The 55,298-nt window shown below is 71.1% G+C and carries 54 protein-coding genes, 3 tRNA genes and 1 other RNA gene (2 of these 58 cut by a window edge); 28 read left to right on the top strand and 30 right to left on the bottom strand.

Features of this window, described 5'->3' with window-relative positions; genetic code table 11:
* The 4 genes from AC1DIW_RS17535 to AC1DIW_RS17520 all read right to left on the bottom strand — a co-directional run.
* Nucleotides 1–591 carry the 5' portion of an MBL fold metallo-hydrolase gene (locus AC1DIW_RS17535; RefSeq protein ID WP_478109770.1) on the bottom strand. Its footprint begins 120 nt before the window's first position, so only the first 591 of its 711 coding nucleotides appear in the window; its start codon is at nt 589–591; its stop codon lies off the left edge, out of view.
* A 106-nt stretch (nt 592–697) separates the two neighbouring features.
* The gene (locus AC1DIW_RS17530; protein ID WP_478109768.1) at nt 698–1,510 is read right to left on the bottom strand and encodes an NUDIX hydrolase; all 813 of its coding nucleotides are present in this window, start codon (nt 1,508–1,510) and stop codon (nt 698–700) included.
* Nucleotides 1,511–1,558: 48 nt separating this feature from the next.
* On the bottom strand, nt 1,559–2,023 hold the full coding sequence (locus AC1DIW_RS17525; protein WP_478109767.1) for a RidA family protein: 465 nt from the start codon (nt 2,021–2,023) through the stop codon (nt 1,559–1,561).
* An 11-nt stretch (nt 2,024–2,034) separates the two neighbouring features.
* Nucleotides 2,035–2,190: a DUF4177 domain-containing protein gene (locus tag AC1DIW_RS17520; RefSeq protein WP_142179199.1), complete on the bottom strand. Its 156-nt coding sequence runs from the start codon at nt 2,188–2,190 to the stop codon at nt 2,035–2,037.
* A 73-nt stretch (nt 2,191–2,263) separates the two neighbouring features.
* Here AC1DIW_RS17520 and AC1DIW_RS17515 point away from each other — a divergent pair, with 73 nt between their 5' ends.
* From AC1DIW_RS17515 to bagB, 3 genes are all read left to right on the top strand, one after another.
* Nucleotides 2,264–3,034 (top strand): alpha/beta hydrolase family protein, encoded by a 771-nt coding sequence (locus AC1DIW_RS17515; protein ID WP_442280880.1) that lies wholly within the window; start codon nt 2,264–2,266, stop codon nt 3,032–3,034.
* A gap of 128 nt (nt 3,035–3,162) precedes the next feature.
* Nucleotides 3,163–4,203: an ATPase BagA gene (bagA, locus tag AC1DIW_RS17510; RefSeq protein ID WP_478109765.1), complete on the top strand. Its 1,041-nt coding sequence runs from the start codon at nt 3,163–3,165 to the stop codon at nt 4,201–4,203.
* The gene (gene bagB / locus AC1DIW_RS17505) at nt 4,200–5,375 is read left to right on the top strand and encodes an ArsA family ATPase (protein ID WP_442280882.1); all 1,176 of its coding nucleotides are present in this window, start codon (nt 4,200–4,202) and stop codon (nt 5,373–5,375) included. Before bagA ends, bagB begins: the two co-directional genes overlap by 4 nt.
* 45 nt (nt 5,376–5,420) lie before the next feature.
* Here bagB and AC1DIW_RS17500 read toward each other — a convergent pair whose 3' ends face one another.
* Nucleotides 5,421–5,726: a WhiB family transcriptional regulator gene (locus AC1DIW_RS17500; RefSeq protein ID WP_478109763.1), complete on the bottom strand. Its 306-nt coding sequence runs from the start codon at nt 5,724–5,726 to the stop codon at nt 5,421–5,423.
* 291 nt (nt 5,727–6,017) lie between these two features.
* Here AC1DIW_RS17500 and AC1DIW_RS17495 point away from each other — a divergent pair, with 291 nt between their 5' ends.
* Nucleotides 6,018–8,468 carry a transglycosylase domain-containing protein gene (locus AC1DIW_RS17495; protein WP_478109761.1) on the top strand — a complete coding sequence of 817 codons (2,451 nt, stop codon included), beginning with the start codon at nt 6,018–6,020 and terminating at the stop codon, nt 8,466–8,468.
* 72 nt (nt 8,469–8,540) lie between these two features.
* On the opposite strand, the gene AC1DIW_RS17490 is transcribed toward AC1DIW_RS17495, so the two are convergent.
* Nucleotides 8,541–8,996: a GatB/YqeY domain-containing protein gene (locus AC1DIW_RS17490; protein ID WP_478109759.1), complete on the bottom strand. Its 456-nt coding sequence runs from the start codon at nt 8,994–8,996 to the stop codon at nt 8,541–8,543.
* 81 nt (nt 8,997–9,077) lie between these two features.
* Here AC1DIW_RS17490 and AC1DIW_RS17485 point away from each other — a divergent pair, with 81 nt between their 5' ends.
* Both AC1DIW_RS17485 and AC1DIW_RS17480 read left to right on the top strand, forming a co-directional pair.
* The gene (locus AC1DIW_RS17485) at nt 9,078–10,016 is read left to right on the top strand and encodes a metallophosphoesterase (protein WP_442280885.1); all 939 of its coding nucleotides are present in this window, start codon (nt 9,078–9,080) and stop codon (nt 10,014–10,016) included.
* A 135-nt stretch (nt 10,017–10,151) separates the two neighbouring features.
* Nucleotides 10,152–10,228 (top strand) — tRNA-Pro (locus tag AC1DIW_RS17480).
* Nucleotides 10,229–10,500: 272 nt separating this feature from the next.
* Here AC1DIW_RS17480 and AC1DIW_RS17475 read toward each other — a convergent pair.
* A complete protein-coding gene (locus AC1DIW_RS17475; protein ID WP_478109757.1) occupies nt 10,501–11,619 on the bottom strand; it encodes a glutamate--cysteine ligase in 1,119 nt (372 codons plus the stop codon).
* A 262-nt stretch (nt 11,620–11,881) separates the two neighbouring features.
* Here AC1DIW_RS17475 and AC1DIW_RS17470 point away from each other — a divergent pair, with 262 nt between their 5' ends.
* Together AC1DIW_RS17470 and AC1DIW_RS17465 are read left to right on the top strand one after the other, a co-directional pair.
* Nucleotides 11,882–13,309, top strand: coding sequence for an MDR family MFS transporter (locus tag AC1DIW_RS17470; protein ID WP_478109811.1), 1,428 nt, complete (start codon nt 11,882–11,884; stop codon nt 13,307–13,309).
* 55 nt (nt 13,310–13,364) lie between these two features.
* Nucleotides 13,365–13,853, top strand: a complete 489-nt coding sequence (locus AC1DIW_RS17465) for a pyridoxamine 5'-phosphate oxidase family protein (RefSeq protein ID WP_478109810.1) — start codon at nt 13,365–13,367, stop codon at nt 13,851–13,853.
* An 84-nt stretch (nt 13,854–13,937) separates the two neighbouring features.
* On the opposite strand, the gene AC1DIW_RS17460 is transcribed toward AC1DIW_RS17465, so the two are convergent.
* Both AC1DIW_RS17460 and AC1DIW_RS17455 read right to left on the bottom strand, forming a co-directional pair.
* Nucleotides 13,938–14,972 carry a DNA topoisomerase IB gene (locus AC1DIW_RS17460; protein ID WP_478109756.1) on the bottom strand — a complete coding sequence of 345 codons (1,035 nt, stop codon included), beginning with the start codon at nt 14,970–14,972 and terminating at the stop codon, nt 13,938–13,940.
* A gap of 56 nt (nt 14,973–15,028) precedes the next feature.
* Nucleotides 15,029–15,244, bottom strand: a complete 216-nt coding sequence (locus tag AC1DIW_RS17455) for a hypothetical protein (protein ID WP_478109754.1) — start codon at nt 15,242–15,244, stop codon at nt 15,029–15,031.
* 185 nt (nt 15,245–15,429) lie between these two features.
* Between AC1DIW_RS17455 and AC1DIW_RS17450 the strand changes: the two genes are divergently transcribed.
* On the top strand, nt 15,430–16,770 hold the full coding sequence (locus AC1DIW_RS17450) for an FAD-dependent oxidoreductase (RefSeq protein WP_478109752.1): 1,341 nt from the start codon (nt 15,430–15,432) through the stop codon (nt 16,768–16,770).
* A 7-nt stretch (nt 16,771–16,777) separates the two neighbouring features.
* Here AC1DIW_RS17450 and AC1DIW_RS17445 read toward each other — a convergent pair whose 3' ends face one another.
* The 3 genes from AC1DIW_RS17445 to recR all read right to left on the bottom strand — a co-directional run bounded on the left by AC1DIW_RS17445 (nt 16,778) and on the right by recR (nt 19,524).
* Nucleotides 16,778–18,049, bottom strand: a complete 1,272-nt coding sequence (locus tag AC1DIW_RS17445; protein ID WP_442279327.1) for an aspartate kinase — start codon at nt 18,047–18,049, stop codon at nt 16,778–16,780.
* 130 nt (nt 18,050–18,179) lie between these two features.
* Nucleotides 18,180–18,767, bottom strand: a complete 588-nt coding sequence (locus AC1DIW_RS17440; protein WP_478109751.1) for a DUF5063 domain-containing protein — start codon at nt 18,765–18,767, stop codon at nt 18,180–18,182.
* Nucleotides 18,768–18,924: 157 nt separating this feature from the next.
* Nucleotides 18,925–19,524: a recombination mediator RecR gene (gene recR, locus AC1DIW_RS17435; protein ID WP_344256736.1), complete on the bottom strand. Its 600-nt coding sequence runs from the start codon at nt 19,522–19,524 to the stop codon at nt 18,925–18,927.
* A 691-nt stretch (nt 19,525–20,215) separates the two neighbouring features.
* Between recR and AC1DIW_RS17430 the strand changes: the two genes are divergently transcribed.
* Complete coding sequence (locus tag AC1DIW_RS17430) at nt 20,216–20,347, top strand: hypothetical protein (protein ID WP_478109749.1); 132 nt, start codon at nt 20,216–20,218, stop codon at nt 20,345–20,347.
* A 433-nt stretch (nt 20,348–20,780) separates the two neighbouring features.
* Here AC1DIW_RS17430 and nicT read toward each other — a convergent pair whose 3' ends face one another.
* The 4 genes from nicT to AC1DIW_RS17410 all read right to left on the bottom strand — a co-directional run bounded on the left by nicT (nt 20,781) and on the right by AC1DIW_RS17410 (nt 26,177).
* Nucleotides 20,781–21,902 carry a Nickel transporter NicT gene (gene nicT, locus AC1DIW_RS17425; RefSeq protein ID WP_478109748.1) on the bottom strand — a complete coding sequence of 374 codons (1,122 nt, stop codon included), beginning with the start codon at nt 21,900–21,902 and terminating at the stop codon, nt 20,781–20,783.
* A gap of 45 nt (nt 21,903–21,947) precedes the next feature.
* Nucleotides 21,948–22,622 (bottom strand): lysophospholipid acyltransferase family protein, encoded by a 675-nt coding sequence (locus AC1DIW_RS17420; protein WP_478109746.1) that lies wholly within the window; start codon nt 22,620–22,622, stop codon nt 21,948–21,950.
* A 142-nt stretch (nt 22,623–22,764) separates the two neighbouring features.
* Complete coding sequence (locus AC1DIW_RS17415) at nt 22,765–23,523, bottom strand: class I SAM-dependent methyltransferase (RefSeq protein ID WP_478109745.1); 759 nt, start codon at nt 23,521–23,523, stop codon at nt 22,765–22,767.
* A gap of 65 nt (nt 23,524–23,588) precedes the next feature.
* Complete coding sequence (locus AC1DIW_RS17410; RefSeq protein WP_478109743.1) at nt 23,589–26,177, bottom strand: DNA polymerase III subunit gamma and tau; 2,589 nt, start codon at nt 26,175–26,177, stop codon at nt 23,589–23,591.
* Between the two features lie 187 nt (nt 26,178–26,364).
* On the opposite strand from AC1DIW_RS17410, the gene egtB reads away from it, so the two are divergent.
* From egtB to AC1DIW_RS17380, 6 genes are all read left to right on the top strand, one after another.
* On the top strand, nt 26,365–27,666 hold the full coding sequence (gene egtB / locus AC1DIW_RS17405) for an ergothioneine biosynthesis protein EgtB (RefSeq protein WP_478109742.1): 1,302 nt from the start codon (nt 26,365–26,367) through the stop codon (nt 27,664–27,666).
* Nucleotides 27,663–28,643: an L-histidine N(alpha)-methyltransferase gene (gene egtD / locus AC1DIW_RS17400; RefSeq protein ID WP_478109741.1), complete on the top strand. Its 981-nt coding sequence runs from the start codon at nt 27,663–27,665 to the stop codon at nt 28,641–28,643. Before egtB ends, egtD begins: the two co-directional genes overlap by 4 nt.
* 145 nt (nt 28,644–28,788) lie before the next feature.
* Nucleotides 28,789–29,250: a DUF3817 domain-containing protein gene (locus AC1DIW_RS17395; protein ID WP_478109740.1), complete on the top strand. Its 462-nt coding sequence runs from the start codon at nt 28,789–28,791 to the stop codon at nt 29,248–29,250.
* 95 nt (nt 29,251–29,345) lie between these two features.
* Nucleotides 29,346–30,002 carry an ABC transporter ATP-binding protein gene (locus AC1DIW_RS17390; protein WP_478109738.1) on the top strand — a complete coding sequence of 219 codons (657 nt, stop codon included), beginning with the start codon at nt 29,346–29,348 and terminating at the stop codon, nt 30,000–30,002.
* Nucleotides 30,003–30,015: 13 nt separating this feature from the next.
* Nucleotides 30,016–31,479: a hypothetical protein gene (locus tag AC1DIW_RS17385; protein WP_478109737.1), complete on the top strand. Its 1,464-nt coding sequence runs from the start codon at nt 30,016–30,018 to the stop codon at nt 31,477–31,479.
* A gap of 48 nt (nt 31,480–31,527) precedes the next feature.
* Nucleotides 31,528–32,760, top strand: a complete 1,233-nt coding sequence (locus AC1DIW_RS17380) for a GNAT family N-acetyltransferase (RefSeq protein ID WP_478109736.1) — start codon at nt 31,528–31,530, stop codon at nt 32,758–32,760.
* 132 nt (nt 32,761–32,892) lie between these two features.
* Here the strand turns inward: AC1DIW_RS17380 and AC1DIW_RS17375 are convergent, their stop codons facing one another.
* Nucleotides 32,893–34,128 carry an MFS transporter gene (locus AC1DIW_RS17375; RefSeq protein ID WP_478109734.1) on the bottom strand — a complete coding sequence of 412 codons (1,236 nt, stop codon included), beginning with the start codon at nt 34,126–34,128 and terminating at the stop codon, nt 32,893–32,895.
* Nucleotides 34,129–34,284: 156 nt separating this feature from the next.
* On the opposite strand from AC1DIW_RS17375, the gene AC1DIW_RS17370 reads away from it, so the two are divergent.
* Complete coding sequence (locus AC1DIW_RS17370) at nt 34,285–35,358, top strand: LacI family DNA-binding transcriptional regulator (protein WP_442279340.1); 1,074 nt, start codon at nt 34,285–34,287, stop codon at nt 35,356–35,358.
* A 24-nt stretch (nt 35,359–35,382) separates the two neighbouring features.
* On the opposite strand, the gene ffs is transcribed toward AC1DIW_RS17370, so the two are convergent.
* From ffs to AC1DIW_RS17355, 3 genes are all read right to left on the bottom strand, one after another.
* Nucleotides 35,383–35,479, bottom strand: an RNA gene (gene ffs, locus AC1DIW_RS17365) — signal recognition particle sRNA small type.
* Nucleotides 35,480–35,503: 24 nt separating this feature from the next.
* A complete protein-coding gene (locus AC1DIW_RS17360; protein ID WP_478109732.1) occupies nt 35,504–36,832 on the bottom strand; it encodes an MFS transporter in 1,329 nt (442 codons plus the stop codon).
* A gap of 125 nt (nt 36,833–36,957) precedes the next feature.
* A tRNA-Ser gene (locus AC1DIW_RS17355) sits at nt 36,958–37,045 on the bottom strand.
* An 80-nt stretch (nt 37,046–37,125) separates the two neighbouring features.
* Between AC1DIW_RS17355 and AC1DIW_RS17350 the strand changes: the two genes are divergently transcribed.
* From AC1DIW_RS17350 to AC1DIW_RS17340, 3 genes are read left to right on the top strand one after another with little or no spacing between them, the layout of a single operon-like run.
* Entirely contained in the window at nt 37,126–38,061 is a 936-nt protein-coding gene (locus AC1DIW_RS17350) for an MBL fold metallo-hydrolase (protein WP_478109730.1), read from the top strand.
* 44 nt (nt 38,062–38,105) lie between these two features.
* Nucleotides 38,106–39,119 carry an ornithine carbamoyltransferase gene (argF, locus tag AC1DIW_RS17345; protein WP_478109728.1) on the top strand — a complete coding sequence of 338 codons (1,014 nt, stop codon included), beginning with the start codon at nt 38,106–38,108 and terminating at the stop codon, nt 39,117–39,119.
* A gap of 54 nt (nt 39,120–39,173) precedes the next feature.
* Complete coding sequence (locus AC1DIW_RS17340) at nt 39,174–40,208, top strand: metallophosphoesterase (protein ID WP_478109726.1); 1,035 nt, start codon at nt 39,174–39,176, stop codon at nt 40,206–40,208.
* Nucleotides 40,209–40,226: 18 nt separating this feature from the next.
* Here AC1DIW_RS17340 and AC1DIW_RS17335 read toward each other — a convergent pair whose 3' ends face one another.
* Nucleotides 40,227–40,904: a response regulator gene (locus AC1DIW_RS17335; RefSeq protein ID WP_442279345.1), complete on the bottom strand. Its 678-nt coding sequence runs from the start codon at nt 40,902–40,904 to the stop codon at nt 40,227–40,229.
* Nucleotides 40,901–42,508: an ATP-binding protein gene (locus tag AC1DIW_RS17330; protein ID WP_478109724.1), complete on the bottom strand. Its 1,608-nt coding sequence runs from the start codon at nt 42,506–42,508 to the stop codon at nt 40,901–40,903. The genes AC1DIW_RS17335 and AC1DIW_RS17330 overlap by 4 nt, the downstream gene beginning before the upstream one ends.
* Before the next feature lie 205 nt (nt 42,509–42,713).
* Here AC1DIW_RS17330 and AC1DIW_RS17325 point away from each other — a divergent pair, with 205 nt between their 5' ends.
* The 3 genes from AC1DIW_RS17325 to AC1DIW_RS17315 all read left to right on the top strand — a co-directional run bounded on the left by AC1DIW_RS17325 (nt 42,714) and on the right by AC1DIW_RS17315 (nt 45,562).
* Entirely contained in the window at nt 42,714–43,523 is an 810-nt protein-coding gene (locus tag AC1DIW_RS17325; RefSeq protein ID WP_442279347.1) for an ABC transporter ATP-binding protein, read from the top strand.
* Nucleotides 43,520–44,419: an ABC transporter permease gene (locus AC1DIW_RS17320; protein ID WP_442279348.1), complete on the top strand. Its 900-nt coding sequence runs from the start codon at nt 43,520–43,522 to the stop codon at nt 44,417–44,419. Before AC1DIW_RS17325 ends, AC1DIW_RS17320 begins: the two co-directional genes overlap by 4 nt.
* Nucleotides 44,420–44,491: 72 nt before the next feature.
* Nucleotides 44,492–45,562 carry an ABC transporter substrate-binding protein gene (locus AC1DIW_RS17315; RefSeq protein ID WP_478109722.1) on the top strand — a complete coding sequence of 357 codons (1,071 nt, stop codon included), beginning with the start codon at nt 44,492–44,494 and terminating at the stop codon, nt 45,560–45,562.
* Between the two features lie 68 nt (nt 45,563–45,630).
* Here the strand turns inward: AC1DIW_RS17315 and AC1DIW_RS17310 are convergent, their stop codons facing one another.
* Entirely contained in the window at nt 45,631–46,167 is a 537-nt protein-coding gene (locus tag AC1DIW_RS17310; protein WP_478109720.1) for a LytR C-terminal domain-containing protein, read from the bottom strand.
* Between the two features lie 45 nt (nt 46,168–46,212).
* Complete coding sequence (locus AC1DIW_RS17305) at nt 46,213–46,509, bottom strand: type II toxin-antitoxin system VapB family antitoxin (RefSeq protein WP_020145941.1); 297 nt, start codon at nt 46,507–46,509, stop codon at nt 46,213–46,215.
* A gap of 50 nt (nt 46,510–46,559) precedes the next feature.
* Between AC1DIW_RS17305 and AC1DIW_RS17300 the strand changes: the two genes are divergently transcribed.
* Nucleotides 46,560–48,155, top strand: coding sequence for a helicase HerA-like domain-containing protein (locus tag AC1DIW_RS17300; protein ID WP_478109718.1), 1,596 nt, complete (start codon nt 46,560–46,562; stop codon nt 48,153–48,155).
* Here the strand turns inward: AC1DIW_RS17300 and AC1DIW_RS17295 are convergent, their stop codons facing one another.
* From AC1DIW_RS17295 to AC1DIW_RS17280, 4 genes are all read right to left on the bottom strand, one after another.
* A complete protein-coding gene (locus AC1DIW_RS17295; RefSeq protein ID WP_442279352.1) occupies nt 48,156–48,992 on the bottom strand; it encodes a helix-turn-helix transcriptional regulator in 837 nt (278 codons plus the stop codon). It lies immediately after the preceding gene.
* Nucleotides 48,993–49,055: 63 nt separating this feature from the next.
* Nucleotides 49,056–49,952, bottom strand: a complete 897-nt coding sequence (locus AC1DIW_RS17290) for an SDR family oxidoreductase (RefSeq protein ID WP_478109717.1) — start codon at nt 49,950–49,952, stop codon at nt 49,056–49,058.
* A gap of 173 nt (nt 49,953–50,125) precedes the next feature.
* Nucleotides 50,126–50,215, bottom strand: a tRNA-Ser gene (locus AC1DIW_RS17285).
* Nucleotides 50,216–50,225: 10 nt separating this feature from the next.
* A complete protein-coding gene (locus AC1DIW_RS17280; RefSeq protein WP_478109715.1) occupies nt 50,226–50,729 on the bottom strand; it encodes a nucleoside deaminase in 504 nt (167 codons plus the stop codon).
* A gap of 17 nt (nt 50,730–50,746) precedes the next feature.
* Between AC1DIW_RS17280 and upp the strand changes: the two genes are divergently transcribed.
* Nucleotides 50,747–51,385 (top strand): uracil phosphoribosyltransferase, encoded by a 639-nt coding sequence (gene upp, locus AC1DIW_RS17275; RefSeq protein WP_442279355.1) that lies wholly within the window; start codon nt 50,747–50,749, stop codon nt 51,383–51,385.
* Between the two features lie 29 nt (nt 51,386–51,414).
* Here the strand turns inward: upp and AC1DIW_RS17270 are convergent, their stop codons facing one another.
* Nucleotides 51,415–52,404, bottom strand: coding sequence for a small ribosomal subunit Rsm22 family protein (locus AC1DIW_RS17270; RefSeq protein ID WP_478109712.1), 990 nt, complete (start codon nt 52,402–52,404; stop codon nt 51,415–51,417).
* A 152-nt stretch (nt 52,405–52,556) separates the two neighbouring features.
* Here AC1DIW_RS17270 and AC1DIW_RS17265 point away from each other — a divergent pair, with 152 nt between their 5' ends.
* The 3 genes from AC1DIW_RS17265 (at nt 52,557) to AC1DIW_RS17255 (ending at nt 55,077) form a co-directional block, all read left to right on the top strand.
* Nucleotides 52,557–52,727 (top strand): hypothetical protein, encoded by a 171-nt coding sequence (locus AC1DIW_RS17265; protein ID WP_442279357.1) that lies wholly within the window; start codon nt 52,557–52,559, stop codon nt 52,725–52,727.
* A gap of 18 nt (nt 52,728–52,745) precedes the next feature.
* Nucleotides 52,746–53,474 (top strand): PH domain-containing protein, encoded by a 729-nt coding sequence (locus AC1DIW_RS17260; protein ID WP_478109710.1) that lies wholly within the window; start codon nt 52,746–52,748, stop codon nt 53,472–53,474.
* A 103-nt stretch (nt 53,475–53,577) separates the two neighbouring features.
* Nucleotides 53,578–55,077, top strand: a complete 1,500-nt coding sequence (locus AC1DIW_RS17255) for an APC family permease (RefSeq protein WP_442279359.1) — start codon at nt 53,578–53,580, stop codon at nt 55,075–55,077.
* A 38-nt stretch (nt 55,078–55,115) separates the two neighbouring features.
* On the opposite strand, the gene AC1DIW_RS17250 is transcribed toward AC1DIW_RS17255, so the two are convergent.
* On the bottom strand, nt 55,116–55,298 hold the final stretch of the coding sequence (locus AC1DIW_RS17250) for a helix-turn-helix domain-containing protein (protein ID WP_442279360.1). 498 nt of this gene lie beyond the right edge of the window; 183 of the gene's 681 nt are visible here — the last part of the coding sequence; the start codon falls outside the window, past its right edge — the gene reads right to left on this strand; it ends in the stop codon at nt 55,116–55,118.

Genomic DNA, 55,298 nt, shown 5'->3' with positions numbered 1-55,298 from the left:
TCGGGCGACCGCGCCTCGCACCTGGTCCAGCCGTTCCGCGCGGTGCCGCAGGTAGAAGGTGACGGTCGCGGCGGCATCGGCGACGAACGGCCCGTGGCCCGGGAGGAGGCTCGTGACGGCCCCGGACCGGGTCAGGGCCTCGATGCGGTCGAGCGAGATGAGGTAGGACTCGAGGCTGCCGTCGGGCCACGCGACGACGGTCGTGCCGCGACCGAGGACCATGTCGCCTGTGAGCAACGTGTTGTCCGCCGGCAGGACGAAGGAGAAGGAGTCGCTCGTGTGACCGGGCGTCGGGGCGGCGAGGATCTCGAGGCCGCCGACCGTGATGGTCTCGCCGGCGCGCAGGTCGTCGTGGCCGCGCCCGAACGCCCGGACCGGCGCACCGGTCAGCTGGTGGAAGCGGTCAGCGCTCTCGGCGTGGTCGTCGTGGCCGTGGGTGAGCAGGGTGAGGGCGACGCGACGACCGGACTCCTCGACGCGGCGCAGCACCGCCTGGAGGTGGCTCTCGTCGAGCGGGCCCGGGTCGACGACGACGACCTCGTCGGACCCTGGCTCGGCGAGCAGCCACGTGTTGGTGCCGTCGAGGGTCATCGGCGAGGGGTTGGGGCACAGCACGCACTCGGCACGCACGGTCGTCGCGCCGCCATGCCAGGCAGGATCCGCCGCTCCGCCCTTCACCGACGCCCCACCCCGCACCTCATCGTTCGACGATCTCCATGGCGGCCCCGTCGGGGCCGTCGACGACCTCGGGCATGATGAGCGGCAGCTCGTCGCTGTGCACGACCACCGCTGCAGCAGAAGGCGCGTCGCGGATCTCCTCCACGCAGATGACGGTCGGCGGGAGCATGAGGGCCGAGCCCGCGGCATACGCCCTCAGCAGCTCCGACGGGACGAACCAGTCGGCGTGGTCGGCCTCGGTGGTCTCCCCGTCGGCGACCTGGAAGGGAGGCATGAGCGCGGCGAAGAACCACGTGTCGTAGCGGCGCGGCTCGAAGACCGGTGTCAGCCAGTGCGCCTTGGCAACGATGAGATCGGACCGCAGGACGAGCCCCCGGTCGTGCAGGACGTCGGCGAGCGAGAGCCGGCGGTCGACGAGAGCGAGCCGGATGTCGCGCCACTCGGGGTCGTCGACCCGGGCCAGCGGCCCGCTCGCGGACGGGCTCGCGAGCAGCACGCCGCACTCCTCGAAGACCTCGCGGATCGCCGCAGCGACGTACATCTGCGCCTCCGCTGGCGAGCAGCCGAGCCGCTCTGCCCACTCGGCCGGCGCCGGGCCGGCCCAGGGCAGGCCGGTCTCGCTGTCGCGCTCGTCGACGCCGCCACCGGGGAAGACCATCATGCTCGGCGCGAACTCCATCCCGGAGACCCGCCTGAGCATGAAGACCTCGGGCCCGGCGTCCCCGTCGCGCAGGAGCATCACGGTGCTCGCGCGTCGGGGTGGCGCCTCGTCCCAGCGCTCGCCGGCGAGCCAGCGGGAGGCCGCGTCGGAGATGCCCGGCGTGGTGGTCAACGAGAACCGTCGGTTCACGGTGCCGGTCATGCGCCGGTCACGCACCGATCATCGGGCGACGGAGACGATGACCTCGACCTCGACGGGTGCGTCCAACGGGAGCGCAGCGACGCCGACGGCCGAACGGGCGTGGATCCCCTTGTCACCAAAGGCTTTGACGAGCAGCTCGCTCGCGCCGTTGATGACCCCGGGCTGGCCGGTGAAGGCCGGGTCGGAGGCGACGAAACCGACGACCTTGACGACACGGGTCACCGCGTCGAGGTCACCGATCTCGGACTTGATGGCCGCGATGGCGTTGAGGGCACACGTGGCGGCGAGGGACTTGGCGGTCTCGGCGTCGACGTCGGCGCCGACCTTGCCGGTCGCGGCGAGGGAGCCGTCGACCATCGGCAGCTGGCCCGAGGTGAAGACGAGGTCGCCCTCACGGACGACGGGGACGTAGGCGGCGACGGGCGGCACGACCTCGGGTACGGTGAGGCCGAGCTCGGACAGGCGGTCTTCGACAGCGGACATGGAACGGCTCCTCAGGACTTCGGACGCTTGAAGTAGGCGACGAGGCTCGTGCCGTCGGGACCGTTGACGATCTGGACGAGCTCCCACCCGTCCGCCCCGAAGTTGTCGAGGATCTGCTTGGTGTTGTGGATCAGAAGCGGTGCGGTGAGGTACTCCCACTGGGTCATGGCCCTCACCCTACTCAGTGCGCTGACGGCTCTCGGCGGGTGCGTCGGCCGCACCGGTGACACCATGACGCCCATGAGCAGCCGCCCCGACCAGACGTCCCCCGCGCGGGCCACGACTCGCTCCTACGGCGATGACCCCGCGCAGGTCTACGACGTCATCCCGCCGTCCCCCGGCGCCCCCGCCGCTGCCGGCACGGTGGTCGTCGTCCACGGCGGCTTCTGGCGTCAGCAGTACGACCGGGAACACGCACGCCCCGAGGCCCAGGCGTTCGCGGCGGTCGGCTACCACGTCGTGCTCGCGGAGTACCGCCGAGTCGGTATGCCGGGTGGCGGCGTCCCCGGCACCCTCGACGACGTGCGCGACCTCCTCGCGTCGATCTCGTTGCAGGCCGACCTGCCCAAGCCCCTCGTCCTCGTCGGTCACTCCGCCGGCGGACAGCTCGTCACCTGGGTGGCCGGGCAGTCGTGGGCCCGCGAGCGCGGTGTCGCGGGTGTCGTGTCGCTGGCCGGGGTCGTCGACCTCGGAACCGCGGACCGGATGCACCTGGGCTCCGACGCGACGCGCGACTTCGTCGGGTCAGGGCCGGGCACCGAGGCCTGGCGGTCCGCAGACCCGATGTCGACGCTGCCGCCGAAGGTGCCGGTGCGGCTCGTCGACGGCGCTGACGACGACACCGTGCCGCCCGCGGTCGCCGACGCTTACGTGGCCACGGCGAAGGCGGCCGGCGGCGACGTGAGCGTGGACCTCGTCGAGGGCGCCGACCACTTCGCGGTCATCGATCCGACGACGCCCGCCTTCAGCCACGTCCTTGCCGCCGTCCACTCACTCACGTCAGCGCCCTGACGCCGGGCCGGTGGGCGAGCGCCGCCCGCAGCCCCCGTTCCGTACGTCAGTGCTGCGCCCCACGCAGCAGTGACGCACGCCGCGGGGTCGGGACGGATCGGGAGTCGGGCCGCCCTATGGTGGAACCCGTGACGACGGACCCTGACGCCGCACCGTGGGCGGGCGCGCGACTGCACGTCGTCACGGGCAAGGGCGGCACCGGCAAGACCACCGTCGCCTCGGCCATCGCCCTGGCCCTCGCCTCGTCACCTGCCCACGTGCTGCTCACCGAGGTCGAGGGCCGGCAGGGCATCAGCCAGACGTTCGACGTGCCACCGCTCGGCACCGACGAGACCCGGATCCTGCGTCTCCCCGGAGGCGGTGAGGTGGTCGGCCTGTCCATCGACCCCAAGGCCGCCCTGCTCGAGTACCTCCAGATGTTCTACAAGCTCGGCCGTGCAGGCCGGCTGCTCGAGAAGTTCGGCGCCATCGACTTCGCGACGACCATCGCCCCCGGTGTGCGAGACGTGCTGCTCATCGGCAAGATCTACGAGGCCAACCGGCGCCGCCGCGACGGTCGGCACAAGGGCGACTCCGCCCCGGTCTACGACGGGATCGTCCTCGACGCACCGCCGACGGGGCGCATCGGCCGGTTCCTCTCCGTCAACTCCGAGGTGGCCGACCTCGCGCGGGTCGGACCGATCGCCTCGCAGGCCACCTCGATCACCCGTCTGCTCCAGTCGGACCAGACGGTCGTCCACGTCGTCACCCTCCTCGAGGAGATGCCGGTGCAGGAGACCCTCGAGTCGATCGAGGAGCTGCGCGACAAGGGTCTGCACCCGGGCGCTGTCATCGTCAACATGGTGCGCGAGCCGCTCCTCGACGACGTCGCGCTCGACCAGGCGCGCGAGGGTCGACTGCACAAGGCTTCGATCCGCACCCAGCTCGCCGAGGCAGGTGTCGGCGCGACGCCCGAACTCGTCGACGGCCTGCTCGAGGAGGCCCGCGACCACGCCGAACGCATCGACCTCGAGCGCGAACAGCTCGCGCTCCTCGAAGCCACGGGCCTGCCGATCGTCCAGCTTCCCGCGCTGCCGGCCGGCGTCGACTCCGGCTCGGTGCGCGAGCTCGCAGACCTGCTCGTGCCGCTCTTCGTCCGTCACTCCGCGACCGCACGGGTCGAGGCATGAGCCCGGGCCCGGTCTCGAGCAAGGCTCCGGCCCTCGACGTCGACGCCCTCATCGACGACCCGAGCACCCAGATCGTCGTCTGCTGCGGCTCCGGCGGTGTCGGCAAGACGACGACGGCCGCGGCGCTCGGCCTCCGGGCGGCCGAGTCGGGACGCAAGGTCGTCGTCCTGACCATCGACCCCGCCCGCCGTCTCGCCCAGTCGCTCGGGCTGACGGCGCTCGACAACACGCCCCGTCCGGTCACCGACATCGACACGACGGCAGGCGGCAGCCTCCACGCGATGATGCTCGACATGAAGCGGACCTTCGACGAGGTCGTCCTGGCCCACTCCGAGCCCGACAAGGCCGAGCAGATCCTCGCCAACCCCTTCTACCAGGCCGTCAGCAGCTCCTTCGCCGGCACGCAGGAGTACATGGCCATGGAGAAGCTCGGCCAGCTCAAGGCCAGCGCCGGCACCGAGGACGCCCCGTGGGACCTCATCGTCGTCGACACCCCACCGTCGCGATCTGCCCTCGACTTCCTCGACGCCCCCAACCGGCTCGGCAGCTTCCTCGACGGGCGTTTCATCCGGCTGCTCACCGCCCCCGCCAAGGCCGGTGGACGCGCCGGCCTCAAGGTCTTTGGCGTGGGCGTGCAGCTCGTGACCGGCACGATGACGAAGATCCTCGGCGGTCAGATGCTCACGGACGTCCAGACGTTCGTCAACGCCCTCGACACGATGTTCGGCGGCTTCCGCGAGCGCGCCGACGAGACCTACCGGCTGCTCTCCGAGGAGGGCACGGCCTTCCTCGTCGTCGCCGCACCCGAGCGGGACGCGCTGCGCGAGGCGTCCTACTTCGTCGACCGCCTCGAAGCGGACGGTATGCCGCTGGCCGGGCTCGTCGTCAACCGCATCGGGCGAGTATCGGCGACCGGGATCAGCCCGTCGCGGGCACTCGCCGCCGCCGAGTCCCTCGAGGACGGCGGCGGCCCGAAGTCGGCCTCGAACGCCGCCGGCCTGCTCCGGCTGCACGCAGCGCTCGTCCGGACGGCCGAGCGTCAGCGCGAGCTGGCCGACCGTTTCTCACGGTCACACCCCGGCATACCCGTGGTGCAGGTGCCGGCGTTGGGACGCGACGTCCACGACCTCGACGGCCTGCGCGAGATCGGGCACGCGCTTGCGGGGTCGTGACGCACCCAGCGGGTGGTCACGGCCCCGTTCACGTGTTGAATCGCCTCAGAGGTGCTTGCTCTGGGAGGCCATGCCTGCCCGGAGCGCCGACTTCCACGACGTGATGTCCGGCCGCTTGCGCAGCAGGGCTCGACGCTCGCGTTCGGTCATGCCTCCCCAGACACCGAACTCGGTCTTGTTGTCGAGGGCCTCGGCCAGGCACTGCGCGAGGACAGGACACGTCTTGCAGACGGCCTTCGCGTCGTGCTGGGCCTTGCCTCTGACGAACAGTGCATCAGGGTCCGCCCCGGAACAACTGGCCTGACTGGCCCACTCGTCCACCCACGGATCCACCATGACGACAGCACTCATTGTGTTACCCCTCCCCGCTCGGCACCTCCCATGACACCGAGCAGACCCGGACCGTCCCACCGATCCTGATCACGCGGACCCCCCTTAGGCCCAAACGAGACATTACGAGCGTGCGGCCCGGTCCGACATAGCCTCTATGCATCATTTAGGCGAGAAGGTGACTAGTCACCTGACCATCCTGTGGTGGTCACCGGACAGCTCACTCACGCCACAGCGACACCGCCCGCACCGGCCGCACCGCGCCCACGCACAAACCCGGTGGCCATAGAGCTAGCGGTTACCCTTGGCCCCATGTCTTCACGCACTACCTCGATCGGCGGCGTCATCAGCCTGCTCGGCGCGTTTCTCGCGTCCGCGCTCGTGCTCGGACTGCTCGCCGCCGGCCTGGTGATGCCCGCGGTGGGCGCCACGGGCGCTCTCGCCCGCAGCGGCGTCGACGTCTTCAACGAGCTCCCCAGCGAGTTCACGACCGACCCGCTCGCCCAGACCTCGCGCATCCTGGCGGCCGACGGCTCCGTCATCGCGACGCCCCAGGAGCAGAACCGCACCATCGTGCCGCTGAGCAAGGTCGCGCCGATCATGCGTGAGGCCCAGGTCGCGATCGAGGACCACCGCTTCTACGAGCACGGCGGGGTCGACCTCCAGGGTGTCCTGCGTGCGGCGATCTCCAACATCCGCAGCGGAGCGACGACCTCGGGAGCGTCGTCGCTCACCCAGCAGTACGTCAAGATCTCCCTGCAGTACTCCGCCCTCAACTCCGGCAACAAGCAGGCGGCGGCTGCAGCGGTGAAGAAGGACTACATGCGCAAGCTCAAGGAGCTGAAGTACGCGATCACGCTGGAGAAGAAGCTCACCAAGGACCAGATCCTCGAGGGCTACCTCAACCTCGTCTACTACGGCGACCGCGCCTACGGCGTCGAGGCGGCATCCCTGCACTACTTCAGCGTCCACGCGGACAAGCTGAGCCTCTCGCAGGCAGCGCTCCTCGCCGGGCTGACGCAGAACCCCGGCACGACCGACCCGGTGAACTTCCCGAAGAAGGCGGTGGCTCGCCGCAACGTCGTGCTCGACCGCATGCACGAGCTCGGCCGGATCACGGACAAGCAGTGGCTCGACGCGAAGAAGCGCACCCTCAAGCAGGACATGCGCGTGCAGCAGCCCAAGAGCACGTGCCTCGCGTCGCCCTACCCCTACTGGTGCGACTTCATCGTCAGCTACGCGTTGGCGATGCCCGAGCTCGGCAAGACCGTCGAGGAGCGCAAGCGCATGCTCTACCGCGGCGGCGTGACGATCCAGACCACTCTCGACCCGCGGGTGCAGCAGGTGGCCCAGCAGGAGCTCACCAAGAAGGTGCCGATCGGCGACCCGTCCCGCGTCGGCGCCGCGGCCTACGTCTCCGATCCCTCGACGGGCAAGGTGCTCGCCTTCGCCCAGAACACGACCTACACCGTGGACAAGGAGTCGTCCGGCAAGACGGGCATCAACTGGGCCCTCGACCAGCGCTGGGGCGGCTCCGGCGGTTTCCAGTTCGGCTCGACGGCCAAGGCCTTCGCCCTCGTGACCGCCATGGAGTCCGGGATGACGCTGCAGGCGAGCGTCAACGCCAAGGCGGCCGGCAACGGTCACATGGCGGCCTACCAGCCGAAGGACTTCCCCGGCGGCTGCGGACCGGGCAGCACGTGGGACGTCGACAACGACACGTTCTGGCCCGGCGGCAGCATCAGCCTCATGAAGGCGACCGCGCTCTCGACCAACACCGCCTTCGTGGCACTCGCGCAGCAGCTCGGTGGCTGCAAGGTGCGCGACACCATGCTCCGTCTCGGCCTCCACCAGTCCGACGGGCAGCCGGTCGGCAAGTACGCGCCGCAGTACATCCTCGGCGCCTCCGACGTCTCCCCGCAGGGAGTGGCGCAGGCCTACGGCGTCCTCGCCGCCGACGGCAAGAAGTGCTCGATGATCGCGGTCACCAAGGTCACGCAGGGCAGCAAGGTGCTGGCCGAGCCCAAGACGACGTGCACCCAGGTCGTCGACCCCGACGTCGTGCACGCCACCGACAAGTTCCTCGAGTACAACATGACCAACGGGTCCGGCATCCGGAACCAGCTCGATGGTGGAGCGCGCCCGTCGGCCGGCAAGACCGGTACGGCCAACAACAACAACGAGTCGTGGTTCGTCGGCTACACGCCGCAGCTCGCGACGGCCGTCTGGGTCGGCACGCCCTACGACCCCATCTCCCGCGTGATGAAGAACGTCACCGTCGGTGGCACCTTCTACCCCGTCATGCACGGTGCCGCGATCGCCGCCCCGATCTGGAAGGGCATCATGAACGGCGCCCTCCAGGGCCAGCCGATCGTGCCGTTCACGGAGCCCTCAGCCAAGTTCACGCAGGGCACCGGGACGCCCCCGGGTGTCATTCCGAGCGTGACGGGGCTGTCGGTCCCTGAGGCGATAGCGACCCTCCAGGCCGCCGGGTATCCCGCTGGCGTGGGAGGCACCATGGGATCGTCGGTGCCCAGCGGCCTCGTCGCCGGCACCTCGCCCTACGGGAGCGCGCCCAGCGGCACGTTCGTGACGATCTACACCTCGCGCGGCGGTGGCGGCCAGCAGCAGCAGACGCCACAGACGCCCCCTGCTCCCCAGCCGGCCGTCACCACTCCGCCACCCCCGACCCCGACGGGCGGCGGTGGCAAGCCGGGCAAGCCGGGCAAGCCAGGCAAGCCGACCCCGCCCCCCGGCGGCTGACCCCGTGACGACGAAGGCCCGACGCGATCCGCGTCGGGCCTTCGTCGTCGTCGGCTCCCTCTCGGTCCGGCGTCAGCCGGCGAGGACGCGGCGCACGATGGCCGCGACGCGGCCGCCCTCGGCGCGGCCGGCCACGGCGGCATTGGCAGCCTTCATCGCGAGGCCCATCTGCGGCATACCACTGGCTCCGGAGGCCGTGACGGCCTCGCGGACGATCGTCTCGAGCTCCTCGTCGCCGAGCTGCTTCGGCAGGTAGGCCTCGAGGACGGCCAGCTCGGCCTCCTCCTTGTCAGCGAGCTCCGCTCGACCGGCGCCGGTGTAGGCCTCGGCGGCCTCGCGGCGCTTCTTGGCCTCCTTGGTGAGGACCTTGAGGACGTCGTCGTCGGTCAGCTCGCGGTGCTCCTTGCCCGCGACCTCCTCGTTGGTGACGGCGGTGAGGGCCATCCGCAGCGAGCCGGCCCGGACCTGGTCGCGCTCGCGCATCGCGGAGGTGAGGTCGGACTGCAGCTGCTCCTTGAGGGTGGTCATGCGTCCAGTCTGTCAGGTCGGGCCACACGGCCTCGCTGCGCTCGGACGTCGTGGCTGCGCGCGGATGCGAGGATGGGGCCCATGCGTGCCGTGACCAAGACCGTGCTGGGACTGGGGATGGCCGGCACAGGGGTGCTCGGCTGGGCCTCACTCGTCGAGCGCAACGCCTTCGTGCTGCGCCGCTTCGACGTGCCGGTCCTGCCCGACGAGGCTCCCCCGCTGCGGGTCCTGCACCTGTCGGACCTGCACCTGTTGCCGCGCCAGCGGGCCAAGCAGGCCTGGGTGCGCAGCCTCGCCTCGCTCGACCCCGATCTCGTCATCACGACGGGCGACAACATCGCGGCACACGACGCGGTGCCGTCGCTGCTCGACGCATACGAACCCCTCCTCGGCATTCCCGGGGTCTTCGTCCTCGGGTCCAACGACTACTTCGCGCCGAAGCTGAAGAACCCGCTGGGCTACCTGACCCGCAACCACGCGAAGGGGGTCGGCACGACCCTGCGGCTGCCCACCGCGGACCTGCTGCGCGGTCTCGGCTCACGGGGCTGGATCGACCTGACGAACCGTCGCGACTCCATCACCGTGCGCGGCCTGCGCATCGACGTGCGCGGGGTCGACGACCCGCACCTCGGCTACGACCGCCTCGACCTCGTGGGCGGACCAGCCGCACCCGACGCCGACCTGGCGCTCGCGGTGACGCACGCCCCCTACCTGCGGGTGCTCGACGCGTATGCCGCTGACGGCGCCGACCTCATCGTGGCTGGCCACACGCACGGCGGGCAGGTCTGCGTGCCCGGCTTCGGCGCCCTCGTGACGAACTGCGACCTCGACACGGGTCGCGTCAAGGGCCTGTCACGCTGGTGGCCGGGTGCCGGCGGGACGCCCTCCTCACACGCCCCGGAAGGCGCCGCGTGGCTCGAGGTGTCCGCGGGGCTCGGCACGGCGCCCACCGCCCCCGTACGTCTCGCCTGCCGTCCCGAGGCCACGCTCCTGACGCTCGTCCCCCGCTCGCAGGGCTGACTCGACCCCCGTATCGGCGCGGCACCGGGCACGGGACCCGGTGCGTGAGCGCGACCCGATTCGGAGATGGACGGGAGGCTGCGCTAGCATCTCTGCTTGCTGCCTCCGGTCCACGGACCACGGCAGATGCAGCACCGGGGTGTGGCGCAGCTTGGTAGCGCGCTTCGTTCGGGACGAAGAGGTCGCAGGTTCAAATCCTGTCACCCCGACCATCCGAAGGGCCTGGTGGAGAGCGAGAACGTCGCCTTCCACCAGGCCCTTCGTCATGTGGCTGCACCCCCAGCAGTGACTGGCGAGCAGGGGCACGACGACGACGCCCGTCGAACCGCCGAGCAGGTCACCCAGACTCGGCCCCTCGAGACCAGGCGCCCGGACCAGGATGGCGACGACCGACAGGAACGGGACGGCCCTGCGACGACGACCAGCAGGACGCCGGCGCGCAGCGCACTCGCTTTCCGTCGGGTCCAAGCCAGGCGTCGACTGGCTAGCCCGCGCCCCGCGACGACGTCTCGCGGACCGACGCGGCGACGACGTCGACGAGCTGCCCCGTGTGCGCCATCACGGCCCGCTGGCGGATGGCACCGTTGCCCTCCGCGCGCACCCGGGCGAGCCCCTCCCGCACCAGCTCGAGATCCCCGGCCGCCTGCAGGGCCGGCCCCACGTGGTCGACGAGCGACTCGAGCACCGACCAGCACGGCCTCGGCAGCTCGGTGCGCCAGTCGATGAGGTTCCCCTCGAGCCCCTCCCGCCCGGCCTGCCACGTCGCGAACCGCAGCATCTGCGTCGGCACGTCGGGCGCCGCCCTGCCGGCCGCCCACTCGAGCGCGACCGTCTCGACGAGTCCTCGGCACAGGGCCGCGACGACGATCGCCTCCTCGACGCTGAAGCAGACGTCCGCGGCGCGGATCTCCACGGTCGGGTAGTGCTGGGACAGACGGGCGTCGAAGTAGACCATGCCCGGGTCGAGGATCACCGAGCTCAGCGCCATCCTGCGCACGAGCCGGTGGTAGGCCTCAGCCGAGCCGTAGCGGTCGGCCGGCCCCCACGAGGGCCATCTCGCGAACGCCTGGGACCTGTAGCTCGCATAGCCGGAGTCCTGGCCGTTCCAGAAGGGAGAGTTGGCGCTGAGCGCGAGCAGTGACGGCAGCCAGACCCGGATGCGGTCCAGGACGCCCACGCCCTCCTCGTCGCTGTCCACGGAGACGTGCACGTGGCAGCCGCACGTGAGGTGCTCACGTGCGGTGAGCTGGTAGCGGTCCCCCAGCCAGTCGTACCGCGGCGACCTCGTCAGGACCGGGCGCACGGGCAGCGGTGAGGTGGCGAGCGCGGCGACGCTCGAACCCGTCCCGCGCGCCGCCGAGACGGCCTCGGAGCGCCACCTCCGGACCTCGGCACGGAGGGCGGCCATGTCGGCGGCCGGCGCGGTGCGCGTCTCGATCTGCTGCTGCTGCATTTCCGCCGCGATGGCTCCGTGCACCCCCACGCCCGCCGACTCGGGGCGCCGGCGCGGGGCGTGCGCCAGCATCTGCCCGGAGACCGATCGTGGCCGTCCGGTGCGCACGTCGACGAGCAGCATCTCCTCCTCCACACCGACCGTTCGCACCGCGACTCTCCTTCCCCGGCCACCAGTGGACGGATGCCGTCGGTCCGGGCCTGAGACCACAGTGGCAGCAACGAGACGCTGCAGCAGGCCGATGCGCGGTCCCGGATGCCGAGCGGCTCGGGAATGAACCGCGCCCACAAGCGTTGTCCCTCTTTGTCGCCGCCCGCGCCGGGCACCCGGCTCCGCCAGCATCAGGAGGATCGTGTCCACCTCGTCGAACCTGGGATTCCGCTCGGACCGTGGGCCGATCCTCATCGCCCTCATGCTGTCGACGTCGCTCATCGCGCTCGACTCGACGATCCTGGCGACGGCCGTCCCGTCCATCGTCGCGGACCTCGGCGGCCTGACCCAGTTCCCGTGGCTGTTCTCGGTCTACCTGCTGGCGCAGGCCGTGTCGGTCCCGGTCTATGCCAAGCTCGCCGACACGGTCGGACGGAAGCCGGTCATCCTCGTCGGGATCGGGCTCTTCCTCGTCGGCAGCATCCTCTGCGGGTTCGCTTGGGACATGGGCTCGCTCATCGTCATGCGAGCCCTCCAGGGCCTCGGGGCCGGCGCGGTGCTGCCCATGACGACCACGATCGCCGCCGACATCTACACCGTGGCCGAGCGCGCCAAGACCCAGGGCTACATCGCGAGCGTGTGGGCCGTGTCGTCCGTCGTCGGTCCCACGCTCGGGGGCGTGTTCTCCCAGTTCGCGTCGTGGCGGTGGATCTTCTTCGTCAACATCCCCTTCTGCCTGCTCGCCGCGGGCATGCTGTGGCGCAACTACGACGAGTCCGTCGAGCGACGCCGGCACCGCATCGACTACGCCGGGGCCAGCGTGCTCACGGTCTCGTTGACGCTGCTCATCCTCGCCGTCCTCGAGGGCGGCCAGGCCTGGGCGTGGAGCTCGTGGCAGAGCATCGGAGCCTTCTCCGTCGGCGCTCTCCTGCTCGTCATCTTCGGCTTCATCGAGCGCCGCGCACCGGAGCCGGTCCTGCCTCTGGAGATCCTGACGCGCCGACTCATCGTCGCGACGTGCCTCATCAGCATCGGCGTCGGCGCCGTGCTCGTCGGCCTCACCTCCTACGTCCCGACCTTCGTCGAGCGCTCGACGGGAGCCACGCCGATCGTCGCCGGGCTCGCCGTCGCCGCCCTCACCATCGGCTGGCCGATCTCGGCGTCGCAGTCCGGGCGTCTCTACATGCGCATCGGCTTCCGCCCGACCGCGCTCATCGGTCTGGTCATCGCGACCCTGGGCGCCCTGTCCCTCTGGATCGTCTCCTCGACCCCGAACGTCTGGGCCACGGCCGGGTCGTGCCTCGTCGTCGGCCTCGGGCTCGGCCTGGTGGCGACCCCGACCCTGATCGCGGCCCAGGCCTCCGTGCCGTGGAACGAGCGCGCCGTCGTCACCGGCACCAACATGTTCATGCGCTCGGTGGGCAGCGCGGTCGGCGTCGCGATCTTCGGCGCCATCGCCAACGCCGTCATCGCGGCTCGGGGCGGGGACGCCTCGAGGGCGGCCGTCCAGGCCGGCTCGACGGCGGTCTTCCTCGCCGTGCTCGTCGCAGCCGTCGTCAGCATCGCGGCCGGCCTGCTCATGCCGCACACGCGGGCCGAGGACGTCTCCCACGGGGGCACCGGGGAGAGCACCCCGGAGGAGGCCGATCTGGACCTGGCCGAACCCTCGACACGCTCGACCACCGCCTGAGCGCATCGGGTACGTGGCCGGTGACAGCATCACCGACCCCGACGAGGAGTACGCCATGAGCGAGCACGACGACGGCACGAAGAAGGTCGCAGACCTCATCAAGGACATCCGGATCGCGATGCTGACGCACGTGGACTCGAACGGCGCACTCGTCAGCCACCCGATGGCGACGCAGGAGGTCGAGTTCGACGGCGACGTCCTCTTCGTCGCGGAGCGCGACAGCCACAAGGCCCGTGACATCGCCGCGCAGTCCCCGGCGAAGGTCAATGTCGCCTACAGCTCGCAGAGCTCATGGGTGTCGCTGTCCGGCACCGCCACGATCGTCGATGACACGGCCAAGCTCGCCGAGCTATGGAACTCCTTCACGGGCGCGTGGCTCGAGGGTGGCCCGGAGAACCCCAACAACATCCTCATCAAGGTGAGCGCCGACTCGGCCGAGTACTGGGACTCCCCCGGCGCGAAGGTCACGCAGATCGCCAACTTCATCAAGACGAAGGTGACCGGCGAGCGCCTGGAGGGCGACAACGAGGTCGTCGACCTCTGACCGCCTGACGAGCCTGCGTATGCCGTCGGGTTCCCTTCGCTTCGAAGGGAACCCGACGGCATACGCACCTCTGGGGCGGACCGCTCAGGCAGCACCCTTGACGAGGCGCGCCACCGCCCGCTCGAGGGCGTCCCGGTCGCGGACCTGCAGCAGGTCGCCGACCTCGAGGCGGCCGCGATCCGCCTTGGTCAGGCGGTTGAGACTGCGCGCGATGGTGCGGCCGACGGCGTACTCGTCGAGGACCCGAGGGTCGACGTACGACCTGCGCGCGACGGCGGGCGTGTTGCCGAGGTGCTCCGACACGACCTTCATGGTGTCTTTCTCGGCCCGCTTGAGCTCGCGCTCGGACGCGACGGGACCGATCCGGGCGAGGGAGACGGCCGCGGTCACGGTCGCCGCCCAGGTGCGGAGGTCCTTGACGGTGTGCTCCTCGCCGACGAGCTCCTTGAACGCGACGTTGAGGTCGATCGACCGCAGCTCGTGCCATCCGTCGGTGTCGCGGTAGGCCAGCAGCCGCTCGCCCGGATAACCACTTCGCTTGAGGGACAGCACGATCCGCGCAAGCAGCTGGTCGGTCATGACCGCCTCGCGGGTGACCCCGGACTTCGCGGGGAACTCGAACGTGACGTCCTCGCCACTCACGGTCACGTGTGAGCGCAGGAGGGTCGCCACCCCGTGGGAGCCGTGCTCGGCCTCGTACTCCTCACCGCCGCTGCGGAAGAGTCCGGCGTCGAGCATCCGCAGACCGGCGGCCGTAACGCGCTTCTTCGTCAGCCCGTTCGTGCGCAGGTCGGCGGCGATCTGCTTGCGGGCGGCGGGCAGCTTGCGCGCGAGGACCATGACGCGGTCGTGCTTCTCGCGGCCACGCTCCTCGTGCCAGGCCCCGTGGTAGAGGTACTGGCGACGGCCGGCGTCGTCGGTGCCGACGGCCTGAATGTGCCCGTTGGGATGCGGGCTGATCCAGACGTCCTGCCACGCCGGCGGGATGACGAGAGCCGTGATCCGCTCCCGCGTGGCCGCGTCGACCGTGCGACCGTCGGCGTCGACGTAGCCGAAGCCACGGCCTCGCCGCACTCGACGGATCCCGGGCTTGTCGATGACGCTCCGACGCAGTCTCACGTCGAGGAGATACCCGGTTCGTCACGGTGCGCGAACACCCGGTCCGGACGAGGCCGTCAGTCGGGTGGCGACGACTCCCGCACACCGGCCGTCTCGGACGTGGCGTCCTGGGTCTCGCGGGTGTCGCTCGCGCGGTCCGGGCCGTCGGGCGTCGACACCGGCACGATGTCGGGCACGTTGATCTCCACCTGACCGGGTGACGGCGGCGGGTCGGGTGTGACGGGCGGGAAGACCGAGCCGTCGCTCTGCAGATGTGATTCGTGAGGGGTCACGTTGGCCGTACCTATCGCCCCGAGTAGGTGACTGCTGCTGTGTCTTCGACCATACCCGCGGCCCGCACCGGTGAACCTGTGAACCAGGGACGGGCATATGCCGCAGATCGCGGCGGCGCGCCTGCGGGCAGCCCGAAATCGCTTGACGCCCAGCAGGTCCACTCCCACTGTGGAGATGCGAGGGGGTGGTGGTCGTGAAGGTCGCCGTCATCGGAGGAGGTCCCACGGGCCTCGTCACGGGAATGGGTCTCGCACGCCGCGGGCACCAGGTCGTGGCGGTCGACCGGGACCCCGGGCCACCGCTGGACGGGGGAACCTGGGCCCGCCGGGGCGTCATGCAGTTCCACCACGCGCATGCCTTCCGACCCCAGGTCGGCGAGGTGCTCCGCGCTGAGGCGCCTGCGGCGTGGGACGCGTGGCTCGCCCTGGGCGGTGAGCCGATCGAGCTGCCGCTCCCCGACGGCCGGACGCTGCCGGCCGGTGTGCGCTCGCGCCGTGAGACCTTCGAACGGGCCGTACGGTCCGCGGCGCTCGAGCAGCCCGGCCTCGAGATGCGCACCGGTCACGTCGACGGCGTCACGACGAGAGGCGGCCAGGCCCGGGGCATCCGCGTCGACGGCGGGGACCTCGAGGCCGACCTCGTCGTCGACGCCTCCGGCCGGTCCGGGCGGGTCAACCGGCACCTGCGGGCCCCCGGGATCGGCGGTGAGTGCGGGATCGCCTACGTCGACCGCGCCTACCGTCTGCTGCCGAACGCCCCGCTGCCGCGGATGACGAATGCCATTGCCTGGCAGGGCAACTACGTCGGCTTCATGGTTCTCATCTTCCTCCACGAGAGGGGCATCTTCTCCGCCCTCATCATCCGGTCGACGGCGGACCGGAACCTCGTGGGGCTCAGACACGTGCGGGCGTTCGAGGCCGCGAGCGCCGCGATTCCGGGGCTCGCCGAGTGGACCGCGACCGAGGTCGCCGAGCCGCTGACCGACGTGCTCCCGGGCGGGCCGCTGCTCAACGTCTACCGCGGGCAGCGTGGCCCCTCCGGCGACCTCGCCCTGCCGGGGCTCGTCTTCGTCGGCGACGCAGTGTGCACGACGACACCGAACTTTGGCCGAGGTGTGACGACCTCACTCACCCAGGTCAGCGAGCTGTTGCGCCTGATCGACGTGCACGGACCCGACGTCGAGGCGGTGGGCGAGGAGCTCGACGCGTGGGACGAGGCGCGGATGCGGCCGTGGGTCGAGGACCACATCGCGATGGACCACGCCCAGGCTCGGCGCTGGGCCGGGGACGACATCGACCTTTCCGGGCACCTGCCGTCGGACGTCATCATGATGGCCGCCGCGCAGGACCCGTCCATCGGTGAGGCCATCGGGCCGTACGTGTCGATGCAGGCCCTTCCCTCGGTCCTGGGCACCGTCGAGGAGAGGGCTCGGGCCGTCTACCGCTCCGGCTGGCGCCCGCAGCCCGACCCGGGCCCGTCACGCGAGGAGCTGGCCGACATCGTGGCGACCGCCGTCCCCGCGTGAGGTCCGGTCAACGACCGGTGCCGCCGTAGACGATCGCCTCGTCCGCGGAGTCGAGCCCGAAGGCCGTGTGCACGGCGCGGACGGCGTCGTCGAGCTGCTCGGCCCGCGTCACCGCCGAGACGCGGATCTCGGAGGTCGAGATCATCTCGATGTTGATGCCGGCCTCGGCGAGCGCGCCGAAGAACTTGGCCGAGACGCCCGGGTGGCTCTTCATGCCGGCGCCGACGAGTGCGATCTTGCCGATCTTGTCGTCGAGGCGCAGGTCGGCGTACTCGACCTCGTGCTTGATCGACTGGAGCACCTGCATGCCACGGGCGCCGTCGGCCTGCGGGAGAGTGAAGGAGATGTCGGTCTTCGCCGTCTCGGCGGCCGACACGTTCTGCACGATCATGTCGATGTTGATGCCGGACTCCGCGATCGCGCCGAAGATCTTGGCGGCGATGCCGACGCGGTCGGGGACGCCGACGATGGTGATCTTGGCCTCGCTGCGGTCGTGGGCGATGCCGGCGATGATCGGAGCTTCCACAGCGCCTTCTCCTTCGTAGGGGTTGTCCTTGATCCACGTGCCGGCCTTCTGCGACCACGACGAGCGCACGTGGATGGGGATGCCGTAGCGGCGGGCGTACTCGACGCAGCGCAGGTGCAGGATCTTGCTGCCGTTGGCGGCGAGGTCGAGCATCTCCTCCATCGACAGGACGTCGAGCTTGCGGGCGCTCGGCAGGACGCGCGGGTCGGCGGTGAAGACGCCGTCGACGTCGGTGTAGATCTCGCAGACGTCGGCCTCGAGCGCGGCGGCCAGCGCGACGGCGGTCGTGTCGGACCCGCCCCGGCCCAGGGTGGTGATGTCCTTCGTCGTCTGGCTCACGCCTTGGAAGCCGGCGACGATCGCGATGTGGCCGGCGTCGAGGGCGCTCTGGATGCGACCCGGAGTCACGTCGATGATGCGCGCGGCGCCGTGGGCGTCGTCGGTGATGACGCCGGCCTGGCTGCCGGTGAACGACCGGGCCTCGGCGCCGAGCTGCGCGATCGCCATGGCCACCAGGGCCATCGAGATGCGCTCACCCGAGGTGAGGAGCATGTCGAGCTCGCGCGCGGGCGGCGCGGGCGTCACCTGCTCGGCGAGGTCCATCAGCTCGTCCGTCGTGTCGCCCATCGCCGAGACGACGACGCACACGGAGTGCCCGGCCCGCTGCGTCTCGACGATGCGCCGGGCCACCCGCTTGATGGCCTCGGCGTCGGACACGGACGAACCGCCGTACTTCTGGACGACGATGCTCACACTGGCTCCGGATCTCCTCGGTGGTCTGCGGTGCGTCCGAGTCTAGGCTCGGACGCTCGGGGCCCATCGGGACGTCACGATGGTGAGATGTGCGCCGATTCGTCCCGCGCGCCGCACGTTCTCGCGCGGACTAGGGGTGCAGCGCGTCGAACTCCGCCTCGCCCACGGTCTCCTCGTCGGCGTCGAGGCGCAGGTGGGCGAGGATCGAGTGGAGCGAGCGAAGCGCCGTCAGTCCCCGGTCGCCCCAGTGCGACAGGTAGCCGAACTGCCACCACCACAGGGCCTCGAGCTTGCGCCCGGTCGCGTAGTGCTTGAGCCCGTGGCTCAGCGACACCGCCACGTCGACGAGGTCGTTGGTGATCGAGCCGTCGGCACGCTCCGAGGACGTGATCGGGTCGATGACGTAGACGTAGTCGTCGATGCCGGCGAAAACGTTCGCGAGGCCCGTGCGCAGCGGGTCGGCGTCGTCGTCGGTCGCGTCCGGTTCGAACCGCTCCTCCGGCACGACGTCCTCGATCGCCCCGAGCCGCGCGCCGGCGAGGAGCACCTGCGAGAGCGCGAGCGTCAGCAACGGGAGCGCGGTGTCGGGCGAGCTGCCCGACGCCACCTCGGTGACGGACGTCAGGAAGGCACTCGCCTCCGCGGCGGTCAGATCGGCCAGGCCCGACAGGTCGTCGACCTCGCTCGCGTGGCCCTCGGTCACCGGGTCATCAGTCATGGTCCCAGCATGCCGTATGCCGTGTGGCGCGGTCGCCCCGGGAACGAGCGCACCAGCGCTGGTGCCCCCATCGACCCGCCGAGCGATCCGTCCGCTGACCGGACGGATCGCTCTCTCGATCGGGGGTGGGTGGGGTGGCGAGGACGGGCGACGGTGGTCAGGCGTCGACGCGGCGGCGGCCCTCGAAGGCTCGTCCGAGCGTCACCTCGTCGGCGTACTCGAGGTCGCCGCCGACGGGCAGGCCCGAGGCCAGCCGCGTCACGGTGAGGCCGACGTCGCGCAGCAGTCGGCTCAGGTAGGTGGCCGTGGCCTCGCCCTCGAGGTTGGGGTCGGTCGCGATGATGACCTCCTGCACCTCACCGGAGGCGAGGCGCGTCATGAGCTCGCGCACCCGCAGGTCGTCGGGTCCGATGCCGTCGATGGGGCTGATCGCGCCACCGAGCACGTGGTACTTCCCGCGGAACTCGCGCGTGCGCTCGATGGCGACGACGTCCTTGGGCTCCTCGACGACGCAGATCGCCGTGTGGTCGCGGCGCGGGTCGGCGCAGATGCGGCACTTCTCGGCCTCGGCGACGTTGCCGCACTCCTCGCAGAAGCGGACCCGGGCCTTGACCTCGGTCAGCGCCGTGACGAGACGCGTGACGTCGTCGGAGTCCGCCTGGAGCAGGTGGAAGGCGATGCGTTGCGCGCTCTTGGGACCGACTCCCGGGAGTCGTCCGAGCTCGTCGATCAGGTCCTGCACCGCGCCTTCGTACACACCGCAACCCTAAGCCTCGCAAAGCCGTCCTGCGGACCACCGCACCGGTCTAGCGTGGCCGCACGACGACGGCGACGTGGCCAGACGAGGTGACACGGTGCAGGCCGACCCCGACCAACACGCACAGGGTGGGTCCGTCTCACGCCGCAGCCAGCAGATCCAGGCAGCCACACCGTTCCGGATGCTCTCCGTTTCTTACGCCGTCGCGCCGCGGAGGAGACCGGTCGCCGCGACCACGGAGTCCTGGACTTCACCTTCGGTGACCCGCACGAGCTGGCGATGCCGGCCTACGTCGACGCGCTGCGCGAGGCCGCCGTGCCGCGTGACGAGCTGTGGTTCGCCTACAAGCAGAGCGAGAGGCCGGCCCAGGACGCAGCCGCGGCCTCGCTCGAGCGCGTCGTCCCGCTCGGCTGGACCGGCGACCACCTCCGCATGACCACCGGTGGCTTCGGCGCGATCACCGTGGCGATGAAGACGGTGGCCGAGCCAGCGACGAGGTCGTCTACACGCTCCCGCCCTGGTTCCTCTACGAGATCCTCGCCATCGAGGCCGGCCTCGTGCCAGTCAAGGTGCCGGCACTCCAGCCGAGCTTCGACCTGGACCTCGGGGCCATCGCCGCCGCGATCACGGCCCGCACGCGCATCGTCGTCGTCTCCAGGTCGCGGGCGGCTGGCTCTTCCCGAACGCGGTCATGCAGTATGCCGTCCCCGACCTCGAGCGCCTCTCCCTCGACGTCGCCGCCCTCCAGGCCAAACGCGACCGGCTCGTCACGGCGCTGCGTGGGATGGGCTATGAGGTCGCCTCCCCGGAGGGCACGTTCTAACTCTGGCCGCGCTCGCCCGTCCCGGACGACGAAGCGTTCGTCGCATCGCTCGAGCGTCGCGGCGTCCTCGTGATTCCGGGCGCGCTCTTCGAGACGCCAGGATGTTCCGGATCTGCCTCACGGTGACCGCCGAGTCCATCGAGGCTGCCCTGCCGCACTTCCGCGACGCCATCGAGGCCACCCGCTAACCCCGCTGAACCCTCTGACCCGGCCCCACCCCCGCACCAACCCCGCCCCGGCGGACTTGTGACGGTCAAACCCCGCGCCACCCCCACACCAACCCCGCCCCGGCGGACTTGTGGCGGTCAAACCCGGCCCCACCCCGCACCAACCCCGCCCCGGCGGACTTGTGACGGTCAAACCCGGCCCCACCCCCGCACCAACCCCGCCCCGGCGGACTCGTGACGGCCAAACCCGCCGCGGAGGACTGCGCTCAGGCGCCCCCGTCGGGCAACCCCGCGGACCAGCGCTCCTCGATGCGCCCGAAGCGCCACACGGCGAGCGCCACGGCCCAGGTGACGACGAAGAGCCCGACGATCCAGAAGCCGACGTCTGCGAGGTCGATCGAGCCGATCCACGCGACCGGACCCGAGGTGATGTCGAGCTTGTCGCCGAGGAGACCGGCGAGCTCGATGACCCCGATGACGAGGGCGACGGCGACCGAGAGCGACGTGATGGTGATGTTGTAGTAGATCTTGCGCACCGGCTTGCTGAAGGCCCAGCCGTAGGCGAAGTTCATGAACGACCCGTCGATGGTGTCGAGGAGCGACATGCCCGCGGCGAAGAGCACCGGGAGGATGAGCACGGCATACCAAGGCAGGTTGGCCGCGGCGGCGCCGCCGGCGATGACGAGCAGCCCGACCTCGGTGACCGTGTCGAAGCCGAGCCCGAAGAGCAGCCCCACGGGGTACATGTGCCAGGACCTGCGCACCGTCCGCGTCACGCGCCCGAGGATCCGGTTGAGCAGGCCACGCTTGTCGAGCTGGGCATCGAGCTCGGCCTCGTCGTAGTCACCGGCACGCATGCGTCGGAAGACCTTGAGGATCCCGACGAGCGCGGCGAGGTTGATGAGGCCGATGAGGACGAGGAAGACGCCGGAGACCGCGGTCCCCCAGACTCCCGTCACCTGCTGGAGGGTCGAGCTGTCGTCCTCGATCGCGCCGGCCAGCGCCCGGATGCCGAAGGCGACGAGCGCGACCATGACGAAGACGACCGACGAGTGGCCGAGGCTGAACCAGAAGCCGACGCTCATCGGGCGCTGGCCCTCGGCCATGAGCTTGCGCGTCGTGTTGTCGATGGCCGCGATGTGGTCGGCGTCGAACGCGTGCCGCATGCCGAGGGTGTAGGCCGTCACCCCGAGCCCGACGCCGAAGAGCTGGCCGGCCACCTGGTACTGGTGCGGTGCGACGACGCCGACGAGCAGGCCCCAGCCGACGAGGTGCAGCACGAGGATGACCGTGGCCATGCCGAGCAGGCTGCGGCGTTCACTGCGGCCGAGACGGCGGGTCGCCGACGCTCGGGCGGTGGCGAGGGACGACGCTCGGGCTTCGGTCACGGACCCACGCTAGATGCGACAGGGTCGCATCTGCAAAGGAATCGCTCAGATCGGGGACTCGGCGCCCGGCACCTCGTTGTACGCGTCGGCGCGCTCCTGCCCGCTCAGCTCGGCGATGGCCGCCATGACGCGGTCGGTCAGCAGGCGACGCGCCTTGCCCGCGGGCATACCGGTGTACTCCTCGACCCCGATCGGGGCGCCGAAGCGCACCGTGACCTTGGCGAGCTTGGGGAAGCGCGCACCGACCGGCTGGATCTGCTCGGTGCCGATGAGCCCCACGGGCACGATGGGCACCTGCGCCGTCAGGGCCAGCCAGGCGACGCCCGTGCGGCCCCGGTAGAGCCGGCCGTCGCGTGAGCGGGTGCCCTCGGGATAGATGCCGAAGGCGTCACCGGCCCTCAGCAGCTCGAGCGCCGTGTCGAGGCTCTCCTGGGCGGCGCTCGCCGAGTGGCGGTCGACCGGCACCATCCCGACCGCCGTGAAGAAGCCCTTGCGCAGGAAGCCGCCGACACCCGTCCCGGTCCAGTACTCCTCCTTGGCGAGAAAGCGGACCTGCCGTGGGGACGCCAGCGGGATCGCGAAGGAGTCGATGAACGACAGGTGGTTGCTCGCGACGATGACACCGCCCTGCCGCGGGATGTTCTCCTTGCCCTCGATCGTGGGCCGGTACAGCGCATGGGACAGCGGGTACAGGAGGTTGCGCCCGAGGCTGTAGAACATGGGCCACAGCCTAGGGCCGGGGGCGGACCGTACGTGGCGACCGTCCGTCGCAGCCGCCGGATGACCACCCTTTGGTATGCCGGGTGCCGGGTGAGCGCGTCCGCTCGGTCCGCGTCAGCGCGTCTGAGTCAGCCGGTCTGCGTCAGGCCCGGGCGCGCACCGCCCACGCGGTCGCCATGATGTAGAAGGGCGGATCGGGCAGCAGCTGCCGGCAGCGTTCACGCAACCGTGCTCGCGCCATCTCATCGAGGCTTCGCACGTGCGCGCCCGCGGGTCCCACCCCGAACGTGTAGGGCACCCACCAGTCCTCGAAGGTCGGGTGTCGCACGGTGACGGTGAGGGCGGTGTCCTCGATCTGGTTCAGGCCGGCCTGGTCGCACAGGTGCGCCAGCTCGCCCTCCCGGGTCCCGGGCCTGCCGGACTCGTCGTCGACGTCGGGGTCGAGGTCGCGTGCCGCCCGCCAGAAGGGGGCCAGCGGCGCGCCACCGCCGGCGAGGTCCCAGACGCAGGCGGACACCGTGCCGCCGGGGCGCGTGACCCGGGACATCTCCCGCAGCCCGAGCACCGGGTCCGCCATGAAGCTGACGACGAGCTGGGCGAGCGCGTGGTCGAAGAGGTCGTCGGGGTAGGGCAGCCGCTCTGCCGTCGCGGTCTGCACGTCGAGCGTCGGAAACGCCTGCCGCAGGGCGGCGAGCAGCTGCAAGGACGGGTCGACCGCGGAGACGCCGTCGACCCCCAGCCGCTCGATGAGCACACGGGTCAAGGCCCCGGTTCCACAGCCCACATCCAGCGCCCGACTGGGTCTGGCCACACCTGACCAGTCGGCGAACCGCTCGGCGAGCGGCCCCGAATACCGCCCCATGAACCGGTTGTACGCGTCCGCCGCAACCTCGAAGGTCACGCTTCGACGCTACTCCGGGACGCGCCTGCCCCTCCGGGTTATGACGATTGCCGGCCCGTGGACGGTCAGTTGTCGAGCTCCTGGACGACACGGCCGCCGAGGACCTTCTCGATGACAGAACGCCCGACGTCGCCGGACTGCTCGATGTCCTCGTCGTCGTCGCTCACGGCGGAGTCGTCGGTGACTGGCTGTCGCGGCTCGTCGTCGGTCGAGCGCGCACCCCCGGCCCGCGACCGGGCCTGGGCGAACGACTGCCGCACGGCACTCGCCCCACGCACCGCCGAGTCCGTCGGCGCGTCTCCCCCGGAGGCGCCACCTGCCGAGACGCCCCCCGCCGAGGCGCCACCTGCCGAGGCGGCACCCGCCGCGGCGCCCGTGGGCGACGCAGCAGACGGCGACGCAGCGGACGGCGAGGCGGGGGCGGGCCCGGTGGCCCAGTCCGGGGCCGGACCCGTCGTCGATCCCCAGCCGGCATTGTCCTGGAGCGACCGTCCGGAGACCGGGCTCAGCCCGGCGTCGGCGAGCGCCGCGCCTCCCGACGGGGACGATCCACCGTGGCCGCCGGTCCCGGTCGGAGCGTTGCCCCCGGGGCCGGCGGCATCACCCCATGACGAACGACCCGCACCACCGTCACCAGCATCGGCGCCCCCCTGCCCGCCGTCGGCCGGACCACCCGGGGCGCCCTTGCTCGGCGGGTCGGGAAGCCCCGCGGGGACGACTCCCGGCGGTGGCGCGACCGGAGTCTGCTGCGACACGGTGTCCATGTGGATCCCGTCGACGACGGCGTCGACCCCGAGCTCGTCGATGAGCGCCTGGCGCACGATGTCGGCGTGGTTGCCCGCTCGGAAGGTCTGCGTGAGCCCGGCGGTCGCGATGCCGAGCGTCAGGGTCCTGCCGTCGAAGGCCGTGACCTGGGCGTTCTGCGAGACGAAGGTCCACGTGATGCGGCGCATCGTGAAGATGCGACCGAGGACGTTGGGCCACGCGCGCCGGATGGCGTCGGTGTCCATGCCACCGGCCGACCCAGCCTGCGTGGCTTCGCCCGGCCGCCCTGCGGCCGAGGGCGGCTCGGGCGCCGGGACCGAGGCGGCGGACGAACCCGCCGAGGGGCCCGCGCCCGACCGGACCTGCTCGGACGCACCGGCGAGGTGCTGGTCACCAGCGCTCGACTCGACGACAGCGGACGGGCCACCGACCGACTCGGCCGGCGTCATGACGGGTGGCGCACCGACCTCGGCACGCGCCGCGTCGATGCGGCCCGCATCACCAGGGCCTGGACTCGACGCCGGACCGGACGGGCCGCCGGCGGACTCGATGCCCGTGCTGCGACCGCCGCCACCCATGCCGCCGGCGGCGTGCGAGGCACCCGCACCGCCACCACTCGAGGGGGGCGTGTAGTCGGAGACCGTGCGGGGCGGAGCGGGCGCCGCGGGAGCGGACGGCGCGTGACCGGCCGGTGCCGGAGCGTCACCGCGGGCGGCGGTCGGGACTCCCCCGACGTCGAGGCGGCGCTCGAGACGGTCGAGGCGGGCGGCATACCCCTGCTCGCCGGAGGCGGCCGGCAGGAGGATGCGCGCGCAGATCAGCTCGAGCTGCAGCCGCGGGGCGGTGGCGCCGGTCATCTCGGTGAGGCCGGTGTTGACGATGTCGGCCGCACGCGAGAGCGCACCCGGGCCGAAGCCCGCCTGCTGCACGCGCATGCGCTCGAGCTGGTCCTCGGGGACGCCGCGCAGCACCTGCCCGGCGCCCTCGGGGATCGCGGCCACGATGATGAGGTCGCGGAGGCGCTCGAGCAGGTCCTCGACGAAACGGCGCGGGTCGTGGCCCGACTCGATGACCTTGTCGATCTGGCGGAAGGTGGCGGCACCGTCGCCGGCCGCCAGCGCGTCGACGGTGCTGTCGAGCAGCTCGCCGTCGGTGAAGCCGAGCAACGACACGGCGCCGTCGTAGGTCAGGCCCTCGGGACCCGAGCCGGCGATGAGCTGGTCGAGCACCGACAGCGAGTCACGCACCGAGCCGCCGCCCGCACGCGTGACGAAGCTGAGCACCCCCGGCTGGGTCGCGACGTGCTCCGACTCGAGGAGCCGCTCCATGTAGCTCGTGAGCTTGGCCGGCGGCACGAGCCGGAAGGGGTAGTGGTGCGTGCGGGAGCGGATGGTGCCGATGACCTTCTCGGGCTCGGTCGTCGCGAAGACGAACTTCACGTGCTCCGGCGGCTCCTCGACGATCTTGAGCAAGGCGTTGAAGCCCTGCGGCGTCACCATGTGCGCCTCGTCGATGATGTAGATCTTGAAGCGGCTCTGGGCCGGGCCGTAGCTCGCCCGCTCGCGCAGGTCACGGGCGTCGTCGACGCCACCGTGGCTCGCGGCATCGATCTCGATGACGTCGACCGAGCCGGAGCCACCACGGGCGAGCGCCACGCACGAGTCGCACGTGCCGCACGGGATCGGCGTCGGCCCCTGCTCGCAGTTGAGGCAGCGCGCGAGGATGCGCGCGCTCGTCGTCTTGCCGCAGCCGCGTGGCCCGCTGAAGAGGTAGGCGTGGTTGACCCGGCCCGTGCGCAGCGCCTGCATGAGCGGCTCCGTCACGTGCTCCTGGCCGATGACGTCGGCGAAGCTCTCGGGCCGATAGCGGCGGTACAGGGCGGTGGCCATGCCCGAAACCCTAACCGCCAGGACCGACGCCGGGAACGCCGACCGAAGGGCCGCCCCATCGGGGGGCGAAAGGGTGAACAGCTCCTTACGGTGCGCCGTTCCGAGGGCGGATGTCGGCGGCTGTGCCTAGGGTCGATGCACCGGCCCGTCGAGCGACCCATGCAGCGGCCGGACGGAGGAGGACACCATGCCCGACCCGACGCGGCAGCATCAGTGGGACGCCGACACGCTCGTCGCACGCTACGACGAGGTGCGATCCCACACCGAGACTCTCGCCGCCCCGCTCTCACCCGAGGACCAGACCGTCCAGTCCATGCCGGATGTGTCGCCCACGAAGTGGCACCGGGCGCACGTGACGTGGTTCTTCGAGACGTTCGTGCTCGCCGACCACGAGCCGTCCTTCACGCCCTACCAGGACCAGTACTGGTTCCTCTTCAACAGCTACTACGAGGGCGTCGGGCCGCGCTACGCCCGCGCCGAGCGCGGCTTCATCACCCGGCCCGGCGCCCACGACGTCGGCCTCTACCGCGCCGACGTCGACGACCGCATGCGCGACCTCGTGAACACCCTCGACGGCGGTTCGCTCCAGAAGCTGAGCCCGACCATCGAGCTCGGCTTCCACCACGAGCAGCAGCACCAGGAGCTGCTGCTCATGGACATCAAGCACGTGCTGTCGGTCAACCCCCTCCAGCCTGCGTATGCCGGCACCCCCCTCACGCCGTCCGCTCCCGACCCGCTGGGCTGGGTCGACGTCGAGGGCGGGCTCGTCGAGGTGGGGCACCGGAGCGGCGGCTTCGGCTTCGACAACGAGCTGCCGCTGCACCAGCAGTGGCTCGAGCCCTACCGCCTCGCCGACCGGCTCGTGACCAATGGCGAGTGGCTCGAGTTCATGGCCGACCGCGGCTACGAGCGCCACGAGCTCTGGCTCTCCGACGGGTGGGCCAGGGTGCGCGGGGAGCACTGGCGGGCGCCGTTCTACTGGCGCGAGGTCGACGGCGCCTGGTTCGAGCACACGCTGAGCGGCACCCGCCCGGTCGACCCCGGCCTGCCGGTGAGCCACGTCAGCCACTACGAGGCCGACGCCTTCGCGACATGGGCCGGCAAGCGGCTGCCCACCGAGGGCGAGTGGGAGCACGCCGTCGTCGCGGACGGGCAGGCCGAGGCGTCGACCGCCGCCGGCAACCTCGCCGACACCGAGACGTTCCACCCCCGGGCCGCCGGCCCACCGACGGGTCACCTCCGCCAGGTCTACGGCGACTGCTGGGAGTGGACGAGCTCGGCCTACCTCGCCTACCCCGGCTACCACCCGCCGGCCGGCGCCATCGGCGAGTACAACGGCAAGTTCATGTCCGGCCAGATGGTCCTGCGCGGCGGGTGCGCCCTGACGCCCCCGGGTCATGCGCGACTGTCGTACCGCAACTTCTTCCCGCCCGGCTCGCGCTGGGCCCTGTCCGGCGTCCGCCTCGCCGACGGAGGGGTCCGCTCGTGACCGCTCGTGAGCCTGTCGTGACCGTGGCCCTCGACCCGGACTGGGCTTCCGGGGCTCTCGTCGACGACGTTCGACGAGGCCTCGGATCGCAGCCCCGCTCGCTCTCGCCGAAGTGGCTCTACGACGACGTCGGCTCCGAGCTCTTCGACCAGATCACCCGGCTGCCGGAGTACTACCCGACCGAGCGCGAGCGGGCGATCCTGCGCGACCACGCCGTCGACATCGTGACCGCGTGCGACGCCACGACCTTTGTCGAGCTCGGTAGCGGCACGAGCGACAAGACCCGCACCCTGCTCGATGCGTTCGCCGCCGCCGGCAGGCTCGAGCGCTTCGTGCCGGTCGACGTCTCCGAGCAGACGCTGCGCGACGCCGCCGCGATGCTGTCCGAGCGCTACCCCGCACTGCAGGTCGAGGCGCTCGTCGGGGACTTCACCCTCCACCTCGGTCACCTCCCGCGCGGAGGTCGTCGTCTGGTGGCCTTCCTCGGCGGGACCATCGGCAACTTCTACGTCGAGGAGCGGGCAGCCTTCCTCGGGGCACTCCACGACAGCCTCGAGCCGGGTGACTCCTTCCTGCTCGGCACCGACCTCGTCAAGGGCAGCGACCGGCTCATCTCCGCCTACGACGACGGCCAAGGGGTCACCGCCGCCTTCGTCACGAACTGCCTCCACGTGCTCAACCGTGAGCTCGGGGCCGACTTCGACATCGACGCCTTCTCCTACGTGCCCTTCTGGGACCCGCGCCAGGAGCGGATGGACCTGCGGCTGAGGGCCGACATGCCGCAGCGCGTCACCATCCCCGGCGCCGACCTGACGTTCGAGCTGGCGCACGGTGAGGAGATCCGCGTCGAGATCTCGACGAAGTTCCGGCCCGAGCGCCTGCGTGACGAGCTCGCCGCGGCCGGCTTCACCGTCGAGCGCACGTGGACCGACACCGACGGCGACTTCGCCCTCACCCTCGCCCGGCGCGAGGCCTGACCCTCCCGAGTGTCCGATCGAGAGAGGAATCCGTCCGGACGAACTGCTCTTTCGATCGGGAGGGGCGGAGGGGGCAGCGGTCGAGGGGGACGTGCGGCTTGCCATACTTGGCGTTCGAGTACGACACGACGTAGGAGACGCCCGCATGGCCCCTCGCACCCTCTACCGCCGGATCGCCCTCGCGGAGGTGGTGACGTGGGCGCTGCTCCTGCTCGGGATGGTCCTCAAGTACGTCACGCGCACGACGGACCTCGGGGTCAAGGTCTTCGGGCTCGCCCACGGCGTCGTCTTCATCGCCTTCTGCCTCGTCACGGTCCTGCTGTGGGTCAACCAGCGCTGGACGGTCCGCGAGGGCCTGCTGGGTCTGCTCAGCGCCGTGCCGCCGCTCCTCACCGTCTGGTGGGAGCGCCGGCTCGAACGGCGCGGGCGTCTCGAGGGCGGCTGGCGTCTGGGACGCGACGGCGAGACGCCCACCAACCCGGCCGAGCGGGTCGTCGCGGCGCTCCTCGCCCATCCGATGATCGCCGTCGCGGTCGGCGTCGCGGCCGTGCTCGCCCTGACCGGGGTCGCGCTGGTCGTCGGTCCACCCGTCGGCCCGCAGGGCTGACTGCTCCGTGCGGTCAGCGCGTTCGGAGCCAAGCGGCATACGGTGGCTTCCGACGGCGCGACAGCGCGACGGTGTCAGCGAAGGGATGGGTGCAGATGGGTGCGGTCGCAGTGCTGGCCGGTGAGGTCCGCGCGGAGGGCGTCGGCAAGACGATCGACGAGACGACCCTGCTGCTCCCGACCGATGTCAGCGCCGACCCGGGCGAGTGCATCGTCCTGCGCGGCCCCAACGGTTCGGGCAAGACGACGCTGCTGCGGATCCTCGGCGGGCTGCTCGTGCCGAGCACCGGCACCGCGACCATCGGCGGCCGCGAGGCCGACGAGCGCGACCGAGCCGTGCGCGCTGCCGTCGCCGCCCTGCTCGGCGCCCCGACGACCTATCGCGACCTGACGCTCATCGACCACCTCGTGCTCATCGACTCGACGTGGGGCGGCGAGCCCGCGACGTCCGACGAGCGCAGCCTGGCCCTGCTGGACCGTCTCGGCATCGCCCACCTCGACGACCGCTTCCCGCACGAGCTGTCGTCGGGCCAGGAGCAGCTCTTCCGGCTGGCGCTGACCTTCTCGCGCCCGGCGAGCGTCGTGCTGCTCGACGAGCCCGAGCAGCGCCTCGACACCGGCAAGCGCCAGGTCGTCGCGGCCCTGATCGGCGAGCGCACCGAGGCCGGCGGCACGGTCGTCATGGCCTGCCACGACCCCGAGCTGACCGCGACCCTCGCGACCCGCGTCGTCGACGTCGTGCCGGCGCGCTGACCGGGGACGCGCGATGAGCAAGCGCAAGAAGCCGGCTGGCCCGCAGCCCGCACCCGAGGCACCGCCGCGCCACCCGGCATACGACCCGGCGGCACTGGTCCCGACGGCGACCGAGGTCGACTACGACGACCACGACCTGCTCGGCCAGGCCGACTGGGTCATCGGCGGTGATGCCGCGCGCAAGGCCCGGCAGCAGGGGTTGTATGCCGGCTACGTCCTCTTCCTCGGCGCCCTCGTCTACGGCCTGCCGATCGTCCAGGCGGTCTTCCGCACGTCGGACGCGAGCTCCCTCGGGGAGCAGCTGCGCTCCCCCGTGGCCATCGCCCTGCTCGTCGCCTCGGTGGCGGCCCTCCTCGGCGCCGTCGTCTTCGCCGGGCGCTTCCGCGGGCCGGTGGTCCCACCCATGCCGTGGATCGACCTCGTGCTGCCCGTCCCGCTCGACCGGGCCCTCGCCCTGCGCCGGTGGTGGCGCTACGCCGCGGTCGGCGGCCTCTTCGTCGGCGCGCTCAGCGGGCTGACCGTCGGGGCGGGGCTGGCCTTCGCCCACGTCGCCGGTCTCGGCACGATTCTCGTGACGACCGTGATCGGCACCGCGCTCGGGATCCTCGCGACGCGCCTCTGGCTGTGGTCGCAGGTCCGCTCCTGGCCCGGCCCCGACCGCGGCCTCAGCCTGTTGTGGCGCGTGCCCGACGCGCTTCGTGAGCTGCATGCCGAGTCGCTGCGCGCCCACTCGGCCAACACCTCGACGATGGCGGGGTCGGCCCTCACCGGCAACCTCCGCACGGCGCGGCTCGCCCTGACCCGACCCGTCCGCCACGGCCGCTCCGCGCGACTGCGCGCCGGCCGCCCGTTCGGTGTGCTCGTGCGACGCGACATCCTCGGCCTGCGGCGCACCCCGGGAGCCTTCCTCTCGGGTCTTGGCCTGACCGTCCTCGGCGGCGCGATCGTCACGTGGGCCTTCACGCAGCCGGCCGCCCCGAGCATCGCGGCGACGATCGGCCTGCTGCCCCTCTACCTCGGCTTCGGCGCCTGGGCCGAGGGCCTGCGCCTGCAGGCCGACAACGTCGGCACGCCCTCGCTCCTCGGCACCGGCGAGGTCACCGAGGCCGTCGCCCACGTGACGGTGCCGACCGTGCTCACGTTCGTCGTCCTCGGCGGCTGGGTGGGGGTCGCGGCGGCGCTCGGATCGCTGCCGGTCAGCGCAGGACTGTCACTGTGGCTGGTCCTCGTGCTCGTCGTCGCGGGCAACGTGCTGGCAGCCTTCCGCGGCTCACCGACATTCGTGCTCCGTCCCCAGATGGTGGCGATCTGGTATGCCGTGCCGGCCCTGACCGTCGTCCTGCTCGGCTCGATCGTCGCGGTGCTGACCAAGGCACGGAACTACACGTGGCTCTCGGTCGTGAGCTGGCTCGTCTACGCCGTCCTCGCCTGGGCGGTCTCGAAGGTCCGTCGCCTCACCTACCTCCACCGGGCCTGACCGACCACCCGGTCGCACTCGGCCTCGGCCAGTCGTTAGGTTCGGCGCATGAGCGAGCTGCGCACGCGCGATGTCGTCGACGCCGACCTCCCCGCCGTCCTGGCGATCCGCAACCGGTCCTTCGGACCGCTCGGCACCGGGGGTGACGCCTGGTGGCAACGGGTCTCGGCCGAGACCCTGGGCGGTCGGATGATCGCCGTGGTCGACGAGTCCGGCGCCGTCCTCGGCGCGGGGCGCATCCGGCCCTACGAGCAGGCCTGGGGCGGACGACACCTGCGGATGGGCGGCGTCGCCGGGGTCTACGTCGAGCCGAGCGCCCGCGGCCGAGGCGTCGCGACGACCCTGACCCGCGCCCTGATCACCCGGATGGGCGAGCTCGGCGACGTCGTGTCCTGCCTCTTCCCGACGACGGCCACCCTGTACCGGCGGTCCGGCTACGAGATCGGCGGCGTGCAGACACGGACCACGTATGCCGCCCACCTCCTCCGCGACCTCGGCACCTCCCGCACGGGGCGGGGCGGGCCGGGCGGACTCCGGCCGGCGACCCGCGCCGACGCCCAGTGGATGCACGACCTCGCCCGTGCGGCAAGTGCTCGGCACGGCGTCAGCGGACCGATGGTGCCGTCGGTCGCGGCGCTCGAGGGGACGCTCGAGCGGGACGAGCTCATCGCGTACGCCGTCGACGGTGGCTTCGTCCTCTACGACCTGTCCGAGCAGGCCGTCACGGTGGAGCACCTCGTCGCGACGACCCCGGAGGCCACCGGAACCCTGTGGGGTGTCGTCGGGTCGGGGTCGTCGGCCACGCCGACGGTGCATACCTACCTCGACCCACGGGACCCGGTCACGCTCGGGCTCGGCGGGCTGCCGGCCACGGAGGTGCGACAGATCCCGTGGATGGGGCGGGTCGTGGACCTCGGTGCCGCGTTCGATGGCCGTGGCTTCGGTCCGCACACGTCGGTCGAGGTGGACCTCCTCGTCGAGGACGCCGACGCCCCGGCGAACTCCGGCCGGTGGACGCTGGCGGTGTCAGCAGGCGTCGGCACGGCCACCCGCGCCGACGGCGGGCGCGGCGGGCACGGCGGGCACGGCGGGCACGGCGGGCACGGCGGGCACGGCGGGAGCGTGCTCCGGGTCGAGGCGCGGGGACTGTCTGCGCTGTGGTGCGGATGGTCCGTGTCGCGCCTGCGCCAAGCCGGACTCGCCACGGGCGGCACCCCCGAGGGTGACGCGGCCCTCGACGCCGTCTTCGCGGGTCAGCCCTTCATCACCGAGTACTTCTGAGCCCCACCGACCTCCCCACCCCACCGCGCACCGCCCCCCAGCCCACTGATCGAAAGAGCGATCCGTCCGTTCGGACGGATCGCTCTTTCGATCGGTGGGGGGACGGATCGCTCTTTCGATCAGGACAGCGGGTCAGGGGGTGTGGGCGCTGGGGGTTTTGGCGCTGGGGGTTTTGGCGCGCTCGGGCTCGCGGACGGCAGGGATGGCCACGAGGGCGACGACGGCCATTGCGCCGACGACGAGCAGCGAGTGAAGCACGCCGACGTGGTCACCGAGGAAGCCGAGCAGCGGCGGGCCGGCAAGGAACGCGGTGTAGCCGATCGTCGAGACGACGCTCATCCGGGCCGCGGCGCGCCTCGGGTCGTCGGCGGCGGCGCTCATCCCCACCGGGAAGCCGAGGCTCGCACCGACACCCCAGATCGCTGCACCGACGAAGGCGAGCACCGGTCCGCCGAAGACGACGAGCAGGCAGCCGACGACGGCGGAGACGAACAGGACCCGGAGCACCGGCACCCGGCCGCGCCGGTCGAGGACGCGTGTGCCGAGCAGGCGACCGGCGGTCATCGCGGTCAGGAAGACCGCGAAACCCACGACGCCGACCCAGCGCTCGAGGCCGTAGCCGTCCGAGAGCGCGACCCCGACCCAGTCGTTGGCCGTGCCCTCGGTGAAGGCGGCCGCGAGGACGACGAGGCCGATGAGCAGCGTGCGCGGCTCGAGCCAGGCGGCGCCGATACCGGCTCCCGAGCGCACCTCCGCGCCGGTCTCGTCTGTCTCCACCGACCGGGGCAGGAAGGCGCGCAGGAACCAGGGGGTCACGAGCAGGAGCAGCACGACGACGCCGACGAGGTGCGCGGCGACGGGCACGTGCAGGAACGACAGGCCGGCTCCGATGAGCGCGCTGACGACGGTGCCGGCGCTGAAGGAGGCATGGAAGTGCGGCATGATCGCGCGGCCGAGGAAGCGCTCGACCTCGGCGCCTTCGAGGTTCATCCCCACGTCGAACACGCCGCTGCCGAAGCCGACGAAGAGGAGACCGCCCATCACGACCGCCCGGTTGTCCGCGACGTCGACGCCGATCCCCACCCCGACGAGGCCGACGCTCTGGATGATCGCGGCGCCCATCAGGGTGCGGGCGGCGCCGAGGTGGTGGACGATCCAGCCCGACAGCGGCAGCCCGATGACGGAGCCGAGGGACGCCGCCAGCAGGGTCAGCCCGAGAGCTCCCGCTGACAGCCCGAGCGCGTGCTTGATGTCTGGCACCCGCGAGGCGAACGCCGCGAAGGCTGCCCCGTTGATGGCGAAGGCCGCGAAGACGGCGGTGCGGGCCACTCGGACGGAGGTGGCCGGCGGAGCGCTGGCGACGGACATGGAACAAGCCTCTCAGGGGGACGGCGGCCCGAGCAGTGGCGAGCGGCACGCTTCCCGTGCGGCCGGCCACCTCGTCGGCAGTCGACGGTCGATCGATGGTGGGGTGCGAGACGTTCGAATCGATTCGACTCGAAACGTTTCGATAGCATGCCTCCCATGGTTGCCCGAGGTCAAGCCCGCCCGACGCTCCGCGATGTGGCCGAGCGCGCCGGCGTGTCGGTGTCGACGGCCTCCCTCGTGTTCAGCGGCAAGGGCCCCGTCGCCGAGGCGACCGGCGAGCGCGTCAGGGCAGCCGCCGCAGAGCTCGGCTTCACCGGGCCCAACCCGCTCGCCGCGTCGCTGCGCCAGGGAAGATCGGGCGCGATCGGCGTCCTCGTCGAGGGCCGTCTGCGCATGGCGTTCCGTGACCCGTTCGCCATCGCCGTGCTCGACGGCCTGGCCGAGGTGCTCGAGGCGGTCCCCACCGGCATGCTGCTCATCGGGCAGCCCCGCGACGACGGCGAGTCCGTCGTGCCGCAGCTCGCGCCGCTCGCCCTCGACGCCGTCGTCTTCTCGCTCTGCGGCCCAGGCGAGAACCCTGCGGTCGAGCACCTCGCCGCCCGCGGCATACCGATGTTCAGCACTGGCGTGCCGAGCGACCGCCGGATTACCCAGGTGCGCATCGACGAGCGTGCGGCCGGGCGCGCCATCGCCGAGCACGTCCACGCACTCGGTCACCGCCGGGTGGCCCACGTCGCCATGCCGATGCTGCCGACGAGTGGGGCTGGTCCCGTGCCCGACGACGAGGTGCAGGTCGACGAGGCGCACGTCCCGAGCGTCGGTCGCCTGCTCGGCTTCCGCGACGTCTTCGGGCCGGACGCCCCGGCGGTCCAGACCAGCGACGGGTCGTCGTTCGAGGGCGGCTCGATCGCAGGTCGCGCCCTGCTCGACGTGCCTGAGCGCACCCGGCCCACCGCCGTCGTCGCCCAGTCCGACGTCATTGCCGCCGGCGTCATCCACGCCGCCGAGGAGCTCGGCCTACGCGTCCCGGAGGACCTCAGCGTCACCGGCTTCGACGGCGTCGACCTGCCGTGGCTCCCCCACCGGCTGACGACGATGGACCAGCACGGCCGCGAGAAGGGCCGCATCCTCGGCACGCTCGTGCGCAGACGGCTCGACGGCACGAGACCCCGCAGCGTCACCCAGCCCGTCGAGCTCCGGGTCGGCACGACCACCGCTCCCCCGCGCTGAGCGACCACCGCAGGCGACCGCAGAAAAGAAGACACCCCGCGTACCTGGAAGAGCTCTCCTACCCTTGCTGCATTCCTGCCCTGGGGGAGTTCGGAGAGGTACCACCACGCGGGGTGCCGACGGCCAGTGTATGCCGCAGCCGACGTCAGCCGGAAATCGCCCTGTCCGCCGTGGCCGACCCGGCAACGGCGACCGGTTCCGCCTCGTGCACGCCGTTGACGTGCGGCGGCAGGTGCCGCTCCACGACGAGCGCGATGACGGCGAGCACCACGCAGCCGCCGACGAGGAAGCCGACGTAGACGAGGCCCAGGTCGCGACCGACGAGGACGCTCGAGACGACCGGTCCGACGACGAAGGCCACCGAGAACATCAGCGAGCTGAGCGCGTTGTAACGTCCGCGCAGGTGGTCGGGCGCGAGGTCGTTGACCATCGCGGCGCTCGTCGGTTGGAGCATCGTCTCGCCGAGACCGAAGACCCCGGCGCACGCGGCGAGCAGGACCGTCGCCGTCACCGTGCCCGGCACGAGGGACGTCGCCCCGAGCAGGGACCACGCCACCATCCACGTGAAGGCCATGACGACGGTGACGCGCGTGCGGCGCTTGCCCTCGATGCGCTGCAGCACGAAGAGCTGCAGGACGACGATGACGACGGTGTTGGCAGCGAAGGCATAACCCAGCCCCTCGGTCGAGATCTGCCCCTCGGCTCGCGCGTAGGCCGGCATCCCGGCGTTGAGCTGGGGGTAGCTGACGAGGGCCGCGACCGCGACGAGGAGCAGCAGCGCCCGCAGCTGGGGGTCGCTCAGCAGCGTCAGGTAGGAGACCTTTCCGGATCCCGCGTCGGCAGGCCGCTCCACCCGGTCGCGGGCATGGCGCAGCGCGACGAGCAGGATGAACAGCCCCGGCACGTAGCTGAGGGCGTCGAGGAGGTAGATCGTCACGAAGGTGCCCGGCCGCGAGACGTCCACGAAACGGCCACCGACGATGCCACCGATGCCGATGCCGAGGTTGAGCAGCGTGAAGTTGATCCCGAAGTAGCGCTGTCGCTGCTCGGTCGGGATGAGGTTGCCGATGAGCGCGCTCGAGGCCGGCCACACGATGCCGAAGCCGTAGCCCATCAGCACGAGCGCCACGGCCGCCTGCCCGGTCGTCGTCGCGAGCGCCAGGAGGACGTCGGCGACGAGCAGCGCGACGAGGCTGCTCGCATAGACCCGACGCGGTCCGATGCGATCGATGAGCGCCCCCGCCGGCGTGACGAGCACGATGCCGACACCGGCCTGGAGCGCCAGCAGCAGGCCCACCGTCTCGAGCGGGATCCCGCGCACCTCGTGGAGGTAGACGACCATGAACGGCAGGACGAGGCCCGTGCCGATCGACTGGAAGACGACGGTCGAGATGAGCAGCTTGCCCTCGCGCGGCAGGTCGTGCCAGAACGAGGACAGCCGCGGTCGGGTCGGGGCAGGGCTGGTCGAGCTCACCGGGGCAGTCTGCCGCGCCGCACCGACATCCGTCGCCCGCCTTTCGGGCCGTCCGCCCAGGGGGGAGATGGACGCCGGACGCAGATGGCCCCGCTGCGCTGCGCGCGGCGGGGCCATCTGTCCTGTGGCGGAGGATGGGGGATTTGAACCCCCGAGGGTTTTATCCCAACACGATTTCCAATCGTGCGCACTAGGCCACTATGCGAATCCTCCGTCGGGCAGGCTACCCGAGGCGCACCCCGCACATGAAATCGGCGTGCGCGACGACGCGGACCAGAGCACACTCGCCCCGCATGCCGCGCCCCGACCTCGTGCCTCTCGACACCGACGTCCGCTGGATCCACGGCTCCCCCTCGCCCCGACGGCTCACCGACCCACCCCTGCAGGTCCACGCCCTCGCGCCAGGCACCGTCCTCATCCGACAGAGCAAGGACGTCACCTTCGAGGCGCCGTTCATCCTGCTGCTCCTCGGCGAGCGCCGCGCCCTGCTGCTCGACACGGGCGCCGTCGACGGCACGACGCTGCGCGGGACGGTCGACCGGCTCGTCGCCGACTGGCTGTCCACGCGCACCCCGCCCGACGCATACGACCTCGTCGTCGCGCACACGCACGGACACGGCGACCACGTCGCGGGTGACGCGGCCTTCACCGATCGTCCGCACACGACGGTCGTCGGTCACGACGCCGACGCCGTGCGCGCCTACTTCGGGATCTCCGACTGGCCCGCCGAGGTCGTCACCCTCGATCTCGGCGGCCGCACCCTCGAGGTCTTCGGCATCCCCGGCCATCACGAGGCCTCGATCGCGGTCCACGACCCGATGACCGGCCTGCTGCACACGGGTGACACGGTCTATCCCGGTCGCATCTACGTCGACGACCCCACCGCCCTTCTGGCGACGCTCGACCGGCTCGTCGCCTTCGCCGAGCAGCGCGACGTCCAGCACGTGCTCGGCTGCCACGTCGAGATGACGCGCACCCCCGGCCGCGACTACCCGCTCGGCTCGCGCTACCAGCCCGACGAGCCGTCGCCCTTCATGACCGTCGCGCAGCTGCGCGCGGTCCGCGACGCCTTCCAGACCGTGGCCCGCCGCCCCGGCATCCACCGGTTCGACGAGGTCGTCTTCTGCGTCGGCGAGGGGCCCCGCGTGGTCGTGCCCCTCCAGTCTCGTGCCCTTGTCGAGCAGCTCCGCTGGCGGCTCGGCCTGCTCCGTCGACGCCCGGGCACCTGAGACCGGATTGCCGCGCGTCGACGACTCCTGAAACCATCACGTCCATGTCGCTCGCCGCACTCCACCGCCGCAACCTGCTCAAGGAGATCGACCTGACGCCCGACGAGTTCCGGGCGCTGCTCGACCTCGCCGCCGAGCTCAAGGCCGCCAAGCGGGAGGGCCGCGAGGAGCGACGCCTGACCGGCAAGAACATCGCGCTGCTCTTCGCCAAGACCTCGACCCGCACCCGCTGCGCCTTCGAGGTGGCCGCGGCCGACCAGGGCGCGAGCACGACCTACCTCGACCCGATCGGCTCGCAGATGGGCCACAAGGAGTCGGCCAAGGACACCGCCCGCGTGCTCGGCCGCTTCTACGACGGAATCGAGTACCGCGGCTCGGGCCACGGCGTCATCGAGACGCTCGGCGCCTTCGCGGGCGTCCCGGTGTGGAACGGCCTCACCGACGACTGGCACCCGACGCAGTCCCTCTGTGACGCGCTGACGATGCGCGAGCACGCCGGCAAGCCGGACGACCAGATCGCGTACGCCTACGTCGGCGACGCCCGCTTCAACATGGGCAACTCGCTGCTCGTCACCGGCGCCATCCTGGGCATGGACGTGCGCATCGTCGCGCCACGGTCGCTGTGGCCCGCCGACTCCGTCGTGGCCATCGCGAGGAGGTATGCCGCCGAGACCGACGCGCGGGTCACGCTCACCGAGGACGTGGCCGAGGGCGTCCGCGGTGTCGACTTCGTCCACACCGACGTGTGGGTGTCGATGGGCGAGCCCAAGGAGGTGTGGGCCGAGCGCATCGAGCTGCTCACGCCGTACCAGGTGAACGCGGATCTCCTTGCGCTGACGGGCAATCCGCGGGTCAAGTTCATGCACTGCCTCCCTGCCTTCCACGACCTCGAGACGGCGGTCGGCATGGACGTGCACGAGCAGTTCGGGCTCAAGGAGCTCGAGGTCACCGACGACGTCTTCGAGTCAGAGGCGTCGGTGGTCTTCGACCAGGCCGAGAACCGCATGCACACCATCAAGGCGCTCATGGTCGCCACCCTGGTGCAGCTCGACGCCTGACGTTCACCCGTTCGTGGTGGTGGCGGCCGCGCGCCATGCGGCATAACGGCTGTCATGCACCTTTCGCGCACCCCAGCCCTCGCGGCCGTCGCCGCCTCGCTCGTCGTCCTCTCCGCCGCAGCGGCCGCCGCATCGCCCGGCGACGCGGCCGGCCAGGGCAAGGACGGCCACTACCGGTTCGCCGTCATCGGCGACCTGCCCTACGGTGACGCCCAGGTCGCGGCCCTCCCGCGGTGGGTCGACCAGATCAACGCGACGCCGGACCTGTCGTTCACCATCCACGTCGGCGACATCAAGAACGGCTCGACGCAGTGCACCAACGAGTACTTCAGCATGATCCGCACGCAGTTCGACCGCTTCACGATGCCACTCGTCTACAGCCCGGGCGACAACGAGTGGACCGACTGCCACCGCACCAACAACGGCACCTACGACCCGCTCGAGCGCCTCGCTGCCATCCGGTCGACCTTCTTCACCCAGCCCGGCCACACGCTCGGCGCCGACATGACGGTGGCGTCGCAGGCCGCGGCCGGCTTCCCGGAGAACGTCTCCTTCCGCCGGCAGGGCGTCGACCTGGCGACCCTCCACGTCGTGGGCAGCAACAACGGGCTCCTCCCCTGGCCTGAGCTCGGCCACACCTCGCCGACGCCGGAGCAGGTCGACGAGGAGCGAGCCCGCATGGACAGCGCTGTTGCACAGGTTCGCTCGGCCTTCGCCGGCGCGCGTCAGCGTCACGACCGAGCCGTCGCGCTCTTCCTCCAGGCCGACATGTTCGACCCGACGTATGCCGTGACGTGGGCCGACGACTCGGCCTTCCAGCCGCTCGTGCGCGAGCTCGTCACCCAGTCGGACGCCTTCGACGGCGAGGTCTACCTCTTCAACGGTGACAGCCACGTCTACAACTCCGACAAGCCCCTGGCGGCCGGTTCGCGGTGGCTCGACTTCTACGGCGTGCAGGGCTCCGCGGACAACCTGACACGCGTCACCGTCGACGGCTCGAGCAACAACACGGACTTCCTCGAGGTCACCGTCAACCGCCCGGGAGCCGAGCACGTGCTCTCCTGGCAGCGGGTGCCCTACACGTCCTGACCTTTACCGGGCCAGGGGTCAGCCGCGGCGAGGCACGTAGCGGTGCTCGGGGCGTCCCGTCGAGCCGTAGGCGAGGTCGAGGTCGAGGAGCTGCTTCTTGACGAGCCCGGCCAGGTAGCGCTGCGCCGTCGGGCGGCTCGCGCCGAGGAGCTCCGCGACCTCTGCCGCCCCCACCGGGGCCTGCGCCGCCGTGACGATCTCGAGAACGCGCGCCATCGTCGGCTGCAGCGCATGGGTCGCCGTGGCGCGCCGGGGCGGAGCGCCCCGGAGGCCGTAGAGGACGTCGACGACGTGCTGGTCGGCCTCGGGCGCCCGGTCGATGCGCTCGGCCCAGGCCCGATAGCCCTCGAGCTGCTCGCGCAGCGCGGCGAAGCTGAAGGGTTTGACGAGGTAGTAGAAGGCCCCCAGCTGCATCGCGGTGCGCACCGAGTCGATGTCGCGGGCCGCGGTGACGAGGAGGAAGTCAGGCACCTGCGCACCGGAGGCGGCGATCTGCCGCACGAGGTCGAGCCCGCTGAAGTCCGGCAGGTACATGTCGAGCAGGAGCAGGTCGGGCTCGGTCGCCGCGACCAGCTCACGAGCCTCGGCGCCGGTGTGCGCCTCCCCGACGACCGAGAAGCCCGGCACCCGGGCGACGCTCAGGGCGTGGGCGCGCGCGACGTGGTAGTCGTCGTCGACGACGAGGACGCGGATCATGACACTCCTTGACGGACCCGTAGCGGTAGGTGGACCTCGAAGCGTGCGCCGGCGGGAGAGCTCGCCCCGATCGTGCCACCGGCCCGGGTGACCAGCCGGTGCACGAGGGCGAGCCCCACCCCTCGACGCATGGCACCTCGAGGCTGCTTCGTCGAGTAGCCGTCGAGGAAGACGTCGTCGAGCCGGTCGTCCGGGATTCCTGGCCCCGTGTCGGTCACGGTCAGCACGAGGGTGTCGTCGGAGCAGGTGAGTAGGACGACCACCTCGCCCCGGGGATGCGTCCCCGCGGTCCGGGGGTCGTCCGCCACCGCGTCGACGGCGTTGTCGATGAGGTTGCCGAGCACCGAGACGAGGGGGAGGTGCTCGTCGTGTCCCGCCTCGAGCCGGCTCGCCGGGTCCAGACGCACGACCACGTCCCGCTCCGCGGCGATGGTGGTCTTGGCGAGCAGCAGGGCCGCCACGACGGGTGATCCGACGCGGGCCCGGATCTCCTCGCTGACGAGGGCCGTCTCCGCCTGGAGCTCGCGGCTGTAGCGGGTGGCCTCGTCGACCTCGCCGAGCTCGAGCAGGACTGACAGCACGTGCAGGCGGTTGGAGAACTCGTGCTCCTGCGCACGCAGCGCCGTCGAGAGCCCCTCCATCGAGTCGAGCTGGCGCATCAGCGCCTCGAGCTCGGTGCGGTCGCGGATGGTCACGACCCAGCCCGCGTTGCGCCCGCCGACGAGCACCGGCATCCGGTTGAGCACGAGCAGGTGCTCGTCCGTGACCGCGACGACGTCGACGCCGCCGACCTCCCCGGTGATGACCCTGCGCAAGCGGCCGTCGGGGACGACGTCCTCGACGCGCTGACCGAGCCCGATCGACTCGATGCCGAGCAGGCGCCGCGCCTCGTCGTTGAGCACGTTGATGGCGCCCTTGGCGTCGACGGCCAGCACGCCTTCCCGTATGCCGTGCAGCATCGCCTCGCGCTCCTGCACCAGCGCGACGATCTCGGCCGGCTCGACACCGAACGTCACCCGTTTGATGGCGCGTGCGAGCAGGAGCGAGGCCGCGACGCCGAGGGCGAGGGCGACCGCCGCATAGAGGGCGATGTCGAGCACCTCTGCCGTCAGCCGGACCCCGACCTCGGACTCGAGGATTCCCACGGACACCTCACCCACGGTGCGCCCCGAGGCGTCGACGATGGGAGCGCGGGCGTTGGCGGAGCGACCGAGGCTCCCCTCGTCGATGCCCGTGTGCACCTGCCCGTCGAGGGCCACCACGGGCTCCTCGATGCGCTGCCCGATGAGGGCCGGGTTGGGATGGGAGTAGCGCAGCCCCGTGCGGTCGATGATGACGACGTAGGAGGCGCCCGTCGAGGCCCGCACCTGCGACCCGAGGGCCGGCAGCACGTGGGACGGGTCGCCGTCCACGACCTCCCGGGCGACCTGCGGCACCCGGCCGAGGGTCACCGCGATCCCGCTCGCCTGCTCGATGGCGTGCGCATCGGCGGTCTGTGACGTCAGGCGCGCGAAGAGCGCGAAGCCGACGGCGAGCGTGACCACGACGATCCCGAGCACGGCCAGCAGGATCCGGGCGGCCAGCGTCCTGCCCAGTCGCGGCATACGCCTCCTCCGCTCCTGCCCGCCCCGCCCCGTCGTGGCGCGTGGTCCGGTGACGCCGACGTCGGCGTCGCCACCAAGCATGGCTGAGCAGATTGCACAAAACCATCTCTATCGCGGCTATCGGCGGCAACGAGCACAAGCATTCCGGCCGGACGTGGCCCGCTCCTACGGTGACGCAACTCAACGAGGAGAAAGGGCGGGGCCAATGGCGGCCATCGAGCTACGCAACGTCACCAAGAAGTTCGCCACGGCGGACGGCGGGACCTACACCGCGATCCAGGACCTGTCGCTGACCGTCGAGGACGGGCAGTTCTGCGCCGTCGTCGGGCCCACCGGCTGCGGCAAGTCCACGACGCTCACCCTCATCTCGGGGCTGGAGCGCCCGTCCCGCGGTGAGGCCTTCGTCCACGGCGAGCCGGTCCAGGGCATCGACACGGGCACCGGTTTCGTCTTCCAGCAGGATGCCGTCTTCCCGTGGAGGTCGGTCCTCGACAACGTCGCGGCGGGCCCGATCTACCGCGGCCAGAGCCGGACCGAGGCCGCCAAGCTGGCCCGGGACTGGCTGCGCCGCGTCGGTCTCAGCGGCTTCGAGGACCGCTACCCCCACCAGCTGTCGGGCGGGATGCGCAAGCGGGTCGCCCTCGCACAGTCCCTCATCAACCAGCCGCGCGTCCTGCTCATGGACGAGCCCTTCAGCGCGCTCGACGTGCAGACCCGGTCCATCATGTCGACCGAGCTGCTGCACCTGTGGGACCAGACGAAGCCGGCCGTCGTCTTCGTGACGCACGACCTCGAGGAGGCCATCGCCCTCGCCGACAAGGTCGTCGTCATCACCGCCGGTCCCGGCACGGTCAAGGCCGAGTTCGAGATCGACCTGCCGCGACCACGGGTCGTCCAGGAGATCCGCTTCGACCCGCGCTTCACCCGCCTCTACGAGCAGATCTGGGAGGCGCTGCGCGCCGAGGTCGCCGAGGCGTACGCCCGCACGACGCGCGTGGCGGAGGTGGCGTCATGATCGACACCCCCACCCAGAGCGACGGATCCCTCACCGCCCTGGCCGCACAGTTCCCGCCCGAACGGGCGATGACCGGCACCTCCACCCGTGCCCGCGCGAACCGCCGCCGCGTCGTGCTGGCCGGCATGCGGCTCGGCATCGTCGTCGTCCTGCTCGTCGGCTGGCAGCTCTGCGTCAACGCCAAGATCGTCGACCCCTTCTTCTGGGGCGAGCCCAAGGGTGTGTGGGCGGACCTCGTCGACTGGTTCACCGTCGGCACGAGCCAGGGGTCGCTCGCCGACCAGATCCTCGTCACGCTCGAGGAGGCCGTGCTCGGCTTCATCATCGGCTCGATCCTTGGCGTCGTCTGCGGCATCGCCCTCGGCCGCGTCCGGGTGCTCTCCGAGCTCTTCGCCCCGTTCCTCAAGGCCGCGAACTCGATCCCGCGCATCATCCTCGGCTCGATCTTCACCGTGGCCTTCGGCTTCGGCATCCAGTCGAAGGTCATCCTCGCCGTCGTCCTCGTCTTCTTCGGCGTCTTCTTCAACGCCTTCCAGGGCGCCCGCGAGGTCGACCGCAACCTCATCGCCAACGCCCGCCTGCTCGGCGCCTCCCGCTGGCAGGTGACACGCGACGTCGTGCTCCCCTCCGCCTTCACGTGGATCCTGGCGAGCCTGCACATCAGCTTCGGCTTCGCCCTCATCGGCGCCCTCGTCGGCGAGATCCTCGGCGCCAACCAGGGCCTCGGGCTGCTGATCCGCTCGTCGCAGAACAACTTCGACATGAACGGGGTGCTGGCCGGCATGGTCCTCGTCGCCGTCATCGCCCTGACGGCGGAGGCACTCATCACCGTCCTCGAGCGGCGCCTGCTGCGGTGGCGCCCCCCGCAGACCCATGGAGGTGCGGCCGTCGAGTAGCCCCCGCATCCCACCAGCACCTCAGCACCTCAGCACGCACCCATCACGCAACAGACTCAAAGGAGAGTTCCCATGAACACCAAGCGCATCGGCGCAGCAGGCGCTGCCTTCCTCGCCGCCACCACGATGGCCGCCTGTGCCAACAACGCGTCGGGCTCCACGACGGCCGCCGGCGCCGGCGCCGCCACGGTCGACGCGAGCGCACCCACCGTGACGATCATGGTCGGCGGCATGAGCAAGCAGATCTACCTGCCCTTCATGCTGGCCAAGCAGCTCGGCTACTACGCCAAGGCCGGGATCAACGTCAACCTCGTCGACGAGCCCGCGGGCGGCGACGCCACGCAGAACATGCTCGCCGGGCAGGTGCAGGGCGTCGGCGGTTTCTACGACCACAACATCGCCCTCCAGGCGCAGGGCAAGTCGTCCGAGGCCGTCGTGTCGATGCTCCAGATCCCCGGTGAGGTCGAGCTGTGCCGCAGCGACCTCAAGGGCGCCGTCAAGAGCCCGGCCGACTTCAAGGGCCGCTCGCTCGGCATCACCGACACGGGCTCCTCGACCGACTTCCTGACCCAGTACCTGAGCAAGAAGAACGGCGTGGACCCCTCGCAGGAGACCCGTCGCGGCGTCGGCGCCGGTCAGACCTTCATCGCCGCGATGAAGCAGAAGGCCATCGACTGCGGCATGACGACGGAGCCCACTGTCTCGCAGGCAGTTTCAGACGGCACGGCCTTCATCCTGCTCGACATGCGCACGGCCGAAGGCTCCAAGGCCGCACTGGGCGGCACCTACCCGGCGACCTCGCTCTACATGCCGACCGACTGGGTCAACAGCAACAAGGCGACGGTGCAGAAGCTCGTCAACGCCTACGTCTCGACCCTCGCCTGGATCCAGCAGCACGACGGGGCGGCGATCGCCGACAAGATGCCCGCGGCGTACTACAAGGGCGTCGGCAAGGACGCCTACGTCAAGGCCCTCAACAGCGAGAAGGGCATCTTCAACCCGACCGGCCTCATGCCGGAGGACGGCCCCAAGACGTGTCTCGCGGTCCTAGGCGAGTTCAACCCGAAGGTCCAGGGCAAGAGCATCGACCTGGCCAAGACCTACACGAACGAGTTCGTCAAGGCCGCGACCTCGGTGGGCTGACCCCGAACCCCCAACTGGGAGGATGCCGTCCGGCGCGGTCCGCGCCGGACGGCATCGTCACGTCCGGGTCAGTTCTGGGCCGTCCCGGTCGGGCACTGGCGAAGCGTCTGGGTCGGGGTGGGGACGACCGGGACGTTGCCGAAGCTCTTCCAGCCCTGGCCCACGACGAGGTCGATGGTGTCGCCCTTGCGCTTGTCGTCGACGAGAACGGCCTGCGGCACGTGGCTCTTGACCAGCTCCGCCGACGCGGCTCCCTCGGAGCCGAAGCGGATCTGGGCGGTCTGCGCGATGGTCGCCTTCAGCGGGTCGTTGCCGACCGCCTTGACCTTGAAGCCACGCTCGGTCGCGGTCTTGGCGACCGCGGCGGCCAACCCCCGGCGCGACGTCGAGTTGTAGACGTTGAGGCTCACGTCGGCCGGCTCGAGCGGCACGACCGGGGCCGCCGTCGTGCACGGCGTCGGCTTGGGGGCCGTGTCGCGGAAGTACGTCGACGCGTAGTAGAACGCACCGCCCAGGCCGAGCAGGACGACCACGATGACGATCGCCGATCGGCGTTGACGTCGCACCCGGTACCTGCGGTCGTCCTGGTCAACGACCTCCGACATCCACGCTCCTTCGTTCGTCAGCCCCCCTGGCCGGGCGGCTCTGTGTCAGGAGAGTACGAGGACTCGGGCGTGAAGGACAGGTCTCTGCTGCAGCGCGGCGCGAAGAGCTCGGTGCAGCCCGTCCTCGAGGTAGAGCTCGCCCTCCCACTCGACGCAGTGGGGAAAGAGGTCGCCGTAGAACGTCGAGTCGTCCGCGAGAAGGCCGCGCAGGTCGAGCGTGCTCTTGGTCGTGATGAGCTCGCCGAGCTGCACCACCCGTGGCGGGACGTTCGACCAGTCCTTGGTCGTCTCTAGTCCATGGTCGGGGTACGGGCGGGAGTCGCCGACGGCCTTGAAAATCACCGGGACAGCATAGACATCGAACGTGAACACCCGAGGCTAGAGTGCGAGGCGTGACCGAGACCGCAGCCTCAGGAGCCCCTCAGACGGGCGCAACGGGCGACACCACCCAGATCGACGAGATCCGCGCCGGCTACGCGTTCGACGGTGCCGTGCTCAGGCTGGGTGCCGCCGTGGTGGACGGGCAGGCCCACGCCGACGCGCCGGTGCAGATCCCGCTGAGCGTGCTCAACCGCCACGGCCTCGTCGCCGGCGCGACCGGCACCGGCAAGACGAAGACGCTCCAGCTCATGGCCGAGCAGCTGTCCGACCAGGGCGTCCCGGTCTTCCTCGCCGACCTGAAGGGCGACCTCTCCGGCCTCGCGACTCCCGGCGAGGGCGGCGACAAGATCACCAGCCGCGCAGCCGACGTCGGCATGCCGTGGACGGCGACGGCATACCCCACCGAGTTCTTCTCGCTCGGCGGCAAGGGCGAGGGCATCTCGATCCGCGCCACGATCACGAGCTTCGGTCCGACCCTGCTGAGCAAGGTCCTCGGCCTCAACGACACGCAGGAGAGCAGCCTGGGGCTGATCTTCCACTACGCCGACAAGAACGGCCTCGCCCTGCTCGACCTCAAGGACCTGCGCGCCGTCATCACCCACCTGACCTCCGACGAGGGCAAGGCCGACCTCAAGGACCTCGGCGGCCTCTCGAGCGCGACGGCCGGGGTCATCCTGCGCAACCTCATCACCTTCGAGGACCAGGGCGCCGGCGACTTCTTCGGCGAGCCCGAGTTCGAGACTAGCGACCTGCTGCGCACGGCCGCCGACGGCAGGGGGATGATCTCCTGCCTCGAGCTCCCCCAGGTCCAGGACCGCCCGCAGCTCTTCTCCACGTTCCTCATGTGGATGCTCGCCGACCTCTTCCACGACCTGCCCGAGGAGGGCGACCTCGACAAGCCGAAGCTCGTCTTCTTCTTCGACGAGGCCCACCTGCTCTTCGACGACGCGAGCAAGGCGTTCCTGCAGGCCATCGAGCAGACGGTCCGGCTCATCCGCTCGAAGGGCATCGGCGTCTTCTTCGTGACGCAGTCGCCCAAGGACGTCCCCGCCGGTGTGCTCGCCCAACTCGGCAACCGCGTCCAGCACGCCCTGCGGGCCTTCACCCCCGACGACGCCAAGGCGCTCAAGCAGGCCATCGCGACCTACCCGCACACGGCATACGACATGGAGAAGCTCCTGACGAGCCTCGGCATCGGCGAGGCGGTCGTCACGGTGCTGTCCGACCGGGGCGTGCCGACGCCGGTCGCGTGGACGCGCATGAAGGCCCCGAACTCGCTCATGGACCCCTCGCCCCAAGCGACGATGGACGCCGTCATCGGCGCGTCGCAGCTCAAGGCGAAGTATGCCGACGTCGTCGACCGCGAGTCCGCCTACGAGAAGCTCGCGGCCCGGCTCCAGGCGGCCCCGGCCGCGCCCGCCGCCTCCCCGGCGCCGTCCCCGGCGGCCCCCGCTCCCGCGTCCGCGTCGAAGCGCGCCCCCAAGGAGGAGCCGAGCATCATCGAGCAGGTCGCCGGCAGCACGGCGTTCAAGTCGATGCTCCGCTCCGCCGGCACGGTCATCGGCCGCGAGATCACCCGCAGCCTCTTCGGGACGCGCCGCCGCTGACTACGCGTCGAACTCGATGTCGTCGAGGTCGCCGTCGACGTCGGCGAAGTAGCTGATGACCCGGATGTCGGGCTCGTCGAGCACCTGGAGCACGAGCTGACGCAGCTGGATGACCTGCCCGTTGTCGCGACGGATCCGCTTGGTGCGGCCGCGGGTCGGGTCGGTGTCGTGGCGCTCCCACCACTCGACCGTCGCGGGGTTCGACTTGAAGATCTCGTCGAGGATCCGCTTGAACGCCGGGTCGTCCGGGTGCCGGGCGTACGCCTCGCGGAAGAGCGCGAGCTGGTCGGCCGCCTCCTGCTCCCAGTCGACGAAGAGGCTGCGCGCGGCGGGGTCGCAGCAGTAGAACCACAGCAGGTTGCGCTCGCGCTTGCTCCGCTTGGTCTCCCAGTCCGTGAAGAGCTGGCAGGCGGTGTGGTTGGCCCCGAGGACGTCCCACCGGGCGCCCACGACGTAGGCCGGGTTGGGCTCGATGGAGTCGAGCAGCTCCTCGAGCTCCTCCGTCAGCTCCTCGGGTGCCTGCGGCCGCCGGGACGGGGTGCCGGTCGCGAGCGCGTGCAGGTGCGAGCGCCCGTCGGAGTCGAGCTTGAGAGCGCGGGCGAGGCCGTCGATGACGCTCTTGCTCGGGCGCAGGTCGCGGCCGCGCTCGATGAGGTCGTAGTACGCCACGGAGATGTTGGCGAGCTCGGCGACCTCGGTGCGGCTGAGGCCCACCCGGCGCCGGCCCTTGGCCCGCTTGATGCCGACCTCCTCGGGCGCGAGCTCGTGTCGGCGCGCACGAAGGAACTCGCCCAGGGGTGAGGGGGTGCGCACACTGAGGGGAACGTCCGTGGTCATGGCGCACATCCTGCCAGTGCGGGCACCGGACTCACCGCCGAGGAGGTCGGCAGGTCAGGCGGCTCAGGTGAGGGGCTGGCCCCCGGTGACACCGAGCACCTCGCCGGTGACGTAGCTCGACTCCGGCGATGCGAGGAAGACGAAGGCCGAAGCGAGCTCGGCTGGCTGGCCGGCGCGCCCCATCGGCGTCTGTTCCCCGAAGCCCTCGACCTTGTCCTCGTCCATGGTGGCGGGGATCAGCGGGGTCCAGATCGGCCCGGGCGCCACGGCGTTGACCCGGATCCCCTGCTGCGCCAGCTGGGCCGCCAGTCCCTGCGTGAAGGCGACGATGCCCGCCTTGGTCGTCGCGTAGTCGAGCAGCTCGGGTGACGGCTGACGCGACTGGATCGACGACGTGTTGACGATCGTGGCGCCCGCCTCCAGGTGGGGCAGTGCCTTCTTGCACAGCCAGAACATCGCGTAGAGGTTCGTCTTCATGACGCGGTCGAACTGCTCCGTGCTCACGTCGGCGATGCCGCCCGGCTGCGACATCTGGTATGCCGCGTTGTTGACGAGGATGTCGATGCCACCGAGCTCTGACACGGCCCGGTCCACGACCTCCGCGCACTGCTCCTCCCGGGTGAGGTCGCCCAGGCACAGCACGGCCTTGCGGCCGGCCTCGCGCACCAGGCGCGCGGTCTCCTCGGCGTCCTCCGCCTCCGACTCCAGGGCCGAGATGAGGACGTCCGCGCCCTCTCGGGCAAAGGCGATCGCCACGGCGCGTCCGATGCCCGAGTCACCGCCGGTGATCACCGCTCGGCGGCCCTCGAGCCGTCCGCTGCCGCGGTAGGTGTCCTCGCCGTGGTCCGGCTCGTCGCCCATGGCGGCCGTCAACCCCGGGTGCTCGATCTGCTCGCCCTCGGTTCGGGGCTGGTCGTGCTGCGTCGTGGGGTCCTGCTCGGTGTACTGGTCATCTGACATGGTCGGCCTCGATCGCGTGGGAACTCAGGGATGCAGGGATGTGCACGGATGTGCCGCGCTCATACCCACCCCCGGCTCCGCACACGCCCGTGGCGCCGAAATCGAGAAGGCCTCCGAGAACGACGAAGGACCCGACTCACGAACGAGTCGGGTCCTGCGCCGATCACACTGGCTGGCGGTGGCGGTGGGATTTGAACCCACGGTGGAGTTACCCCCACACACGCTTTCGAGGCGTGCTCCTTAGGCCGCTCGGACACGCCACCGGGAGAGACCCTACCGGAGCCTGCGGCCCTCGAAGAAATCGACGAGGAGGGCCGCTGACTCCTCGGCGCGGACACCCCCGACGACGTCCACGAGGTGCGTGGCCAGTGGGTCACGGGTCAGGTCCCACACCGATCCGCACGCCCCAGCCTTGGGGTCCCACGCGCCGAACACGATCCGCTCGAGCCGCGCCGCCATCGCCGCACCGGCGCACATGACGCACGGTTCCAGCGTCACCACGAGGGTGCAGCCGTCGAGCCGCCACGAGCCGAGCATCTGCGCTGCCTCCCGCAGGGCGACGACCTCGGCGTGCCCCGTCGGGTCGCCGCGCTCCTCGCGGACGTTGCGCCCACGGCCGACCACGTGACCGTCGGGGTCGACGACGAGCGCACCGACCGGCACGTCCTGCGCCCCCGCTGTCGCCGCGGCCAGGTCGAGCGCCTGGCCCAGCCAGACGGCATACGTCTCCGGTCCGGGGACGGAGCCCTTGCCGGGGGTCTCGGATCTCTTCGCCACGCGCTAAGTTTCCACCCATGGACGTCCACGTCGCAGATCACCCGCTCATCGCGCACAAGCTGACCTACCTGCGCGACAAGCGGACCGACAGCCCCACCTTCCGGCGCCTCGCCGAGGAGCTCGTCACGCTCCTCGCCTACGAGGCCACGCGCGACGTCCGCGTCGAGCCGTTCGACATCGAGACGCCGGTCGCGCCGACGACCGGCATCAAGCTGTCGAACCCCAAGCCGATCATCGTCCCGATCCTGCGCGCCGGGCTCGGCATGCTCGACGGCATGGTCAAGCTCCTGCCGAGCGCCGAGGTCGGCTTCCTCGGGATGATCCGCAACGAGGAGACCCTCGAGGTCTCGACCTACGCGAACCGGCTGCCCGACGACCTCACCGGTCGGCAGGTCTTCATCCTCGACCCGATGCTGGCCACCGGCGGCACGCTCGTCATGGCGATCGACTACCTGACGAGCAAGGGTGCGCGGGACATCACGGCCGTCTGCCTCCTCGCGGCCCCCGAGGGCATCAAGCACCTCGAGGACGAGCTCTCCGAGAGCAACATCCCGGTCAAGGTCGTGCTCGGCACCATCGACGAGAAGCTCAACGAGAAGGGCTACATCGTCCCCGGCCTCGGCGACGCCGGCGACCGCCTCTACGGCGTCGTCTGAGCCGACTCCTGCGTGCGTATGCCCTGGGCTCAGGGCAGGGTGTCGCCCCACTCGGCGTCTCGCGCCCGCCGGTAACGCTCCCCCGCCTTCTTCGAGATGACCTCACGGCCCGCGGTGCCGTCGGGGCGGCACGCCTGGAACTCCACGAAACCCTTGCGCTTCAGGGGGTGGCGGAGGATTCGGGCCGACAGCGCCCCGGTGTGCGCGGGTTGCACGACGCCCGGGGACGCGGCTGCGACCCACGAGAACTTCTCGTCCTCGTAGGACAGCTCGGCGCCCTTGAGGCGGCGGTGCTCGGCGGAGCGTTCCAGGCGGGCGGCGAAGTGACACCAGTCGCCCGGCGCCAGGGGACAGTCCGCCTCGTGGGGGCACGGACCCAGCAGGGTCCAACCTGCCGCCAGGAGCGCCGCCCGGACGCGCAGCACCCGGGCGTAGCCGTCGGGGGTGCCCGGCTCGGCGACGACGACGGCCCGTCCACGCCGCATCGCGTCGGCGACGAGCGCATCCTGCTGGCGCTCGTCGAGCTCGCTGAGGACGTAGGACACGGTGACGAGGTCGGCCTCCAGGTCGGGCCACGCGCCTGCGAAGGCCTGACGGAAGGTCGCGCCGGCCAGGGCCGGCGACGGCGCGTCCGCTGCGAGCGCGCGCCCCAGAGCCAGCGCGTCCTCGACCTGGTCGAGCACCGTGATCGACTCGAGCGAGGCGAAGACGCCGGCCGCCGCCCAGGCCGCCGCACCCGTCCCGCCACCGAGGTCGAGCAGCGAGCGAGGGGCCAGGCCACGGGCCGCGACCGCGTCGAGCACTCGCGCCAGTGCGGCGTGCGTGGCAGGCATCCGGTAGGAGGCATATGCCGCGACGCGCATCCGTGAGGCGAGGATCGGAGCCGATGCGGGGGCCACGGACCGGTAGCGCGCGACGAGGGCCTCGGTCGCCCGAGCCAGCTCCCCGGCGTCGGCCCCACTCGCTGTGCGCGCAAGGGCGCTGCGCAGCGCGGCGGCATGCTCCGGCGTTCGCGACACGCGAGGAGAATAGCGGGCAGGACGGTCTTGCCGACCGACACGCGCGTCCCGGTCCCGCACCCCACCCGTACCGTGCGACACACTGGGAACATCCCTGTGCCGTGGGGCTGTCAGGGCAGCGCCAGCACCTTCCTCCAAGGAGCGACACCACCATGGGCCCCAAGGCCAAGAAGATCATCCTGATCATCGTGCTGGCGTTCTTCGTCTACGCCGTCTTCACCTCCCCGGTCAAGGCTGCCGACATCGTCAACAACGTCTGGGGCATCCTCGTCGACGGCTTCAACGCGATCCTCGCGTTCTTCAGCTCCCTGCTCAACCGCTGATGCGAGCACACTGAGCTCATGGCTTTGCGTCGGAGCATGGAGGTCCCGGCAGGACTGGCTCCGATCCTGCTCCCGGGCGAACGGCTCGTCACCGCCGTTCGCGCCCACTGGGCCAAGCTCGCCGAGCCGGTCGCGACCGCCACCCTCGCCTTGGCAGCAGCGGTGTGGGTGGACTCCAACGTCACGAAGTCGACCCAGGCGGTCGGCACGCTCTTCTGGTGGATCTTCTTCGCCCTGCTCGTGCGCCTGCTCTGGCGCCTGCTCGAATGGAGCCACAACTGGTTCGTGGCGACCGACAAGCGCCTGCTCCTGCGCTACGGCCTGATCGCGCACAAGGTCGCGATGATGCCCCTGCTCAAGGTCACCGACATGAGCTACGTCCGGTCCATCCCCGGCCAGTTCCTCGGCTACGGCAAGTTCGTCCTCGAGAGCGCGGGCCAGGACCAGGCCCTCCGTGAGGTCAAGTGGGTGCCCAACCCCGACCAGACCTACCGTGACATCTGCGCCGAGATCTTCCACATCGTGCCGCCCCGGCGGGCCGACGACCTCGAGGAGATCGTCGGCGATCTCCCCGACGTGCACGGCACCCACGATCCCATCCAGGACCGCCTCGACTCCTACTCCCGGGGCGTGCCGATCCAGCGTCCGGTCGACCGACCCGAGACGGTCTACGAGAGCGACGACCTCAGGCGTCGCCGGCGCGGCCCCGACACCGGCCCGATCTGGCCCGGCTCCGACGACGACTGAGGCAGGTTCCTCACCGACGATGCCCGCACGGGGGCTCGCCGCCGGTCGCGCACCCCGCTAGTTTGTGATGATCCGTACGTCCCCGACCCGCTCGGAGGTCAGCATGAGCGTGTTCCGTACCAAGTCGGTCGAGGCCTCGATGGCTGCGTCCGAGGAGGCCGACCACAAACTGAAGAGGACCCTCAGCGCCCTCGATCTCACGGTCTTCGGCATCGGCGTCATCATCGGCGCCGGCATCTTCACGCTGACCGGCAGGGCGGCGAAGGACTACGCCGGACCGTCGATCGCGCTGTCGTTCGTCATCGGCGCCATCGTCTGCGGCCTCGCCGCCATGTGCTACGCCGAGTTCGCCTCCACGGTCCCGGTCTCGGGATCGGCGTACACCTTCTCCTACGCGACGCTCGGCGAGCTCATCGCGTGGATCATCGGCTGGGACCTGCTCCTCGAGCTCATGCTCGGCGCGAGCGTGGTCGCCCAGGGGTGGTCGGAGTACTTCGTGACCTTCCTCGGGCAACTCGGAGTCACGTGGCCCGAGTCGGTCGGGCCGGGGTCGCACTTCGACCTGCCGGCCTTCCTGCTCATCGCCGGCCTGACGCTGCTCATCGCGTGGGGCATCAAGGAGTCGTTGCGCGTCAACCTCGTGCTCGTCGGCGTCAAGCTCTTCATCGTGCTCTTCGTCATCTTCGCGGGCATCCAGTTCATCAACCGCGACAACTGGTCGCCCTTCATCCCGCCGTCGCAGCCGGGCAAGGCCGCGGAGGGCCTGACGACGCCCCTGCTCCAGGTCATCTCCGGGATGACCCCTGCGACGTACGGCGTCATGGGCATCATGGCCGGCGCCGCCATCGTCTTCTTCGCCTACATCGGTTTCGACGTCGTCGCGACGACGGCTGAGGAGGCCAAGAACCCGCAGCGCGACCTGCCCCGCGGCATCCTCGGCTCCCTCGCCATCTGCACGGTGCTCTACGTCGCCGTCACGCTCGTCATCACCGGCATGCAGAACTACAAGGACATCGACCCCAAGGCCGCCTTGGCGACCGCCTTCACCCACGTCGGCAAGGACGGCTACGCAACGCTCATCTCGGCCGGCGCCGTGGCAGGCCTGACCACCGTGGTCATGACCCTCATCATCGGCGCCACGCGCGTGACGTTCGCGATGAGCCGCGACCACCTCATCCCGGCGGGGCTGGGCCGGACCAACCCGAAGACGGGCACGCCGATCAGACTCACGCTCATCATCGGCACCGTCGTGGCCCTCATCGCCTCGTTGACCCCCATCGGCAAGCTCGAGGAGATGGTCAACATCGGCACGCTGACGGCCTTCATGCTCGTCTCGCTCGCCGTCCCGATCCTGCGCAAGCGCCGCCCCGACCTCAAGCGGTCGTTCACGGTGCCGGGCAACCCGGTCGTGCCGTGGCTGTCCGCGGCCGCCTGCTTCTACCTCGTGCTCAACCTCTCGGTCGAGACGTGGATCCGCTTCATCGTGTGGATGGTGCTCGGCTTCCTCATCTACTTCTTCTACTCGCGCCAGCACAGCAGGCTCGCGACGGGCGAGGAGGAGGCCGGCCTCACGGGCACCCCGGAGGTCCTGAGCGAACGCTGACCCCGCACCCCAGCATGCCCAGCAGCCCGCCCGTGACGTCACGGGCGGGCTGTCGGCTTCACCGCCTGCCCTGGTCGCCGGTGGTCCGGCTCGCACTGGCAGGGGCAGTCGGGCAGGCATGCGCGTTCGAAGCAGTCGTCGAAGCACGAGCACTCCGGCTCGGGTTGGGTGGCGCGGCGGGCCTCAGCCGCAGCCACGCCGCTCCAGTAGGCGACCCGGCG

The organism is Terrabacter sp. 01T434 (assembly GCF_056398545.1).
The sequence above is the reverse complement of the archived record's forward strand: the minus strand, read 5'-3'. Positions and strand labels throughout refer to the sequence as shown.

Coding starts and splice junctions, on each gene's coding strand:
- AC1DIW_RS17525 (WP_478109767.1), bottom strand. CDS start 2,023: ATGTCCGCTGTCGAAGACCGCCTGTCCGAGCTCGGCCTCACCGTACCC.
- AC1DIW_RS17520 (WP_142179199.1), bottom strand. CDS start 2,190: ATGACCCAGTGGGAGTACCTCACCGCACCGCTTCTGATCCACAACACC.
- AC1DIW_RS17515 (WP_442280880.1), top strand. CDS start 2,264: ATGAGCAGCCGCCCCGACCAGACGTCCCCCGCGCGGGCCACGACTCGC.
- bagB (WP_442280882.1), top strand. CDS start 4,200: ATGAGCCCGGGCCCGGTCTCGAGCAAGGCTCCGGCCCTCGACGTCGAC.
- AC1DIW_RS17500 (WP_478109763.1), bottom strand. CDS start 5,726: ATGAGTGCTGTCGTCATGGTGGATCCGTGGGTGGACGAGTGGGCCAGT.
- AC1DIW_RS17495 (WP_478109761.1), top strand. CDS start 6,018: ATGTCTTCACGCACTACCTCGATCGGCGGCGTCATCAGCCTGCTCGGC.
- AC1DIW_RS17490 (WP_478109759.1), bottom strand. CDS start 8,996: ATGACCACCCTCAAGGAGCAGCTGCAGTCCGACCTCACCTCCGCGATG.
- AC1DIW_RS17485 (WP_442280885.1), top strand. CDS start 9,078: ATGCGTGCCGTGACCAAGACCGTGCTGGGACTGGGGATGGCCGGCACA.
- AC1DIW_RS17470 (WP_478109811.1), top strand. CDS start 11,882: ATGCTGTCGACGTCGCTCATCGCGCTCGACTCGACGATCCTGGCGACG.
- AC1DIW_RS17465 (WP_478109810.1), top strand. CDS start 13,365: ATGAGCGAGCACGACGACGGCACGAAGAAGGTCGCAGACCTCATCAAG.
- AC1DIW_RS17440 (WP_478109751.1), bottom strand. CDS start 18,767: ATGACTGATGACCCGGTGACCGAGGGCCACGCGAGCGAGGTCGACGAC.
- AC1DIW_RS17430 (WP_478109749.1), top strand. CDS start 20,216: ATGCAGTATGCCGTCCCCGACCTCGAGCGCCTCTCCCTCGACGTCGCC.
- AC1DIW_RS17420 (WP_478109746.1), bottom strand. CDS start 22,622: ATGTTCTACAGCCTCGGGCGCAACCTCCTGTACCCGCTGTCCCATGCG.
- AC1DIW_RS17410 (WP_478109743.1), bottom strand. CDS start 26,177: ATGGCCACCGCCCTGTACCGCCGCTATCGGCCCGAGAGCTTCGCCGAC.
- egtB (WP_478109742.1), top strand. CDS start 26,365: ATGCCCGACCCGACGCGGCAGCATCAGTGGGACGCCGACACGCTCGTC.
- AC1DIW_RS17395 (WP_478109740.1), top strand. CDS start 28,789: ATGGCCCCTCGCACCCTCTACCGCCGGATCGCCCTCGCGGAGGTGGTG.
- AC1DIW_RS17390 (WP_478109738.1), top strand. CDS start 29,346: ATGGGTGCGGTCGCAGTGCTGGCCGGTGAGGTCCGCGCGGAGGGCGTC.
- AC1DIW_RS17385 (WP_478109737.1), top strand. CDS start 30,016: ATGAGCAAGCGCAAGAAGCCGGCTGGCCCGCAGCCCGCACCCGAGGCA.
- AC1DIW_RS17380 (WP_478109736.1), top strand. CDS start 31,528: ATGAGCGAGCTGCGCACGCGCGATGTCGTCGACGCCGACCTCCCCGCC.
- AC1DIW_RS17375 (WP_478109734.1), bottom strand. CDS start 34,128: ATGTCCGTCGCCAGCGCTCCGCCGGCCACCTCCGTCCGAGTGGCCCGC.
- AC1DIW_RS17370 (WP_442279340.1), top strand. CDS start 34,285: ATGGTTGCCCGAGGTCAAGCCCGCCCGACGCTCCGCGATGTGGCCGAG.
- AC1DIW_RS17350 (WP_478109730.1), top strand. CDS start 37,126: ATGCCGCGCCCCGACCTCGTGCCTCTCGACACCGACGTCCGCTGGATC.
- argF (WP_478109728.1), top strand. CDS start 38,106: ATGTCGCTCGCCGCACTCCACCGCCGCAACCTGCTCAAGGAGATCGAC.
- AC1DIW_RS17340 (WP_478109726.1), top strand. CDS start 39,174: ATGCACCTTTCGCGCACCCCAGCCCTCGCGGCCGTCGCCGCCTCGCTC.
- AC1DIW_RS17335 (WP_442279345.1), bottom strand. CDS start 40,904: ATGATCCGCGTCCTCGTCGTCGACGACGACTACCACGTCGCGCGCGCC.
- AC1DIW_RS17330 (WP_478109724.1), bottom strand. CDS start 42,508: ATGCCGCGACTGGGCAGGACGCTGGCCGCCCGGATCCTGCTGGCCGTG.
- AC1DIW_RS17325 (WP_442279347.1), top strand. CDS start 42,714: ATGGCGGCCATCGAGCTACGCAACGTCACCAAGAAGTTCGCCACGGCG.
- AC1DIW_RS17320 (WP_442279348.1), top strand. CDS start 43,520: ATGATCGACACCCCCACCCAGAGCGACGGATCCCTCACCGCCCTGGCC.
- AC1DIW_RS17315 (WP_478109722.1), top strand. CDS start 44,492: ATGAACACCAAGCGCATCGGCGCAGCAGGCGCTGCCTTCCTCGCCGCC.
- AC1DIW_RS17310 (WP_478109720.1), bottom strand. CDS start 46,167: ATGTCGGAGGTCGTTGACCAGGACGACCGCAGGTACCGGGTGCGACGT.
- AC1DIW_RS17295 (WP_442279352.1), bottom strand. CDS start 48,992: ATGACCACGGACGTTCCCCTCAGTGTGCGCACCCCCTCACCCCTGGGC.
- AC1DIW_RS17290 (WP_478109717.1), bottom strand. CDS start 49,952: ATGTCAGATGACCAGTACACCGAGCAGGACCCCACGACGCAGCACGAC.
- upp (WP_442279355.1), top strand. CDS start 50,747: ATGGACGTCCACGTCGCAGATCACCCGCTCATCGCGCACAAGCTGACC.
- AC1DIW_RS17265 (WP_442279357.1), top strand. CDS start 52,557: ATGGGCCCCAAGGCCAAGAAGATCATCCTGATCATCGTGCTGGCGTTC.
- AC1DIW_RS17260 (WP_478109710.1), top strand. CDS start 52,746: ATGGCTTTGCGTCGGAGCATGGAGGTCCCGGCAGGACTGGCTCCGATC.
- AC1DIW_RS17255 (WP_442279359.1), top strand. CDS start 53,578: ATGAGCGTGTTCCGTACCAAGTCGGTCGAGGCCTCGATGGCTGCGTCC.